Origin of the sequence: Streptomyces sp. NBC_00038, from assembly GCF_026343635.1 — a bacterium.
GTDB lineage: Bacteria > Actinomycetota > Actinomycetes > Streptomycetales > Streptomycetaceae > Streptomyces.
Genome location: NZ_JAPELQ010000001.1, coordinates 7,318,903 through 7,376,573, shown reverse-complemented (window position 1 = coordinate 7,376,573; position 57,671 = coordinate 7,318,903). Strand labels below are relative to the sequence as shown.

The following is a 57,671-nucleotide window of genomic DNA, read 5'->3' as shown; positions in this document are numbered from 1 at the left end:
CCATCATGGCCGCCCAAAGCGCCCTTCGGGGCCGTTCCGAAGGAATACGCCCCCCGGAACCCCCTATTCCGCAGCATCCGATCGGCATATGCCACAGGCAGTTCAGCGCCCACCAGGGCCCATCTGACCTGCCCGAACCGTCCGCCGGGGAGCAATCTCCGACCTCCCCCGACAAGGCAGCCTTAAGGTTGCCTTAAGGCTCGCATAAACCAGCCCTTCGGGGGACGCCGGGTAAGACATCGCGTCAACTGCAAGTGGATCAGCGGAACTTGTCGCGTGAGATTCAACCAACTCACGCTGCGGGATTCAGCGGAACTTCGCCTTCCCCGGCCCCTCCTCCACGAAGCTCCGCATCCCCCGCTCCCGGTCCTCCGTCGCGAACAGCCCGGCGAACCAGTTCCGTTCGATCGCGAGCCCGGTCTCGATGTCGGTCTCCAGACCCGCGTCGACGGACTCCTTCGCGGCACGCAGCGCGATCGCGGGTCCCTGCGCCAGCTTCGCGGCCCACGCGTGCGCCTGGGCGTACACCTCCTCGGCGGGTACGACCCGGTCCACCAGGCCGAGCGTCAGCGCCTCGTCGGCCTTCACCATGCGCCCGGTGAAGATGAGGTCCTTCGCCCGCGAGGGGCCGATCAGCCGGGACAGCCGCTGGGTGCCGCCGGCGCCGGGGATCAGGCCGAGCAGGACCTCCGGCTGCCCGAGCTTCGCGTTCTCGCCGGCGATGCGGTAGTCCGCGCACAGCGCCAACTCGCAGCCCCCGCCCAGCGCGTAGCCGGTGACCGCCGCGACGACCGGCTTGGGGATACGGGCGACGGCGGTGAAGGAGTCCTGCAGCGCCCGGGACCGTACGACCATCGCCGCGTGGTCCATGGCCTGCATCTCCTTGATGTCCGCGCCCGCCGCGAACACCTTCTCCCCGCCGTACAGCACCACCGCGCGCACGTCGTCGCGGCGCGTGGCCTCCTCGGCGAGCTCCTTGAGCCGGTCCTGCGTGGCGACGTCCAGCGCGTTCATCGGCGGACGGTCGAGTCGGATGGTGCCGACGCCATCGGCCACTTCGAGATGCACAGTCATGGCAGCAGGTTAGCGGCCGTTAACGACAATGGGCCCGGTGTGCTAGGTCACAGCACACCGGGCCCGTACGCCGGAAGGGACTTACGCCTTCCACTTCTCCCAGGACATGTTCCAGCCGTTGAGGCCGTTGTCCGGGTCGACGATCCTGTCGTTGGAGTTCTTCACGACCACCACGTCGCCGGTCATCGACTGGTTGAAGAACCAGGCCGCGGCCACCTTGCCGTCGTAGCCGCCGCGGACGTCCTTGAGGCCGATGCAGCCGTGACTGGCGTTGTAGTTGCCGAAGGCGCTGCCGCCCCAGTAGTTGCCGTGGATGAAGGTGCCGGAGGTGGTCAGGCGCTGGGCGTGCGGCACGTCCTTGATGTCGTACTCGCCGGCGTAGCCGACCGTCTCGCCGTTCATCCGGGTCACTTCGAGGCGGTCGGTGATGACCATCTGGCCGTTCCAGGTGTCGTAGCCGGGCTTGCCGGTGGTCACCGGGATGGTCTTGATGGTCTTGCCGTCGCGCTTGACGGTCATCGTCTTGGTCTTGACGTCGACGGTGGAGACCTGGCTGCGGCCGATCGTGAAGGACACGGTCTTGGCCTGGTTGCCGTAGACGCCGGGCCGTCCCTCGACACCGTCGAGGTTGAGCTCCACCGTCACCTTCGTACCGGCCTTCCAGTACTCCTCGGGACGGAAGTCGAGGCGGTCGTTGCCGAACCAGTGGCCTTCCACGTCCACCGCGGGCTCGGTCTTGATGGTGATCGCCTTCTCGACGTCCTCGGGGTGCGTGATGCCCCGGGTGAAGTTGACCGAGAAGGGCATTCCGACGCCGACCTTGGAACCGTCCTCCGGCGTGAAGATGCCGACGAAGGTGTTCTTCGGGGTCAGCGTGGTGAACGCGGACTCCTCGGCGGCCTCACGGCCACCGGAGTCCTTGGCCACCGCGTGGACCTTGTACTTGGTGGATGAGGCAAGGTGCGTCGAGGGCGTCCAGGTGGCGCCCCCGCCGGTTATCTCGCCCTCGACATCGTTGCCCTTGGCGTCCTCGACGGTGACCTCGGTCAGCTTGCCCTTGGCCGCGGTCACCTTGAGGGCGCCGCTGGTGGCCACTCCGCCGGCGCCGTTCTTCGGGACGATGGACACGACGGCCTCCGAGACCTTGGTGTCCGCCGTCTCCGAACTCCCGGTGCTCTTGCCCTTCCCGTCCCCGGACCCGGAATCCGAGTCCCCTCCCCCGCCACACGCGGTCACGACGAGCAACAGCACCCCCAGCAGCAGCGCCAGGACCCCCTTGCTTCCCCGTGCCCGCGCGCCAACCGACGGCCCCGATATCGGTCGCCCGTTCAAGTTCGTTCTCCCCTCGCACGGCCTGGTCCAGGCCCGCACCCCAACGCGTCCCACGCGCACATCGCGCTAATTAATCACACGGCCAGAAGGGATGGCTCCCCGGGATTGTCACTGTTCAGTCCCAACTTCAGCCGTGTGGGGGCGAGCCGGAACCCGTCGTGCGCGTCCCCCTTTGTCGCCCTACTTCACGGCGCCGCCCGCTTTCCACTGCTTCCAGTTCATGTTCCACCCGCCGAGCCCGTTGTCGGGAGCGACCTTTTTGTCTCTGCTGTTGACGACCTCGACGACGTCACCGATGAGGCTGCGGTCGAAGAACCAGCCCGCCGGGGTGTCCGAGCCGCCGCCCTTCACGTCCTTCAGGCCCACGCAGCCGTGGCTGACATTGGTGTTGCCGAAGACGCCCTCCGCCCAGTAGTTGCCGTGCAGGAAGGTCCCGGAGTTGGTGAGGCGCATCGCGTGTGGGACGTCCGGGATGTCGTACTCGCCCTTGCCGTTGGCCTTCTTGAAGCCGACCGTGGCGCCGTTCATCCGGGTCACCTCGAGCATCTCGGTGACCACCATCTTCCCGTTGTACGTCGTGCTCTTGGGGGCGCCCGCGGTGATCGGCACGGTCGCGAGAAGCTCCCCGTCGCGGCGCACCTCCATGGTGTGGTCGGCGGCGTCGACGAGACTGACCTGGCTGCGGCCGACCGTGAACGAGAAGGTCTTGTACTGCAGCCCGTACACGCCGGGGGCCGCCTCGACGTCCCGCAGCCCCAGCGTGACCGTGACCTTCGTCCCCGGCTTCCAGTACCTCTCGGGCCGGAAGTCCAGGCGGTCCTTGCCGAACCAGTGCGGGCGGACCTCGACCGCCGGCTCCGCGACCACCTGGACCGCGCGCTCGACGGCGGCCCGGTTCTCGATCTCCCGGTTGAACTCGAGGGAGACGATCATCCCGGTGCCGACGGTGGAGCGGTTCTCCGGGGTGACGTATCCGATGAACCGCTCGTCGGGGACGAACGTCGTGAACGTCGTGTGCCGCGCCGAGCGCCGCCCGTACCCGTCGAGGGCCACCACGTCGACGGTGTACCTGGCGGCGAGGGCGAGCCGTTCGTCGTCGGGCCGCCAGCGCATCCCGTCCTCGGAGATGCTTCCGGGCACCGGGGACTCCTGTGCGTCCTGCTCCTTGACCACCTGCACGGACTCCAGGCGCCCGCTGGACACCCGTACCCGGATCGACTTGTCCGGGCCGACGGCCTTGCTCTGGTCGTCCGGCGAGACGCGGATGACTTCCTCGGGCGACGGAGGTTTGCCCAGTACCTCGTCCATCCCGTTCGAGGTGCAGCCGGAGGCTCCGGCCAGCAGGCCGGCCCAGGTCAGTACGGCGGCCAGCGCGGCCCCTGCGCGCCGCGCGCGTGTCTGTACGTGCTTCACGAGGGGCCCAACGACTGCGCCTCTCTGGGGAAACGTGAGTGCGAGCCAAGCGCTGGGCAGAACAGTGGGGAGAACGACTCGACGGAGAGCGGTGGCCGGGACGCCAACGGCCCTTTTCGCGTCGTTCCATCGAGCCGCAGGAGGCTGACCGGTGTCGAGCGCACCCGAGCAGGAGGCAGTACAGGAGGGGCGTACGGCGGGCGGCGTGCTGCCCGCGCAGCCCGCCCCTCTGATGAACGGCGCGTCGCGTGCGGCGCCCGCCGTGTCCGTGTGGCCCGGCGCCCCGACCCCGCTGGGCGCGCGCTTCCGCGTCGGCCCCGACGGCGTCACGGGCACCAACTTCGCTCTGTGGGCGGGTGGCGCGGAGTCCGTCGAGCTGTGCCTCTTCGACGAGGAGGGCGCCGAGATCCGGGTCCCGCTGACCGAGCTGACCCACGAGATCTGGCACGGCTTCGTGCCCGGCGTGCTCCCCGGCCGCCGCTACGGCTTCCGGGTGCACGGCCGCTGGGACCCCTGGACCGGCGCCCGCTGGAACCCGGCGAAACTGCTCCTGGACCCGTACGCCCGTGCCGTGGACGGCGACTTCAGCCTGCCGCCCGAGGTGTACGGGCACGTCCGCGACTGGCCCCAGCAGCAGGTCGCGGACACCGTGCGCGACGACCGGGACTCTGCGCCGTACGTCCCCAAGGGTGTCGTGGTCCACGACGACGAGGACTGGTCGGACGACCACCGCCCGAAGACCCCGTGGGCCGACTCGGTGATCTACGAACTGCATGTGCGCGGATTCACCCGTCTGCACCCCGGGATCCCGGAGGAACTCCGGGGCACGTACGCCGGGTTGGCGCACCCCGCCGCCATCGACCACCTGGTGCGGCTGGGGGTCACGGCCGTGGAGCTGCTGCCGGTGCACCAGTTCGCGCACGAGGACCATCTGCTGCGGAAGGGCCTCAAGAACTACTGGGGCTACAACTCGATCGGGTACTTCGCGCCGCACGCCGGATACGCCGCCTCCGGGACCACCGGTCAGCAGGTCGGCGAGTTCAAGCGGATGGTACGGGCGCTGCACGCCGCCGGGATCGAGGTGATCCTCGACGTGGTCTACAACCACACCGCCGAGGCGGGCGAGTTGGGGCCCATGCTGTCCCTGCGCGGTATCGACAACCGCGGGTACTACCGGCTGCAGACCGACGCCCGGCGGTACGCGGACTACACGGGGTGCGGGAACACGCTGCACGTGGTGCAGCCTCATGTGCTGCGGCTGATCACGGACTCGCTGCGGTACTGGGTGCAGGAGATGGGGGTGGACGGCTTCCGGTTCGACCTGGCCGCCGCGCTGGCCCGGTCGATGCACGACGTCGACATGCTGTCGCCGTTCCTGGCCGTCATCGCCCAGGACCCGGTGCTGCGGCGGGTGAAGCTGATCGCGGAGCCCTGGGACGTGGGGTCCGGGGGATATCAGGTGGGGGCCTTCCCACCGCTGTGGACGGAGTGGAACGACCGCTATCGCAACGCCGTGCGGGACTTCTGGCGGGGGGCGCTGCCCGACGTACGGGATCTGGGATACCGGCTTTCGGGGTCGAGTGATCTTTACGCCTGGGGCGGGCGGCGTCCCTACGCCTCGGTGAATTTCGTCACCGCCCACGACGGGTTCACGCTCCGGGACCTCGTCTCCTACGAGCGCAAGCACAACGAGGCGAACGGTGAAGGGAACCGGGACGGTTCGGACGACAACCGGTCGTGGAACTGCGGGGCCGAGGGAGAGACGGACGACGAGCGCGTACGGGCCCTGCGGCGGCGGCAGTTGAGGAACCTGCTGACGAGTCTGCTGCTGTCGACCGGGGTGCCGATGCTGGTCGCCGGGGACGAGTTCGGGCGGACCCAGCGCGGCAGCAACAACGCGTACTGCCAGGACAACGAGATCAGCTGGGTCGACTGGTCGCAGCTCGACGATCCCGGGTGGCGGGCGCTGTTCGAGCTGACCTCGCGGCTGATCGCGCTGCGGCACGAGCATCCTGTGCTGCGGCGGCGGGCGTTCTTCTCCGGGCGGGCGCATTCCGTGGACGGGTTGCGGGACCTGGCGTGGTTCACCGCGCGGGGGACGGAGATGACCGAGCGGGACTGGTACGCGCCGGCCGCGACGCTGGGCATGTATCTGTCCGGGCGGGACATTCCCGGGCGGGACGCACGGGGGGTGCCTGTCGTGGACGACAGTTTTCTCGCCGTGCTGCATGCCGGGGACCGGCCGGTGAGTTTCGTACTGCCCGGGCCGCCGTGGGCCTCGCGGTACGAGGTGGTGGTGGACACCTCGCGGGAGTCGCAGGCGGAGGCTCCCGGGGTGGTGCATCGGGCGGGGGCCGCGGTCACTGTGCCGGCTCGGGCGGTGTTGTTGCTGCGGGTGGTGGGGTGAGTTTGTTCGCCCCCTCCGCCCCTACCCGTCCCGTACCTGGGGGCTCCGCCCCCAGACCCCCGTTCGCCCGAAGGGCTCGTCCTCAAACGCCGGTCGGGCTGACTTGTCCAACGCTTGGACGACTTCTTGACGCTCAACCTCACCGCTGGCAACGTCCGTGGTCATGAGGATCTCCGCTGATCACCCGTGCGCGGTCGTCGCGCTCGTGGAGCGGCGCCACGTCGACCTGTGCCGGCAGTCCAGCGCCATCTGTCGCTGACCCCGCGGTCTCCGCTGCCCTCCCTCTCCCCCCTTCCTTTCCTTCCTGCGTGTCCCGTCGCGGGACACGTCTGTTCTGAGGAACCCGCATGTCCGAAATATCCCGTCGGGTCTTCGGTGGTCTGCTCGGTGGCGGTGCCGTGACCGCCGTTGCCGGAACCGCCACTGCCACCGAAGCAGCCGCCGCCGAGCGGCCGTTCCGGGCCCGTACCACCGCCTCCGGATCCGGCCGGCGCCCCAACATCCTCGTCATCCTGGGCGACGACCTCGGCTGGGCCGACCTCTCCTCGTACGGCGCACCGCACATCAGGACGCCGAACCTGGACCGGCTGGCCCGGCAAGGGGTGCGGTTCACCGACGCGTACTCCGGGTCGGCCACCTGCTCGCCGACCCGGTTCAGTCTGTACACCGGGCGCTATCCGGGACGTACGAAGGGCGGTCTCGCCGAGCCCATCGCCAACAGGACCCAGGGGCTCGACCCCAGCCACCCCACGCTCGCCTCCCTGCTGAAGAAGGCGGGCTACTCCACCGCGCTCATCGGCAAGTGGCACTGCGGCTTCCTGCCGGACTACGGGCCCACCAAGTCGGGGTGGGACGAGTTCTTCGGCAACTTCGGGGGCGTACTGGAGTACTTCTCCAAGCTCGGACAGCTCGGTGACTACGACCTGTACGAGGGCGACGCGGAGTACAAGGACCTGCGTTACTACACGGAGGTGCTGACCGAGCGGGCCGTGGAGTACGTGAGCCGCGAGCACGACGAGCCGTGGCTGCTCAACCTCAACTTCACCACCCCGCACTGGCCCTGGCTCGCGGAGGACGACGCGGGGACCGGCGCCGAGATCGCGGCGAAGATCCGGGCCGCGAGCAGCCAGGCGCAGGTGACCGCCGCGCTCCTGCACAACGACGGCGGCTCGGTCGAGAAGTACACGCAGATGGTGGAGAGCCTCGACGCCGCCGTCGGGGAGGTGCTCACCGCGCTGCGCCGGGCCGGTCAGGAGGAGAACACGGTGGTGCTGTTCGCCAGCGACAACGGCGGCGAACGCTTCTCGTACAACTGGCCGCTCAGCGGGGAGAAGGCCTCGCTGCTCGAAGGCGGTATCCGGGTGCCGACCATCGTGCGGTGGCCCGCCCGCCTCGACGGCAACCAGGTCAGCCACGAGCCGGCGTTCTCACCGGACTGGACGGCGACGCTGCTGGAGCTGGGCGGTGCGCGGCCGGACCCGGCGTACCCACTGGACGGCACCAGCCTGGCCGGGTACCTGCTGCGCGGCGAGGAGGTGGGCGAGCGCGACCTCTTCTGGCGGGTCCGGGGCAACCGGGCGCTGCGGCGCGGGGACTGGAAGTACCACCAGGCCGCCGACGGCGTCGACCACCTCTACGACCTGACCGCGGACTCCCGCGAGCAGGCCGACCTCGCGGCGGACCGGCCGGAGTTGCTCGCGGAGCTCAAGGCCGCCTGGGAGAGGACGGCGGGCGGCCTGCTGCCGTACCCCGCCTCCTGATCAGCCCAGGATCCCGCGGTCGTACGCCGTCGCCACCGCCGCCGCCCGGTCCTTGACGCCCAACTTGCCGTACAGGTGGGTGAGATGGGTCTTCACGGTCGCCTCGCTGATGAACAGTTCGCGGGCGATCTCACGGTTGGACGTGCCCCTGGCGACCAGGGCCAGCACCTCGCGTTCTCGCGCGGAGAGCGGCTCGTTGCCGGGGGCCCTGGGCGTCCGGACCGCGGTGACCAGGCGGGAGGCGACGGCCGGGGAGAGGACGCTGCGGCCTTCCGCGGCGGCGCGGACGGCGGTGAAGAGTTCGTCGCGCGGGGCGTCCTTGAGGAGGTAGCCCGTCGCGCCCGCCTCGATCGCGGGGAGGGTGTCGGAGTCGGTGTCGTACGTGGTGAGGACCAGGATCCGGGCGCGGGCGCCGGTGCGGGTGAGGTGGGCGATCGCCTCGACACCGCCGCCGCCCGGCATGCGCAGGTCCATCAGGATCACGTCGGGGTCGAGCTCGGCGGCGAGCTCGACGGCCTCGGTCCCGTTCGACGCCTCCCCCAGGACCCGGAAGCCGGGCGCCGACTCGAACATGCCGCGCAGGCCGTCCCGTACGACGGGATGGTCGTCGACGATGAGGAGGGAGATCGCGGCGTCATCGGTCATGGCGGACCAACGGTACGCGAGCCGACAAGGCCGTGCCGTGACCTGGCTCCGACTCCACCGTCAGGGAGCCCGCGATGCGTTCGGCGCGGGCGCGCATGCCGTCGAGACCGAAGCCGCCGGTGCGGGTGCGTTCGGGGACGGCGAGGGGGTCGAAGCCCCGTCCGTCGTCGCGGATGTCGAGGATCACCTCGTCGCCGAGGAAGGTGAGGGTGACGCCGACGCGGGCGGCCCGAGCGTGCCGGGAGGCGTTGGACAGGGCCTCCTGTGCGATGCGCAGCAGGGTCGCCGAGACCTCGTCGTGGAGTTGTTCGGCGGCGCCGGTGACGGTGAACCCGGCGCGTACGCCCGTCCGTTCGCCCCATTCGGCGACCGTGTTCTTCAGGGCTTCGGGCAGTCCGTCGTCGGCCAGCGCCACGGGGGCGAGGTTCTGCACGGAGCGGCGGGCCTCGCCGAGGCTGTGCCGGGCGAGGGCGGAGGCGCGGTCGAGGTGGGTGCGGGCGATGTCGAGGTCGGGGGCGTTCGCGACGACCTGGAGCTGGGCGATGATGCCGGTGAGGCCCTGGGCGATGGTGTCGTGGATCTCGGCGGCGAGGCGGCGGCGTTCGTCGGCGACTCCGGCTTCCCTTGCCTGGACGAGGAGTTGGGCGTGCAGGGCGGCGTTCTCGTCGAGGGCCTGCTGCAGCGCCGTGTTGGTGCGTTCGAGTTCGGTGATGGTGGCGGCCCGGTCGCGGGAGCGCTGCTCCTCCTGCTCGGTGAGATGGGCGATCACCGTCTGCAGGGCGGAGTTGGCGACCAGGAGCCCGGCGAACCCGATCCACTGGGGCACGCTCTTCGGCGGCAGTCCCCCGGACTGCGCGCCGGCCACGGTGACCGCGCTGGCGAACAGCCCGAGCCGCCGCCACATGCCGGCGATGAGCTCGTCGGCGTCCATGTAGCCGGTGGCCGCGTAGAACGCGAAGAACGGGTTGATCCAGGTGAGCGCGAAGGCGATCGCCCAGCGGACGACGTAGTACGCCGTCCCGGCACGGGACGGGGTCCGGCCGCGGCCGGTCCTGCGGGAGCGGGTGCCGTTCCACCAGAGCTGGAGCACGATCGCGGCGAGGACCAGGCCCCCGGCCGCGTACCACTCGCCGGGGGCGGCCATCAGTTCGCTGGAGACGGCCGAGAGGAGGACCCCGACACCGAGCAGCGCGTACGGCCCCCAGGTGTGCACCTGCTGCCAGCGCCGCTCGATCTGCGCGTCCGCCACGGTCATGCACCCAGTCTGCACGGCCCCGCTATTCCCACCGGAACCAGCGCGCGGCGCCGGCCGTGAGCAGGACGGTCCAGGCCACGAGCACGCCGAGGTGGTCCCAGCCCGGCCAGTGGCCCGCCGCCGCCTGGTTCAGGGCCTGGGCCGCCGCGCCGAACGGGGTGTAGCCGACGATGCGGGCCAGTACGTCGGGCATGGTCTGCACCGGCATCCACAGGCCCGCGCAGAACATCGCCGGGAAGAAGACGGCGGACCCGATGGCGCCCGCGATCTTCGTCGTCCGGGACAGCGCGGAGATCACCGCGCCCAGCGCGAGGGCGACCAGGACGGTGAGGACGAGGGCGACGGCGTATCCGAAGGCCTGCTCCGGCAGCGTTACGTCGAAGGCGAGCCGGCCGACCGCGAGGGCGAGCAGCGCGGACGCCAGCGCGGCACCGCCGTAGACCAGCATCTGTGCGGAGAGCAGGGCGACGGGCCGGACCGGTGTCGTGGACATCCGGCGCAGGATGCCGCGCTCGCGGTAGCCGGTGAGGGTCTGGGGCATCGCCTGGAGTCCGCCGACGATCAGGCCGAGCAGTACGGCCACCGGGACGTAGGCGTCGACGGTCCGCAGGCCGTCCAGACCCGACTCGGGTTCGCGGAAGGACGGGATGGAGCCCAGGATCACCAGCAGCAGGGTCGGGAACAGCAGGATCCAGAAGAGGCTGCCCGGCTCGCGGCGGAAGAGGCGGATCTCGGTCTTCAGTACGGCGGTGTCGACGACGGTCGCGCTCATGCCGCTGCCTCCTTCGTGAGGTCGAGGAACGCGTCGTCCAACGTGGCGTCGGTGACGCGGAGTTGGTAGGCGGTGACCCGGTTGCGGGCCAGCATGGTGATGACCGCGTTGACGGTGTCGTCGGTGCCGGCGAGCGTGATCCGGCCGTCCTTGTGCTCGACCGACGCGAGGGCGGGCAGCCCGTTCAGGTCACGGTCGTCGAGCGGCGCCGACGGGGTGAAACTGATGACGGTGGCACCGGCCGAGCGGCGGATGAGGCCGGCCGGGGTGTCCAGAGCGGCGACCCGGCCCTTGTCGATCACGGCGATCCGGTCGCACAGGCGCTGGGCCTCCTCCATGAAGTGGGTGACCAGGAGGACGGTCACGCCGTTCGCGCGGATGTCCTCGATGAGCTCCCAGGTGTCCCGGCGGGCGCGCGGGTCGAGGCCGGTGGTGAGCTCGTCCAGGACGACGATCCGCGGGTTGCCGATCAGGGCGAGCGCGATGAACAGGCGCTGCTTCTGGCCGCCGGAGAGCTTGCCGAACCGGGAGCTCAGCTTGCCGGTGAGGCCGAGGCGCTCGGCCAGGGGCCGCCAGTCGGCGGGCCTCTCGTGGAACGCGGCGTACAGCTCAAGGGCCTCGCGGACGGTGAGCTTGGCCTGCAGCTCGCTCTCCTGGAGCTGCGCGCCGAGCACACGCGCCACGCGCGCGTGCTCGGCGACGGGGTCGAGGCCGGTGACCCGGACCCGGCCCGCGTCGGGGATCCGCAGGCCCTCGACGCACTCGACGGTGGTGGTCTTCCCCGCACCGTTCGGGCCGAGGATGCCGAAGATCTCACCCTCCTCCACGGCGAGGGAGACGCCGTCCACGACGGGGCGGCCGCCGTAGGACTTCCGCAGGTCGGTCACTTCGATGACAGGTGTGGATGACATGCTTCGAGGCTCCCTGCGGAGCGGGACCCGCACCATCGGCCGTCCCGCTCGAAGCGGCATCAGCCGATCGGTTGATGCCGTCCTACAACCCCCTCGGTCTTCGCGGTACGACCCCTCTCACACGCAGGTCGTAGGACCAGCGGCCGATCCTGGTACGGCCAAAACTCGGTGGGCGTTGTCAGTGCCGATCCGTAGGCTCCCTGCTGATGGCGACAACACCTGTAACCACCAAGGACCCCGAGAAGACCGGTGGCCGGTCGGCCGTTCGCACGCTGCTGCGGCTGTGGCCGTACGTCCGGCCGGTGCGCGGGCGGCTGTTCACCGCCGCGTTGGTCGCGGTGCTCGCCTCCTGTTCGGGGCTGGTGATTCCACTCGTGCTGAAGTGGATGGTGGACGGGCCGGTCGCCGACCGGGACTCCGCGGGGGTGTGGCTCGGGGCGCTGTATCTGCTGCTGTTCGGGCTGGCGGAGGCCTTGCTGTTCGGGCTGCGGCGGTGGCTGGTGGCACGGCCCCTGGCGGGTGTCGAGGCGGCGATGCGGGCGGATCTGTACCGGCATCTCCAGCGGCTGCCTGTCGCCTTCCACGACCGCTGGGCCTCCGGGCAGCTGCTGTCCCGGGGCACCACGGACCTGATGCTGCTGCGGATGTTCCTGGCGTTCCCGTTGACCTTCCTGCTGGTCAACTCCGTGACGATCCTCGCGGGCATGGCCATCATGCTGGCCCAGGAGTGGACGCTCGGGCTGGTGCTGCTCGCTCCGGCCCTCCCCGTGATGTTCGTCTGCTGGCTCTTCGAGCGGCGGTACTCGAAGGTGGCGCGGCGGGCGCAGGACCAGGTGGGCGACCTGACGACGGTCGTCGAGGAGAGCGTGCTCGGCATCCGCATCATCAAGGGCTTCGGGCGCCATCGCAGCCAGGCCCGCGCGTTCCGCGAGCTGTCGCGGACCCTGCGCGGCACGGAACTCGCCAAGGCCCGTCTCCTCGCCTCCATCTGGGCCGTCATCGTCACCCTCCCCGAACTCGCCATCGGCGCCGCCCTCGTCCTCGGCACCGTCCAGGTCGCCGACGGCCACCTCTCCGCCGGCACCCTGGTCGCCTTCCTCTCCACCGCCCTCGCCCTCCGCTGGCCGGTCGACTCGATCGGCTTCCTCCTCGCGATGAGCCAGGAGGCAGCGACGGCAACGGAACGGTATTTCGAGGTGATGGACGAGAAGCCGGAGACGCAGACCGCCCCCGCTGGCGGCACGCGCGCCGCGGCATCCGCCCCCGCTGCTGGCACGCGCACCGCCGCAACCGCCCCCGCTGTGGGCATGCGTGCCGCTAGGGGCGGCACGGGTGGGCACAGCGGCACCTCGCAGGCGCCGAGTTGCGCACCCACCCCGACCCCAGCCCCCACCCCGGGTGCAGGTTCAACCGGCGGCCTCCAGTTCCACAACGTCCGGTTCCGCTACCCCGACGCCCCCGAGGACACCCCACCCATCCTCGACCGCATAGACCTGCACATCCGCCCCGGCGAGAGCATGGCCCTGGTAGGCGCAACCGGCACCGGCAAGACCACCCTCACCGCCCTCGTCCCCCGCCTCCACGAGGTGACATCCGGCCGCATCACCCTGGACGGCGAGGACATCACGGAGATGCCCCGCGAGGAACTCCGCACACGCGTAGCCGTCGCCTTCGAGGAACCCACCCTCTTCTCGGCAAGCGTCGGCGAGAACGTCCTCATGGGCGCCGAGGACGACGCGGGCCAACCGGAGTTGGACCGCGCACTCACCGTCGCGCAGGCGGAGTTCGCCCACGCCCTGCCACAGGGCACGGACACCCAGGTCGGCGAACAGGGCCTGAGCCTCTCCGGCGGCCAGCGCCAACGCCTCGCCCTGGCGAGAGCGGTGGTCGGCAGCCCCCGCTTCCTGGTCCTCGACGACCCCTTGTCGGCCCTGGACGTGCACACGGAGGCCGCGGTCGAGGCGGCACTGCGCCGCGTACTGGCGGACACGACCGCCCTGATCGTGGCGCACCGCCCGTCCACGGTCCTGCTCGCGGACCGAGTGGCCCTGCTCTCCGGCGGCCGCATCACCGCGGTGGGCACCCACCACGAACTGCTGCGCACGAACGCCGAGTACGCCCATCTGATGTCGGGCACAGAGGAGGACGACCGATGACGGCGCCCACGACGACCGCGCCGGGCAAGGACAAGGGCAGGGACAAAAGCAGAGGCAAAGGCAAGGGCAACCCCGCACCACAACCCCCGCAGCACACGGACCCCTTCGACCGCGACGCCCTCCCCACGCCCCCGGGCGCGACCGCCGCGCTGCTGCGTTCGCTGCTCGCCCCGCTCAGGTCCCGCGTGGTCCTGACCTCCGTCCTGCTCCTGCTTCAGCAGGCCGCGGTCCAGGCGGGCCCGCTGCTCGTCGCGTACGCCATCGACCGCGCCGTACCGGCGTTCCGGAGCGACGACAACGGCCCGCTGATCGCGGTGGCGGTCGCGTACCTGCTCTGCTCGGTGGCCTCCGGCGCGCTCCAATACGCCTTCATCCTCGCGTCCGCCCGCGTCAACCAGGACGTGCTGCTCGACCTGCGCGGCCGTATCTTCCGGCATGCGCAGGCGCTCAGCATCGACTTCCACGAGCGGTACACCTCGGGCCGGCTGATCTCCCGGTCCACGACGGACGTCGAGTCACTGCGTGAACTCCTCAGCGAGGGCCTGCAGGAGCTCGTCACGGTCATCCTGTCCTTCGTCTACATCTCGGCGATGCTGCTCTGGCTCGACCTGGGTCTTGGCGCGGTGGCGGTCGCGTCCTTCGTGCCGCTGTATCTGCTCATCCGGCTCTACCAGCGCCGCGCGGGCCGTATCTTCGCGATGCGCTCGACCGCGATCGCCGCCGTCATCGTGAAGTTCGCGGAGACGATGAACGGCATCCGCCCGGTGCGGGCGTTCCGCCGCGAGGCCACCAACGACGCGGAGTTCGGGACGCTCAACCGGCACCACGAGCGGACGAACGGCGACGCCATCCTGGAGATGGCCCGCTATGTCATCGGCTCCCGTCTGGTCGCCAACACGGCCGTCGCGGGGATCGTGCTGTGGGGCGCCCATCGGGTGGTCACGGACTCGCTGGCGCTGGGCGTGCTGGCCGCCGCCGTGTTGTATCTCCGCCGTCTGTACGACCCGATCGACCGCCTGGGCATGTTCCTCAACTCCTACCAGTCCGCGGCGGCTTCGCTGGAGAAGATCGCGGGCCTGCTGGCCCAGGACCCCTCCGTTCCTGAGCCGGCCGCGCCGAAGCAACTGCCCGCTCTCGCGTCCCGACACCCCGGCCGCGAGGTCGTCTTCGACGGGGTCCGCTTCGCCTACCGCACCGGCGGCGAGGTCCTGTCCACCTTCGACCTCACCCTCCCGGCCGGGCAGACGGTGGCCGTCGTCGGCTCGACGGGCGCGGGCAAGTCGACGCTCGCCAAGCTATTGGCCCGCTTCTACGACCCCTCCGACGGCCGGGTCCTCCTCGACGGTGTCGACCTGCGCGAGCTGCCCGTGCCTGAGCTGCGGCGCGGGGTGGTGATGGTGACCCAGGAGGCGTTCCTGTTCTCCGGCACGGTCGCCGAGAACATCGCCATCGGCCGCCCCGACGCGACCCGTGAGGACATCGAGCGCGCCGCGAAGGCGATCGGCGCCCACGACTTCATCAGCTCCCTGCCCGAGGGCTACGACACGGACGTACGCAAACGGGGCGGCCGCATCTCGGCGGGCCAGCGCCAACTGGTCGCCTTCGCCCGGGCGTTGCTCGCCGACCCGGCGGTCCTCATCCTCGACGAGGCGACCAGCTCCCTGGACGTCCCGGGCGAACGGGCGGTCCAGCGCGCCATGTCGACGGTCCTGCGCGGCCGTACGGCGGTGGTCATCGCGCACCGGCTGTCGACGGTGGAGATCGCCGACCGGGTCCTTGTGATGGAGCACGGCCACCTCGTCGAGGACGGCACTCCGGCCGAACTCGTCGCGGACCGCGGCAAGTTCGCGGATCTGCATCGGGCGTGGCAGGACAGCGTCTCTGATCAGTTCAGCGATCCCAGGCAAGAAGTAGCGCCTGGCGCGGGTTCTGCCCACCGTGGAGGAGTGGCGTGAGCGTGCAGGTGGAACCCCGCGCCCAGTGCTGCTCCTCGTGGCCTGTGTCGGCTGGTGGTGGGTGTGCTGATCGTCGTCACGCGCTGGTGCCGGTGGGCTGCGCGGGGCAGCCGGGTCCGGTCCGTGTGGGCGTGTCCCTCCGGACGCTTACCCGCCGGACCCGGGGGTCTGGTGGGGGAGGGTGTCCGGCGTCGCCTGGGCGTCGGACATGTGGCGCGGTGCCGGGTGGGCCCGGTCTTGGACCGGTCCGTCCGGCTGGTCTTCGGCACGGGCGGTGTGATGACCGCGCCCGCTTCGAGTCTGTCCACCACGGTGCGGATGGCCATGGCCCCGCTGGTGCGGTCAGTGACGGTCTTGGCCTGGTGGGTGAGGCCGCGGGCGGCGATGCGCCGCCACGCCCCCTGGTCGCGGTCGCCCTGCCAGCCGCAGGAGCCGCAGACGGCCCACTTCCAGCCCGCCGTGGTGGGCCGATCGGGGGCCTTGCGGTGCCGCAGCACGTCCAGGCACTGCGGGCAGTGCCTGGACGTGCCCCGCGCCGGAACGGTGACCACGGCGATGCCGGCCTCGGCGGCGAGGTGCCGCATCCGGTCCACGATCCGGCCGCGCACCTGCTGGGACACGCGGGTGTTGACCGCGCGGCCCATCCCGCGGGCTTCCATCGAGCGGAGGTCTTCGACGTAGATGACGCTCGCCCCGGCGGCGACGGCCTGATCCACGGCCCAACGGGCGGCAGCCCAGGCCAGGGCGTCGTTGAGGTTCGACCGCCGGTCGGACACATGACGGATCTCGTCGGCCAGGACCGTGTGCCGGCCAGTCAGGTGGTGGTGTTCGGCCCCGCTGATGAGCAGCTGATACTGGTCGGCCTTGGTGTGCAGGTGTTCGGACAGGCGGCGCAGCCGGTGCTGTTTCGCCAGGACACCTGCCGCGCGGAACATGCCGCCGCCGCCGAGGGCGGCGATGGTTCCGTCATCGTGAAGCCGGGCAGCTCCGGCGGACAGCAGGGTGTTCAGACCCCAGTCCACGCCCAACGCGACCACATGCCCGGTCCGCCGGGTTCTGGGGACGGCGTGGGTGTAGGCGAGATCGGCCCGCACCCGGCCCTGGCGGATACGCAGGGTCGGCAGGTGCAGCATCGCACCGGCCGGGACCGTCGGCGGCAGCTTGATCGGACAGGCCACCCACGTCCAGTCCGCGTAGGACCGCGGATCAGGGCGGGTCGGCAACTGCACGCGCAGCAGCGCCCGGCCCGGATCGTCGGCGCGTTCGATGGTGACCTGCTGCCCGTCGCACGCGGACAGCAACAGCATGTGTGCGATCCGCGGCGCCGCCTCCAGCTCGAACACATCGACCGGCATCCGGGCGTGCCGGGCGGCGAACGAGGTGATCTGCCGGGTGCGGGACTTGATCACGCTGGATGGCAGGGACTGCCCGCCGGGCACCGCCTCCCGCGCCGCATCCCACTCCTGCGGGGAGCGCCTGGCAGGGTCGGCGGGCCAGGCCGCAAGCACTCCGGCGGTCAGATCGGCACGCCACTTCGCCGCGCGCAGGGTGCGCCCGGCCCACTCCTGGGCCATCCGCACGATCCGGTCGTTGACGCGGATGCCCTCGCACGGGCCGACGGTCCAGCCCAAGCGGCGCAGGGCCATCCAGGCGTTCGACGGCAGCCTGCGGCCCTCGGCGTCCTCACCGCAGGCCAGTGCGTCAACGTCGGTGGCGTTCCAGTGGTCGGCCAGCAGCGCGGAGACCATGCCCGACACCAGATCAGCAGCCCATCCCACCCGCTCCGCCAGCACCGAGGCGGACAGGGGTTCACCCGTCTTCTCCTCCACGCCGGTACGCAGGAGACCACGAGCGCAGGCGGTGCGGGCGGTCTCACCCTCGGCAAGCGGCAGTTTCCGGCTCACCCATGCCCCCTTCCCGCCCGCGATGCTGTCATCCGATCAACGACACTCCCCACGGAAGGTCACGCATTCGATCCGGGTACTCACATACGACACCAACACCGAGCACACGGCATGACGCCAGCGGATGACCAATCGCTACGGATACCTAAGGAAATACGTGAGCCTCGTATAGCGGCCGGGCAGCACACAGGGGCGCGCAGAGGGTGGGGCGGATGATCGACGCGTACGAAGACCCGGGCACGCCCGACTGCCGTGGCGGCGGCCGGTATCTGTGGTGGCTGTGCACCAGACAGGCGGGCCGCTCGGTGGCCGGGGCGGCGCTGGCGACCGTCTGGATGGGGCTGCTCGCGCTGACGCCGTACCTGCTGTCGCGCGCGATCGACGACGGTCTGGAGCCGGGCGACGAGGCGGCGCTGGTGGGCTGGGCCGCGGCCATGCTGGGCGCGGGGGTGTTCAACGCCCTGCTGGGCATGTTGCGGCACCGCACGATGACCAAGCTCCGGATGGACGCCCACTTCCGTACGGTCAAGGTCGTGGTGGGGCAGGCGACCCGGCTGGGTGCCGCGCTGTCGCGCCAGGTGGGGGCCGGTGAGGTCGTCACGATCGGCGTCGGCGACGTCCAGACCATCGCCACCTCCCTGACCGTGGTCGGTCCCGGTGTGGCCGGGGTCCTCACCTACGGTGTCGTGGCCGCGCTGCTGCTGTCGGTCTCGGTCCAGCTTTCCGTGGTGATCCTGCTCGGTGTGCCGGTGATCACCGTGCTCCTCGGGCCGATGATGGGGCGGCTGCAGGGCGCGGAGACCGAATACCGCGAACGGCAGGGTGTGCTGACCGCCCGGATCGGCGACCTCGCGAGCGGGCTGCGTGTCCTCAACGGTCTTGGCGGCAAAGGGCTGTTCGCCGACTCCTTCCGCCGCGACTCGCAGGAGCTGCGGGCGCAGGGGTACCGGGTCGGGGCGGTGACCAGCTGGATCCAGTCGCTCGGGCTCGGGCTGCCGACGGTGTTCCTCGCCGTCGTGACCTGGCTGGCGGCCCGGCTCGCCGCTCAAGGGTCCATCACCATCGGCGAGTTGGTGTCCGTGTACGGCTATGTCGCGGTCCTGGTGATGCCGGTGGCGTTCCTCATCGAGTGCGGCTACCAGGTCAGCCGGGGGCTGGTGGCCGCCCGGCGCGTCGTACGGTTCCTGGCCCTTGAGCCGCTGGCCACCGACGGCGCCGCACAGGACGCCCCCGCGGAGCCGTCGACGCTCCTCGACCCGGAGTCCGGTGTGCGGGTGGCGCCGGGCAGGCTGACCGCGCTGGTCGGCGCCCGCCCCGCGGACTCCGCCGCGGTGGTCGACCGGCTCGGGCGGTACGCGGAGTCGGCGGCGACCTGGGGCGGCGTACGCCTGGACGAGATCGACCTGTCCCAGCTGCGGCGGCGGATCCTGGTCGCGGACAACGAGGCCGATCTGTTCGCGGGCACCCTGCGCGACCTGGTCTCCGGCCGGCGCGACCACGACGAGCAGGCCGTCTCGCGGGCCGTGCACGCGGCCGTCGCGGACGACATCGTCCTCGGGCTGCCGGACGGACTCGACTCGGCCGTCGACGCGCAGGGCCGAAGTCTGTCCGGAGGCCAACGGCAGCGCGTACGCCTGGTGCGGGCGCTCCTCGCCGATCCCGAGGTGCTGCTCGCGGTCGAGCCGACCTCGGCGCTCGACGCCCACACCGAGGCGACCGTCGCCGCCCGCCTGCGGGCCGCGCGCCACGGCCGTACGACGGTGGTGACCAGCACGTCACCGCTCCTGCTCGACCAGGTGGACACCGTGTCCTACCTGGTGGACGGCAAGGTCGCGGCCAGTGGCAGTCACCGCGAACTCCTCGACGGGGAGCCGGAGTACCGCGCGCTGGTGGCCCGGGACGCGGACGCAGAGGACGTAGAGGACGAGGAGGCCGTGCGATGAGCGGGCAGCTGCCGGTCGCCGAGGAGGCCGACGTGCGCCGGGCCTCGGTCCGGCTGATCAGGGTGGACGGGCGGGCTTTCGCCTTCGTGCTCGCCCTCAACGCGCTGGCCGCCGGGGCCGGTCTGGTCGGGCCGTGGCTGCTGGGGCGGATCATCGACGAGGTGCGGGGCGGGGCCGGGGTGGGCGTCGTGGACCGGCTGGCGCTCGTCATCCTGGTGTGCGCGCTGACGCAGGTGCTGGTGGCGCGGGCCGCCCGGTATGTGGGACACCGATTCGGGGAGCGGACGCTGGCTCGGGTGCGCGAGGAGTTCGTCGAGCGGGCGCTCGCGCTGCCCGCCTCGGTGGTGGAGCGGGCCGGCACGGGCGATCTGACGGCGCGCGGCACTGCGGACGTCGCCATGGTGGGCACCACCTTGCGCGACGCCCTGCCCGAACTGCTCATCTGCTCTGTGCAGTCGCTGTTCATCCTCGGCGCGGTCTTCGCCCTGGACCCGCTGCTCGGCGGCTGCGGGGTCCTCGGCCTGGTCGGCATCTGGTTCGCCACGCGCTGGTATCTGCGCCGGGCGCGCACCGCCTATCTCGCCGAGGGCGCCGCCACCTCGGAGGTGGCCGAGATCCTCGGGGCCACCGCCTCGGGCGCCCGCACGGTCGAGGCCTTCGGGCTGCAGCGTCGCCGGACCGTCGCGAGCCGGGACGCGATCGAGACACTGCGCCGCACCCGGATGCGGACGCTGTTCCTGCGCAACGTGTTCTTCCCGCTGGTGGAGATCTCGTACGCCGTCCCCGTGGTCACCGTGCTGCTGGTGGGCGGCGCGCTGCACGCGCGGGGTGCGATGAGCCTGGGTGCGGTGGTCGCGGCGGCGCTGTATCTGATGCAGCTCGTCGACCCGCTGGACACGATCCTGAACCGGGTCGAGCAGCTGCAGAGCAGCAGCGCGTCCTTCGCCCGCGTCGAGGGGCTCGCCCAGGCTCCGCGGGCCACCTCCGCGTCCGGCACCCCTGCATCCGGCACCTCCGCGACCGGCTCGCCCGCCCCGGTGGACGACCGGATCGACGTGACGGACGTGCGCTATTCGTACGACCGCGGGGGCGAGGTGCTGCGCGGGGTCGACCTGACCGTGCGGCCCGGGGAGCGGCTGGCCGTGGTCGGCCCGTCCGGCGCCGGGAAGACCACGCTGAGCAGGCTGCTCGCGGGTGTCGACGCGCCGAGCTCGGGCTCGGTGACAGTGGGCCGGGTGCCGATCGTCGGCCTCGATCCGGAGCAGCTGCGGCGGCAGGTCGTCCTCGTCACCCAGGAGCACCACGTGTTCCTTGGCACGGTCCGCGACAATCTGCTGATCGCCGAACCGGCCGCCACCGACGCCGAGTTGTGGGCGGCGCTCGCGGCGGTCGGCGCCGACGACTGGGCCGGGGAACTGCCGGACGGCCTGGACACCGAGCTGGGCTCGGGCGGGCACCCCACGGACGGCTCGCGTGCTCAGCAACTCGCCCTGGCCCGCGTCGTCCTGGCGGACCCGCACACACTCATCCTCGACGAGGCCACGGCGCTCCTCGACCCGACGACCGCCCGCCACACCGAGCGCGCGCTGGCCGCCGTACTCGAAGGTCGCACCGTCATCGCGATCGCGCACCGGCTGCACACGGCGCACGACGCGGACCGGGTGGCCGTCATGGAGGACGGCCGGCTGACCGAACTCGGCACGCACGACGACCTGGTGGCGGCCGACGGCGCGTACGCGGCGCTGTGGCACTCGTGGCACGGCGAGGGGCGGCCTGCCGACTGAGGGCCGCCTGCCGAGGTCCCGGGCCCCGCTTCCGAGCGAGGAGGAGCGTGTGCCTGCGGGGCTCAACCATCCCTCCGCATACCGAACATGGCCACCCGGACAACGAACGATTTCCGGCCAATTTCTTGATGCGCTCCTGACAGACAGCGCATTCCACTGCCACTCTTCCCACGGTTACTTCACAGCAACCCCACAGCCCCACCGGCAACACCGCTGTGGCGTGCCGCAACACCTCCGCACCTGCACCCGCACATGGTTCCGCGTACCGCCCTGTTCTGCCCGGACGGTCACCCTTCGTCCGGTCTCCCCTGGCCGTGCGACCCGCGGCCACGCAGAAGGAGTCAGTGTTGAGAAGCAGCTCCCCTCACAGACGCACCCCCCACACCTCGCGGCGTCGTGCCGCAGCCGTCGCCCTCGTCGGCGTCGCCGCCCTGATCTCCGCGGCCGTCCAGTCGGGCGCCGCGACCGCAGCCCCGGAGAAGGCACCGTCGGCCGCGGGCAAGGTCAATCCGGGCGCCGTACCCGTGAAGCTCTCCCCCGCCCAGCGCGCCGCGCTGATAGCCGACGCCGAGGCGGCCAAGGCGGACACCGCCGCGGACCTGAGCCTCGGCGCCAAGGAGAAGCTCGTCGTCCGGGACGTCGCCAAGGACGCGGACGGCACGGTCCACACACGCTATGAGCGCACGTACGACGGACTCCCGGTCCTCGGCGGCGACCTGGTGGTCGACACCGCCAAGTCGGGCGCGACCGAGGGCGTCGTCAAGGCGACCAGGTCCGCCATCAAGCCGGCGACGACCACCGCCGCGCTGCCCGCCGCCAGGGCCGAGACGCAGGCCCTGGCCGCCGCGAAAGCGGAGAAGGCCAAGAGCCCGGACGTCAACCGGGCGCCCCGCAAGGTCGTCTGGGCCGCGAGCGGCACTCCGACCGTGGCGTGGGAGACGGTCGTCGGCGGCTTCCAGCACGACGGCACCCCGCAGGAGCTGCACGTCGTCACGGACGCCACCACCGGTGCGAAGCTGTACGAGTGGGAGGCCATCGAGACCGGCACCGGCAACACGGTGTACAGCGGCACGGTCACGCTCGGCACCACGCAGTCCGGAACGACGTACAACCTCACGGACGGCGCGCGCGGCGCCCACAAGACGTACAACCTGAACCGCGGCACCTCCGGAACCGGCACGCTGTTCTCGGGCTCCGACGACGTGTGGGGCAACGGGCTGGCGTCCAACCTGGAGTCGGCCGGCGCCGACGCCCACTACGGCGCGGCACTGACCTGGGACTACTACAAGAACGTGCACGGCCGCAGCGGCATCAGGGGCGACGGCGTGGGCGCGTACTCGCGGGTCCACTACGGCAACAACTACGTCAACGCCTTCTGGTCCGACAGCTGCTTCTGCATGACGTACGGCGACGGGTCGGGCAACGCCAACCCGCTCACCTCGATCGACGTCGCCGCCCACGAGATGACGCACGGTCTCACCTCCGCCACCGCGGGGCTCGTCTACAGCGGCGAGTCCGGCGGTCTGAACGAGGCGACCTCCGACATCTTCGGCTCCACGGTCGAGTTCTACGCGGCCAACTCCTCCGACGTCGGCGACTACCTCATCGGCGAAGAGATCAACATCAACGGCAATGGCACGCCGCTGCGTTACATGGACCAGCCGAGCAAGGACGGCGCGTCCAAGGACAGTTGGTACTCGGGGATCGGCTCGATCGACGTCCACTACTCCTCGGGTCCCGCGAACCACTTCTTCTACCTGCTGAGCGAGGGCAGCGGCACCAAGACCATCAACGGTGTCACCTACAACTCGCCGACCGCCGACGGGCTCCCGGTCACCGGGATCGGCCGTGCGAAGGCGGAGCAGATCTGGTTCAAGGCGCTCACCACGAAGTTCACCTCGACCACCAACTACGCGGCGGCCCGCACCGGCACGCTCGCGGTGGCGGGTGAGCTGTACGGCACCACGAGCGCCGAGTACGCGGCGGTGCAGAACGCCTGGGCGGGCGTCGCGGTCGGCGCCCGGGCCGGCGGTGGCGGTGGCGGCGGTACGTCGTTCGAGAGCACGACCGACGTATCGATTCCGGACAACGGAGCGGCGGTCACCTCCTCGATCGCCGTCACCGGGCGTACCGGTAACGCACCGACGAACCTCGCGGTCGCCGTGGACATCGTGCACACCTACATCGGTGACCTTCAGGTGCAGTTGGTGGCCCCCGACGGCACGGCGTACACGCTGAAGGGGTACAGCACCGGCGGCAGCACGGACAACCTCAACACCACCTACACGGTGAACGCCTCCTCCGAAGTCGCCAACGGAACCTGGCAGTTGAGGGTCCAGGACAACGCGGCCGTGGACACCGGCTACATCAACAGCTGGAAGCTCACGTTCCCGTAGGGGATCCCCACCAGACAGGGCGCCGTCCCGGAGGTTCAACTCCCCGGGGCGGCGCCCTCTTTTGCCCGGCAGGGGGTTTGCTTTGACGTCTCCTTTACGAAGATCGAGTCCGCATTGCGTACCTCGATCATCAGCCAACGGACGCTTTTCGGCCAACATTCATTCGGCCTCCTGACATGTACGCGCCCCGGGTGTCACTCTTCCACCGCACGGCTCACCCGCACCGCAACTTCACCTTCCGTTCGGCCACCCCATGCCGTTCGGTAGCCCCCACTAAGGAGTTCGTTGTGACCCCCCTCTACGCGCGTCACAAGCGCACCACTCTGGCCATCGCCACCGCTGTCGCGGCCGGAGCCCTGCTCGCCACCGGTATGACCACCGGTGCTTCCGCCGAGGTCGCCGCGGCTCCCACCGCCAAGCCGACGCTCCCCGGCGCCCAGATCCAGCTGTCCGCGGCCGCACGCACCTCCCTGATCCAGGAAGCCGACGCCGCAACTCCCCAGACCGCCAAGGAGATAGGCCTCGGCGCCAAGGAGAAGCTCGTCGTCAGAGACGTCATCCAGGACGCGGACGGCACGCTCCACACGCGCTACGAGCGCACCTACGACGGACTCCCCGTCCTCGGCGGCGACCTGGTCGTCCACGAGACCGCGGCCGGCAAGACCGAGAGCGTCACCAAGGCGACGAAGGCGACCATCAAGGTGGCCACCCTCACGCCCACCGTCACCTCCGCGAAGGCCGAGAAGCAGGCGCTGACCGCCGCCAAGGCCGCCGGCTCGGAGAAGACCGCGGCCGACGCGGCGCCCCGCAAGGTGATCTGGGCGGCGGACGGCACCCCCGTGCTCGCCTATGAGACGGTCGTCGGCGGCCTCCAGGACGACGGCACCCCGAACGAGCTGCACGTCATCACCGACGCGGCCACGGGCGCGAAGCTGTACGAGTACCAGGGCATCGAGACCGGCACCGGCAAGAGCCTGTACTCCGGCACGGTCACCCTCGGCACCACGCTGTCGGGCTCGACCTACCAGCTGACCGACACCTCGCGCGGCAGCCACAAGACGTACAACAAGTCGCACACCACCTCCTCGTCCGCGGGCACCCTGTTCACCGACGCGGACGACACCTGGGGCACCGGGGCGGCCTCCAGCTCGACCACCGACCAGACCGCGGCCGTCGACGCCGCGTACGGCGCGCAGACGACCTGGGACTTCTACAAGAACACCTTCAACCGCAGCGGCATCAAGAACAACGGCGTCGCCGCGTACTCCCGCGTCCACTACGGCAACGCGTACGTCAACGCCTTCTGGGACGACAGCTGCTTCTGCATGACGTACGGCGACGGGTCCGGCAACGTCAAGCCGCTCACCTCGCTGGACGTGGCGGGCCACGAGATGACCCACGGCGTCACCTCCAACACCGCGGGCCTCAACTACAGCGGTGAGTCCGGCGGTCTGAACGAGGCCACCTCCGACATCTTCGGCACGGCGGTCGAGTTCTACGCGGCCAACTCCTCCGACGTCGGCGACTACCTCATCGGCGAGAAGATCAACATCAACGGCAACGGCACGCCGCTGCGCTACATGGACCAGCCGAGCAAGGACGGCGCGTCGGCCAACTACTGGTCCTCGACGCTGAAGAACCTGGACGTCCACTACTCGTCCGGCCCGGCGAACCACTTCTTCTACCTGCTGAGCGAGGGCAGCGGCGCGAAGACCATCAACGGGGTGAGCTACAACTCCCCGACGTCCAACGGCGCCACGATCACCGGCATCGGCCGGGCCAAGGCCAGCCAGATCTGGTACAAGGCGCTCACCGAGTACATGACGTCGACGACCACGTACGCGGGCGCCCGCACGGCGACCCTGAGCGCGACGGCGGCGCTGTACGGCTCCACCAGCACGGAGTACGCGACCGTGGCGGCCACCTGGACCGCGGTCAACGTGGCCTGACGCTCCGGCACCGGCTGACTGGGCGGTACCCGGCGGGAAGGCGACTCCGGGTACCGCCCTACGCTGTGCCCCATGCCCTACACGTACGAGGACGTGGGCGCGACCCGCGAGGACCGCTGCCCGCCGGGTTTCCACCGAATGCATGTCCGCACCAGGATCGGCGAGGGCGAAGCCGTCTTCCGCCGCGCCTCCGAGGCCCTCATGACCTGGGAGATGCACCGGGAGATGAGCGGCGTCAGCATCACCTGCGACGCCGACAAGGCGGCCCCCGGCGTCGACGTCACGGTCGGCCTCGGCCCGCTCAAGGCCCCCTGCCGCGTCGTCTGGACGGTCGAGGAGTACCGCCGCACCGCCTGGGCGTACGGCACGCTGACCGGCCACCCGGAATGCGGCGAGGAAGCCTTCGAGATCACCCGAACCGGCGACGGCACCGTCTGGCTCACCATCACCGCCTTCAGCCGCGGCGCCAAGTGGTACGCCCGCGCAGGCGGCCCGGCGACGCGGGGTCTGCAGCACGCGTACGCCCAGCGGTGCGGGAAGGTGCTGCGGCGGCTGTGCGCACCGTTCGAGCAGATCTGACCGGCACCGGACCCTGACGGTTACAGCAGCCGGGCCACGGCCACCGTCACGCCGGCCGCGCCCCACGCCGCCACGACGCCGAAGGCCAGTTGGACGAGGTCCCACTGGAATCGGGGCACCCAGCGGCCGGCGCGTCCGCGCAGTGTGGCCCAGCGGGCGATGTCCGGTCTGCCGGTGAAGAACGCCGCCGCGGCCGTGCCCAGGACGAGCCCGGCAGCAGCGGCGGGCACGTCCGGCAGCGGGGCGTACGACGTCGCCACCACTGCCGCGCCCAACCCGCCGAACAGCCAGGCCCCGCACCCGATGAGCAGCACCAGCGTGGCGCCCCTCTTGTCGAGGATCACTCGCTCACCTCATCAACACCCCGGCCGCCTCCACCAGTTCCTCCGACGGCACCGCCACAAGCCCCAACTCCGCGCTGGACGCCAGCAGTCGGTGCGCGGGCAGGATCCGGACGGTATATCCGAAGGGCCCGGTCCTGTCCAGGGAGAGCGGACCCTCGTACACCCAGCATCCCTCCAAGTCGGGGCCGCCCGCGGGCTTCAGCGGCACCGCCACCGCGTCCGCGATGCGGTCGTCGGAGTCGACGCGGCCCGCCACCGCCTGGACCTCGACGTCGTCGGGGCCGAGGTCGCCGAGGCCGACGCGGACCCGGACGGACAGGGTGGTGCCGAGTTCGGCGGTGGTCGTGGCGGAGGCTGCCTCGACGTGGTCGACGGTGACGTGCGGCCAGGCCGCGCGGACGCGGGACTTCCAGGTGGCCAGCTCGCGGGCCGTGTCCGCGGTGAGGGAGCGGTGGGCGTGGGCGGCCGGGGCGTACAGGCGCTCCACGTATTCACGCACCATCCGGCCCGCGAGGACCTTCGGACCGAGGTGGGTGAGCGTCTGGCGGACCATCTCGATCCAGCGGTCGGGCAGGCCGCCCTGGCCGCGCTCGTAGAAGCGCGGGGTCACCCGCTGCTCCAGCAGGTCGTAGAGCGCCGCCGCCTCCAGTTCGTCACGGCGGTCGTCGTCCGTCGCCGTGCCGTCGGCGGTCGGGATCGCCCAGCCGAAGTCGGGCTGGAACCACTCGTCCCACCAGCCGTCCAGGACGGACAGGTTGAGGCAGCCGTTCAGCGCGGCCTTCATGCCGGACGTGCCGCACGCCTCCAGCGGGCGCAGCGGATTGTTCAGCCAGATGTCGCAGCCCGGGTACAGCTTCTGCGCCATCGCCATGCCGTAGTCCGGCAGGAACACGATCCGGTGGCGTACGCGCGGATCGTCCGCGAACCGGACGAGCTCCTGGATCAGGCGTTTGCCACCGTCGTCGGCAGGGTGGGCCTTGCCCGCGATGACGATCTGGATCGGCCGCTCGGGGTGCAGGAGCAGATCCATCAGCCGGTCGCGGTCCCGCAGCATCAGGGTCAGGCGTTTGTACGAGGGGACGCGGCGCGCGAAGCCGATGGTGAGGACGTCGGGGTCCAACACCCCGTCGATCCAGCCCAGTTCGGCCGTACCCGCGCCGCGCTGGCGCCAGGACGCGTGCAGCCGCTCCCGTACCTCGACCACCAGCTGCTCGCGCAGAACGCGCCGCAGATCGAAGATCTCCTGGTCCGCGATGTCGGCCACGGCGTCCCAGCGCTCCGAGCCGCCGACCGTCATCGCGTCCTCGGCGCGCTGGGCGCCGATCTGCCGGGCACCGAGCCGGAAGACCTCCGGCGCCACCCAGGTCGGCGCGTGCACGCCGTTGGTCACCGAGGTGATCGGGACCTCGTCCGGGTCGAAGCCCGGCCACAGGCCCGAGAACATCTCCCGGCTGACGTGACCGTGCAACAGCGAGACGCCATTGGCCCGTTGGCCGAGCCGCAGCCCCATCACGGCCATGTTGAAGAGGTTCGGCTCACCACCGGGATACGTCTCCATGCCCAGGGCCAGGACCCGTTCCACGTCGATGCGCGGGAGTTCGGCGTCCGGACCGAAGTGGCGGGCCACCAGCTCCCGGTCGAAGCGGTCGATTCCGGCGGGCACGGGCGTGTGGGTCGTGAAGACCGTGCCGGCCCTCACCGACTCCAAGGAGGCCTCGAAGTCCAGCCCCCCGTCGGCCAGTTCGGCGATCCGCTCCAGGCCGAGGAACCCCGCGTGCCCCTCGTTCGTATGGAACACCTCGGGCTGCGCATGGCCGGTGAGCCTGCAGTACGTCCGTACCGCGCGCACCCCTCCTATGCCGAGCAGCATCTCCTGCAGCAGCCGGTGCTCGCTGCCGCCGCCGTACAGCCGGTCGGTCACCCCGCGTTCGCCGAGGTCGTTCTCCTCGACGTCGGAGTCGAGCATCAGCAGCGGCACCCGGCCGACCTGCGCCAGCCAGACGCGGGCCCGCAGCGCCCGCCCGCCGGGAAGGGCCAGCGAGACCTGGGCCGGTGAGCCGTCGCTCTCGCGCAGCGGCACCACCGGGAGCTCGTTCGGGTCCAGGACCGGATAGTGCTCCTGCTGCCAGCCGTCCCGCGACAGTGACTGCCGGAAGTAGCCGTGCCGGTAGAGCAGCCCCACGCCGATCAGCGGAACGCCCAGGTCACTGGCGGCTTTCAGGTGATCGCCCGCGAGGATGCCGAGGCCCCCGGAGTACTGCGGCAGCGCGGCCGTGATGCCGAACTCGGGCGAGAAGTAGGCGATGGCGGCGGGCAGTTCGGGAGTCCGGCTCTGGGTCTGGTACCAGCGGTCGCCACTCACGTAGTCGCGCAGCTCGTCGGCTGCCGCGGCAAGCCGGCGCAGGAAACGCCGGTCCTCCGTGAGCTCCGCGAGACGGCCGGGCGACACGGAGCCGAGCAGGCGCACGGGGTCGCCGTCGGAGGCGGCCCAGCGCTCGGGGTCGACGGACTGGAAGAGATCGCGGGTCTCGGCATGCCAGGACCAGCGCAGATTGCGCGCCAGGTCACTGAGCGGGTGAAGGGCTTCGGGGAGTACGGGGCGGACGGTGAACCTGCGGATTGCCTTCACGATTGTGCACCTCTTTGCGCCTAAACCGGCGCCGCTCTCGCGGGCCTGGTTGCTCGCCGTCGGGGTACCTCAATTGATGGTTGCGCCGAGTGGTCCCGAAGGAAGCCACCGCCCTCGACGGTAGCGGTCAAAGGCCTCCGTAACCACGGCGCATCGAGGGTCTCGGAGGTCGGGCGTCGGCAATCACTCCCCCGGTTACTTCTGCGGAAATTCGTCGCAACGTTCACGTGTACCCCAAGACGGATATGGCTGATTCCGCCCGCATGGGCGGCCTTGTGGCACTTCGCACCGCACGAGAGGCTGCCAACGGCGTACCGCCCGAGCTCGGCCCGCGCCGGGCCGTCCCCGGCCGCGTACGCCGAATTGAGGAGGGGAACTCAAGTCATGGCACAGACGGAAAAGAGGCGTCTGCGCTGGGCGGGAGGTCTCACCGCGGTTGCGACGGCCGCGGTGCTTTCGGCCATCACCCTGCCCGCGCACGCCGCCCCGGAGGGGCAGATACTCGGCGCCGGTGCCCCCGGCTCCGTCAGCGGCAGTTACATCGTGACCCTCAAGGGGGGAACAGACGCTCCGTCCCCAACCGGCAAAAGCATCGCGGAGAAGTACGGGGCGAGAATCAGCCACACCTACGGCACGGCCCTCAACGGCTACGCGGTGACGGTCGACGAGAAGCAGGCCCGGCGGCTCGCGGCCGACTCCCGCGTGGCCTCGGTCGTACAGGACACCCGGGTGACGTTCGACCACAGCCAGAAGAACCCGCCCTCCTGGGGCCTCGACCGCATCGACCAGCGGGGCCTGCCGCTGAACAAGAGCTACACATGGCCCGACTCGGCGGGCAAGGGCGTGACGGCGTACGTCATCGACACCGGAATCCGGATCACCCACAAGGACTTCGGCGGCCGGGCGAGCTACGGCTGGGACTTCGTCGGAAACGACAAGACCGCCAAGGACGGCAACGGCCACGGCACGCATGTCGCCGGCACCATCGCGGGCACCAAGTACGGCGTCGCCAAGAAGGCCAAGGTCGTCGCCGTCCGCGTCCTCGACAACAACGGCTCCGGCACGACCGCACAGGTCATCGCGGGCATCGACTGGGTGACGAAGCACGCGAAGAAGCCGGCGGTCGCCAATATCAGCCTCGGCGGGTACGCCAACGCCCAGCTCGACGCCGCCGTACGCAACTCCATCGCCTCCGGCGTGACGTACGCGGTGGCGGCGGGCAACGACGGACTGCCGGCCGGCCTCTACTCCCCCGCCCGGGTCAAACAGGCCCTCACCGTCGGCGCGAGCGACAGGACCGACGCGCGGGCGAGCTTCTCGAACACCGGCTCCGTCCTCGACCTGTTCGCGCCGGGCGTGGCGATCACCTCGGCGTCGTACGCCAGTGACACGGGGAAGGCGACCTACTCGGGTACGTCGATGGCGAGCCCGCACGTGGCGGGCGCGGCCGCGCTCTATCTGGCCGACCACACCAGGGCCACCCCGGCACAGGTGGGCAAAGCACTGGTCAAGCAGGCGGTTCCAGGCAAAATCTCGGGCGCGGGCCTGGGTTCGCCGAACAGGTTGCTCCAGGTCGGCACCCCCTAGCAGGCTGCGGGAACAGGCACCGGCCTCGCCCTCACAGGACGAGGCCGGTCCTGTGTGTAGACATACGCGCGAGTAGTTAACAAAGTGCCGGTTGCCCACCCGAATAGGGTGGGAAGGCTCCCCCGGTACGCCCCGCAGACCTCACCTCCCCACACCCTCATCCGCCCACCCACGTTGACGCGGACAGGAGCGGTCATGCCCGCCACGCACCACACGTCGCCACCCCCGACGACCAGCCCCGAGACATCCCCCATACGCACGGCCGACGCCGGTCGCCGCAAGCCGGAGAAACCCTCCGCCGGCACCGGCAGCAGCACCGCCGCGACTCCGGAGACCGAAGAGATCACGGCGCCTGTCACATCCGTGGCGCCTGTCGCACCCGTGGCACCCGTGGCACCGATCAAGACCACGGAGACCACGAAGGCCAGGGAGGCGATCGCGCCCGTCCCACCCGTCGCGCCCGCCGCAACCATCGGCCGCATCCCCCTCCTCGACGTGCACCCGATCGTCGACCACGGCCGATGGCCCGCGAAGGCGGTGGTCGGCGAGGCCTTCGAGGTGTCGGCCACGGTCTTCCGCGAGGGCCATGACGCGGTCGCCGCGAACGTCGTCCTGCGCGACCCGGAGGGCCGCACCGGACCCTGGACCCCCATGCGTGAACTGGCCCCCGGCACCGACCGCTGGGGCGCCACGGTGTCCGCCGGGAAACAGGGCCACTGGACGTACACGGTGGAGGCGTGGGGCGATCCCGTCTCCACCTGGCGCCGGCACGCGGGGATCAAGATCCCGGCCGGCATCGACACCGAACTGGTCCTGGAGGAGGGCGCGCGGCTGTACGAGCGGGCGGCCACCGGAGTGCCGAAGAGCAAGGGACGCCGGGAGACGCTCCTCACGGCCGCCGACGCGCTGCGCGACGTGGAACGCCCCGCCTCGGCCCGTCTCGCCGCCGCCCTCACCCCCGAAGTGGACCGCATCCTCGCCCGCCATCCGCTGCGCGAACTCGTCACGTCCTCCGAGCCGTTGCCTCTGCGGGTGGAGCGTGAAAGGGCGTTGTACGGCGCCTGGTACGAGTTCTTCCCGCGTTCCGAGGGCACGCCCGAGCGGCCGCACGGCACGTTCCGTACCGCCGCCGAGCGCCTGCCCGGCATCGCGAGGATGGGCTTCGACGTCGTCTACCTCCCGCCGATCCACCCCATCGGCGGCACCTTCCGCAAGGGCCCCAACAACACGCTGTCCGCGGGCCCGGAGGATGTCGGCGTGCCCTGGGCGATCGGCTCCCCGGAGGGCGGGCACGACGCGATCCACCCGGATCTCGGCACGATCGACGACTTCGACGCGTTCGTACGCCGGGCCGAGCGCGAAGGGATGGAGATCGCCCTCGACTTCGCGCTCCAGTGCTCCCCCGACCACCCGTGGGTGCAGAAGCATCCGGACTGGTTCCACCACCGCCCTGACGGCACGATCGCGTACGCCGAGAACCCGCCGAAGAAGTACCAGGACATCTACCCGATCGCCTTCGACAAGGACATGCCGGGTCTGGTCCAGGAGACGCTGCGGGTGCTGCGGTACTGGATGAGCCATGGCGTACGGATCTTCCGCGTCGACAACCCGCATACGAAACCGGTGCTGTTCTGGGAGCGGGTGATCGCGGACATCAACCGCACCGACCCGGACGTGATCTTCCTGGCGGAGGCGTTCACCCGGCCGGCGATGATGCACACCCTCGCCAAGACCGGCTTCCAGCAGTCGTACACCTACTTCACCTGGCGCAACACCAAGGAGGAGCTGACCGAGTACCTGACCGAGCTGTCGGGCGAGGCGGCCGCCTACATGCGGCCCAACTTCTTCGTCAACACCCCTGACATCCTGCACGAGTTCCTCCAGCACGGCGGGCGCCCGGCCTTCGAGCTGCGGGCGGTGCTCGCCGCGACGCTGTCGCCGACGTGGGGCGTGTACAGCGGCTTCGAACTCTGCGAAAGCACCCCGTTGCGGGCCGGCAGCGAGGAGTATCTGGACTCCGAGAAGTACCAACTCCGGCCGCGCGACTGGGAGTCGGCGGAACGTGAGGGTCGTAGCATCGCGCCCCTGCTGGGCAGGCTCAACGCGATCAGGCGCCGTAGTCCGGCCCTTCGCCAGTTGCGCGACCTCCACTTCCACCACACGGACCAGGAGTCGGTGATCGCGTACTCGAAGTCCGTCGCGGACGCCGGGGACGACGGGAGCACCACGGACGGACGCGGTTCGAACACGGTTGTGGTGGTGGTCAACCTCGACCCCCACCACACCCAGGAGGCGACGGTCTCGTTGGACATGCCGCAACTCGGCCTGGACTGGCACGAGTCCGTGCCGGTGCGCGACGAGCTCACCGGCGAAACCTACTACTGGGGCAGGGCGAATTATGTGCGTCTTGAGCCAGGGCACAGTCCCGCGCACATCCTCACCGTCCTGCGACCGTCCTCACCGCAGATCGGAGGGTCACCCACCACATGATCGTCAACGAGCCCGTCCCGGACACGTTCGAGGACACCCCGGCCAAGGACCGCGATCCCGAGTGGTTCAAACGCGCCGTCTTCTACGAGGTCCTGGTCCGCTCCTTCCAGGACAGCAACGGCGACGGCATCGGCGACCTCAAGGGCCTGACCGCGAAGCTGGACTACCTCCAATGGCTGGGCGTGGACTGCCTCTGGCTACCGCCCTTCTTCAAATCCCCGCTGCGCGACGGGGGCTACGACGTCTCCGACTACACCGCCGTCCTCCCCGAATTCGGTGACCTCGCCGACTTCGTGGAATTCGTCGACGCCGCCCACCAGCGCGGCATGCGCGTGATCATCGACTTCGTCATGAACCACACCAGCGACCAGCACCCCTGGTTCCAGGAATCACGCGCCAACCCCGACGGCCCCTACGGCGACTACTACGTCTGGGCCGACGACGACAAGCAGTACCAGGACGCCCGCATCATCTTCGTCGACACCGAAGCCTCCAACTGGACCTTCGACCCCGTCCGCAAGCAGTACTACTGGCACCGCTTCTTCTCCCACCAACCGGACTTGAACTACGAGAACCCGGCCGTGCAGGAGGAGATCACCAGCGCACTCCGCTTCTGGCTGGACCTGGGCATCGACGGCTTCCGCCTCGACGCGGTGCCGTACCTCTACCAGGTGGAGGGAACCAACTGCGAAAACCTTCCGGCAACGCACGAGTTTCTCAAGCGGGTCCGCAAGGAGATCGACACGCACTACCCGGACACGGTGCTGTTGGCGGAGGCGAACCAGTGGCCGGAGGACGTCGTCGACTACTTCGGCGACTACTCCGCGGGCGGCGACGAATGCCACATGGCGTTCCACTTCCCGGTCATGCCGCGCATCTTCATGGCCGTGCGCCGCGAGTCGCGCTACCCCGTCTCGGAAATCCTGGCGAAGACCCCGGCGATCCCCTCCGGCTGCCAGTGGGGCATCTTCCTGCGCAACCACGACGAGCTCACCCTCGAAATGGTCACCGACGAAGAACGCGACTACATGTACGCGGAATACGCCAAAGACCCGCGCATGCGCGCCAACATCGGCATCAGGCGACGGCTGGCGACGTTGCTGGACAACGACCGCAACCAGATCGAACTCTTCACCGCCCTGCTGCTGTCCCTGCCCGGCAGCCCGATCCTCTACTACGGCGACGAGATCGGCATGGGCGACAACATCTGGCTCGGCGACCGCGACGCCGTCCGCACCCCCATGCAGTGGACACCGGACCGCAACGCAGGTTTTTCCTCCTGCGACCCCGGCCGCCTCTTCCTCCCCACCATCATGGACCCGGTCTACGGCTACCAGGTCACCAACGTCGAAGCCTCCATGTCCTCCCCCTCGTCACTGCTGCACTGGACCCGCCGCATGATCGAGATCCGCAAACAGAACATGGCCTTCGGCCTCGGCTCCTACACCGAACTCCAGTCCTCCAACCCCGCCGTCATCGCCTTCCTCCGCGAATACAAGGACGACCTCGTCCTCTGCGTCCACAACTTCTCCCGCTTCGCCCAACCCACCGAACTCGACCTGAGCGCGTTCAATGGGAGGCATCCGGTCGAACTGATCGGCGGGGTCCGCTTTCCCGCCATCGGTGACCTGCCGTACTTGCTGACCCTGGCGGGTCACGGCTTCTACTGGTTCCGGCTCCGCAAGGACGCCGCCTAGAACCCGGGGCGGGGCGGTTTCCACCGCCCCGCCCGGGGCACGCATGAGTAACACCCCGACTCCCCCGGCCTCCGGGCCCTGAGTACCTGGGGAAAGGACGCGACGTCATGTCGGAAGCCATAACCCACTCCGCCACGGCCCCGGTCGCACATTCCGAGCTGCTCGCGTCCCTCGATCCGCTGCTGCGGGAATGGCTGCCACGGCAGCGCTGGTTCGCGGGCAAGGGTCGCCCGGTGACCGGGTTCTCGCTGGTGGCGGCCACCGAACTGCTACCGCCGACCGGCCCGTTGGGCCTGCTCCATCTGCTCGTGCGCGCCCATCAGCCGCTCACGCCGACACAGGGCGCGCTCCCGCACCCGAGCGACTGCTACCAGCTGCTGATCGGCGTACGCGAAGCGTTGCCACCGAGGCTCGCGCCCGCGCTGATCGGGCATCTGGAGGAAGGGCCGCTGGCGGGCCGTACGGTGTACGAGGCGCTGTACGACCCCCGCCCCGCCAACGTACTCCTGGAAGCCCTGCGCGCTCAGGCCCGTATCGGCGAGCTGCGCTTCGAGCGCGACCCTGGCCAGGAACTCCGGGACGATCTGGTGCCGCGTCTGGTGACGTCGGAGCAGTCCAACTCCTCGATCGTCTACGGAGATACGTTCATCCTGAAGCTGTTGCGGCGGATCGTGCCGGGGATCAACCCGGACCTGGAACTTCCGCTGGTGCTGTCCCGGCAGGGCTGCGCCCGGGTGCCGGAACCGGTGGCGTGGATGCTGGCCGAGCTGGGCGAGGAGACGTACACCCTGGGCGTGCTGCAACCCTTCGTCCAGGGGGCGACGGACGGCTGGGAGCTGGCCCTTCGCGAGCTGGCCAAGGGTGAGGACTTCGGTGCCGAGGCGCGGGCGCTGGGCCGCGCCACCGCCGAGGTGCACACCGCGCTCGCCCGCGCGCTGCCCACGGTCACCCTGGGCCACGCGCAGATGAAACCGCTCGTCGACGGCATGACCCAGCGCCTGGACGCGGCCGTACAGGCGGTACCCGCACTGCGTCCGTACGCTCCCGGACTGCGCACCGCCTTCGAGGCGCTGGCCGGCCTGGCCGCCGAGGGCGGCACCTGGACCGCCCAGCGCATCCACGGCGATCTGCATCTCGGGCAGTGCCTGCGCGCCCCGTCCGGCGAGTGGTCGCTGATCGACTTCGAGGGCGAACCGTCGAAGCCGCTCGCCGAACGCCGGATGCCGCAGCCACCGGCGCGGGACATCGCCGGGATGCTCCGCTCCTTCGACTACGCGGCCCACTCGCACCGCCCCCTGTCCCCCGGCTGGGCCGACACCTGCCGGGCCGCGTACTGCACCGGCTACGCCGAGGTCGCCGGGCTCGACCCGCGCACCGACCCCGTACTCCTGCGCGCCTACGAGACGGACAAGGCGGTGTACGAAGTCCTGTACGAGGCCCGGCACCGTCCCGACTGGCTCCCGGTCCCGCTGGCGGCGGTGCGCCGACTCGCGGCGGACGCCACCGCCCCCTGACCGCCCCCGCCCTTCAACCTCTCGAGGAGGCCCTGCCCGTGACGCCCCGCCCCCCGTCCGACGACAGTCCGAAGAAGACCAGCGCGAAGAAGCCCGGTGCGGAGAAGACCGGCGCGAAGAAGTCGGATGCCCTCAAGAAGACGGCGGCTCCTGCGAAGGAGGCCCCCGCCGCGGGGAAGCCCACGGCCAAGAAGACGAAGGCGGCCGGCGACAAGAAGGCTGGGGGCAAGGCGACCGTGAAGGTATCGAAGAAGGCGCCGGAGTCGGTTCCGGAGTCGGTTGAGGTGGACGGTCCCGGGTCGGTCGAGGTGAGCGCCACGGAGTCGGTTGAGGTGAGTGCTCCGGAGTCGGGCGAGGCGGGCGCTCCCGTGTTCGCCGGTGTGCACCCCGGCGACCGGGAGCGGCTGCTCGGCGGCACGCACCACGATCCGCACGGGGTGCTCGGGGCCCATCCCGTGCCGGGCGGTGTCGCCTTCCGGGCCTTCCGCCCGTACGCGCTGGCGGTGACCGTCGTGACGGACGAGCTGCGGGCCGAACTGCACGACGACGGGGACGGCTTCTTCTCGGGCCTGCTGCCACTGCGCGCCGTACCGTCCGCGTACCGCCTGCTCGTGGCGTACGAGGGGACGGTCCAGGAGACCGAGGACCCGTACCGTTTCCTGCCCGCGATCGGCGAGTTCGATCTGCATCTACTCGGCGAGGGCCGCCACGAGCAGCTGTGGCGGGCGCTCGGCGCGGAGCCGATGGTGCACCAGGGCGTGACCGGCACCCGCTTCACGGTGTGGGCGCCGAACGCGCGCGGCGTCCGTGTGGCCGGCACCTTCAACTTCTGGGACGACACCGGGTATCCGATGCGGTCGCTCGGCTCCTCCGGGGTATGGGAGCTGTTCGTGCCCACGATCGGCGAGGGCGAGCTCTACAAGTTCGACATCACACGCTCCGACGGTTCCCGGACCCTGCGGGCGGATCCGATGGCCCGGCGCACCGAGGTGCCGCCGAACACGTCGTCGATCGTCACCGCGTCCCACCATGAGTGGACTGACGAGGCGTGGATGGCCGAGCGGGGTCTCAGGGCGCCGCACGAAGCACCCTTCTCCGTGTACGAAGTCCATCTGGCGTCCTGGCGTCCTGGCCTGACCTACCGCCAACTCGCCGAGCAACTCCCCGCGTACGTCTCCGACCTGGGCTTCACGCATGTGGAGCTGATGCCGGTCGCGGAGCATCCTTTCGGCGGGTCATGGGGCTACCAGGTCACCGGCTTCTACGCCCCCACCGCCCGCCTGGGCACCCCGGACGACTTCCGGTACCTGGTCGACGCACTCCACCAGGCCGGCATCGGCGTCCTCATGGACTGGGTACCCGCCCACTTCCCCCGCGACGACTGGGCACTCGCCGAATTCGACGGACGCCCCCTCTACGAACACGAAGACCCCCTGCGCGCCGCCCACCCCGACTGGGGCACCCTCGAGTTCGACTACGGACGCCGCGAGGTCCGCAACTTCCTCGTCGCCAACGCCGTCTACTGGTGCGAGGAGTTCCACATCGACGGACTGCGCGTCGACGCCGTCGCCTCCATGCTCTACCTCGACTACTCCCGCGAACCCGGCCAGTGGACCCCCAACGAACACGGCGGCCGCGAAAACCTCGACGCCGTCGCCTTCCTCCAGGAAATGAACGCCACCGTCTACCGCCGCAACCCCGGCATCGTCACCATCGCCGAGGAATCCACCGCCTGGGACGGCGTCACCCGGGCCACCCATCACATCGGCCCCGGCGGATTCGGCGGCCTGGGCTTCGGCCTCAAATGGAACATGGGCTGGATGCACGACTCGCTCGACTACGTCTCCCACGAGCCCATCCACCGCAAGTACCACCACAACGAGATGACCTTCTCGATGGTGTACGCCTACAGCGAGAACTACGTCCTGCCCATCTCCCACGACGAAGTCGTCCACGGCAAACGCTCACTCGTCTCCAAAATGCCCGGCGACTGGTGGCAACAACGCGCCACCCTCCGCGCCTACCTCGCCTTCATGTGGGCCCACCCCGGCAAACAACTCCTCTTCATGGGCCAGGAATTCGCCCAAGGAGCCGAATGGTCCGAAGCCCACGGACCCGACTGGTGGCTCCTCGACCCCGCCTACCCCGCCGAACCCGACCACCGCGGCATCCGCGACCTCGTCCGCGACCTCAACACCACCTACCAACACCAACCCGCCCTCTGGCAACGCGACACCGACCCCACCGGCTTCACCTGGATCACCGGCGACGCCGCCGACGACAACGTCTTCGCCTTCCTCCGCCACGACACCAACGGCACCCCCCTGCTGGCCGTCTCCCACTTCTCCCCCGCCGTCCGCCACGGCTACCGCCTCGGCATCCCCGACGACATCCCCGCCTGGCACGAGATCCTCAACACCGACACGGCCCGCTACGGCGGCAGCGACATCACCAACCCCGACCCGGTAAAGCCGGAACCCCACGGCGCCCACGGCCGCCCCGCCAGCATCCAACTCACGCTGCCCCCACTGGCAACCATCTGGCTACGCCCCGCATAGAAGCCTTCTTCGCCCCCTCCGCCCCTACCCATTCCCGTCCCTTGGGGGCTCCGCCCCCAAACCCCCGCTCCTCAAACGCCGGAGGGGCTGAAATTTTCCCCGGCCAGTGCTGAAATCTTCCGCCCCGAGCGGCAGATCTTTCAGCCCGTCCGACGCTGAAATCTTTCAGCTCCGGCCCGGGTGAAATCTTTCAGCCCGGCCCGGGTGAAAGATTTCAGCCCGGGCCGGGTGAAAGATTTCAGCCCGGGCCGGGGGCGATCTTTCAGCCCGGGCCGGGGGCGATCTTTCAGCTCCGGCCGGGGGAGACATCCTTCAGCCGGGCCAGGGGAGATCTTTCAGTTCCGGCCGGGGGAGAGATCCTTCAGCCCGTCCGGCGTTTGAGGACGAGGCCGTCCAGGCCGACAGCGGGGGTCTGGGGGCGGCAGCCCCCAGGAACAAGGGACGGGTAGGGGCGGAGGGGGCGAAAAAACGCCTACACCGCCCCCGCCCCCTTCAACACCCCAGGCAGCTCCCCGCTGTAAAGCACCCCCAACGCCTGCGTAGCCCGAGTCAGCGCCACATACAGATCACTCGTCCCGAACCTCCCGGGTTCGACCACCAACACCGAGTCGAACTCGAGCCCCTTGGCCTGCCGAGGATCGAGAAGCACGACCGCACGAGTGAGATCGGGCGACTCCCCCACCGTCACCCCTTCCAGTCCCCCGGCAAGGGCCCCGTGCAGCCCCCGCGGCGCAATCACCGCAAGCCGCCCCTCGGCAGGCGCCAACTCGGCAACGGCCTTGGCGACAGCACCCGGGAGGTCATCGGAAACGCCGCGCACCCACGGCCGTACGCCAGTACTCCGCACGGACCGAGGCGGCTCGAACCCAGGCTGCTCCGCCCGCAACACCCCCGCCGCAAGGTCCATGATCTCGGACGGAGTCCGGTAGTTGACCGCGAGCCGCACGTGCTCCCACCGGGACCCGACATAGGGAGAGAGGATCCCGTCCCAGGATCCGACCCCACCGGCCTCGGAGGTCTGCGCGGGGTCACCGACCAGCGTCATCGACCGCGTGGGACTCCGCCGCATCAGCAGCCGCCAGGCCATGGGCGACAGTTCCTGGGCCTCGTCCACGATGATGTGCCCGAACGCCCAGGTCCGGTCACCGGCCGCCCGCTCGGCGGCGCTGCGGTGGTCGTCCTCCTCGTGCCGCTCGGCCATCCGCTCGGCGTCGATGATGTTGTGCGCGGAGAGGACCTCGGAGTCCTCCTCGTCCTTGTCCTCGAACTCGTACGTACGGGAGGCGTAGGACACGTCCAACACGCCCTGCGCGTAGGCCACTTGGTTGCGCCGCTCCTGGTCGGCGAGGGCCCGGGCCACCCGGTCGTCCTGGCCGAGGAGTTCAGCGGCCTCGTCGAGCAGCGGCACGTCGGCGGTGGTCCACTCCCGGGTGACCTCCCGTCGTACGGCGTCCGCGTCCCCGTCCGGCAGATACCCCTCGGGCTCGGCGAGGAAGTCGGCGACCACCCGCTGCGGGGTCAGCCGCGGCCACAACTGCTCGATCGCGTCCCAGACTTCGGGGTTCTCGGCCAGCTCGTCGCGGATCTGCGTGATGTCGCTCGCGTCGAGGAGGTTCGAGCCGTCGAAGGGATCTGTGCCGATGCGTTCAGCCAGCATGTCGGTGAGGGTGTTGAGGATGTGGCCCTCGAAGTGCTCACGTGCGACGTTGTGCGGAAGTCGGGCCTCGCGGGTGCGCTCGCGGGCCACCCGTACGAGCCCGGCGTCGAGCATGAGGATGTCCCGGTCGTGCTCGATGGCGATGACGGGGTCGGGAAGCGCCTGCCGGTCCCGTACGACGGCGGCGAGCACGTCGGCCATGTCGGCGCGCCCCTTCACGGCCGCCGCTTCGGAGGTGTCGGAGGCCGTCGCCTTCACGCCCGGGAACAGTTCCCCGATCGTCGCGAGGAGCACACCCGTCTCGCCGAGCGAGGGCAGCACCTCGCCGATGTAGCCGAGGAAGGCGGGGTTCGGCCCGACGATCAGGACGGCACGCTTGGCGAGCAACTCCCGGTACTCGTATAGCAGATAGGCCGCCCGGTGCAGCGCGACCGCCGTCTTGCCGGTGCCGGGCCCGCCCTCGACCACCAGCACACCCTGGTACGGCGCGCGGATGATCTGGTCCTGCTCGGCCTGGATGGTCTGCACGATGTCGCTCATGCGCCCGGTGCGCGCGGAGTTCAGCGCGGCGAGGAGCACCGCGTCGCCGCTCGGGTCCTCGTGCCCGGTGCGCTCGTGGTCGCCGAGGTCGAGGATCTCGTCGTGCAGGTCGGTGACCTGCCGCCCGTCGGTGGTGATGTGCCGGCGCCGCCGCAGGCCCATCGGGGTGTGTCCGGTGGCCAGGTAGAAGGGGCGGGCGACCGGGGCCCGCCAGTCGATGAGGATCGGGGTGTGCTCGGTGTCGTCGGCACGGATGCCGATACGGCCGATGTGGTGGCTGACGCCGGAGGTGAGGTCGATACGGCCGAAGCAGAGCGAACCGTCCACCGCGTTCAGCGCGGCCAGCAGTCCCGAGCGTTCGGCGACGAGCACGTCCCGCTCAAGTCGCGCCTGCATGGGCGTGTTGCCCTGCCCGAGCGCGTCCACGACGGCGGCCTCGGTGACACCGCGCAGCGCGTCCACGCGTGTGTACACCCCGTCGATGAATTCCTGCTCGATCCGCAATTCGTCGTCGGTGAATCCTGTGGTGGAGTCTGTGTTTGAGCCCCTGTTTGACAATTCCACTCCCGGCCCGATATACTCTGCTCAATGAACTTCTTCGCGATTCAATCCCCTTGAAGTCGCGAACCATTAAATATACGCAAGAAAATCCCCCGAGCGCAATTGCTCGGGGGATTTCTTTTTGACCCGTCACCGGTGCGGGCTCACATCACCTCGGACAACTCCTCCAGGAGCCGCCGCTTCGGCCTGGACCCCACCATCGACTTCACCGGCTCACCACCCCGGAACACCATGAACGTGGGCATCGACAGCACCCCGTACGCGAGCGTGGTCCCCGGGTTCGTGTCCACGTCCAGTTGTACGACCTTGAGCCGGTCGCCCTCCTCGGCGGCGAGGGCGCTCAGCACCGGCGCCATCTGCCGGCACGGCGGGCACCAGTCGGCCGTGAACTCCACCAGCACGGGCAGCTCCGCCCCGATCACCTCCGCCTCGAAGTCCGCGTCCGTCACCTCGGCCACACCCGCTGCCTTGATCACCGCGTCCGCCCTCCCAGTTCGCATACGGGTTCCGGGCCACCCGGAACCCCGGCGTCGGCCGCCAGCTCGTCACGCGCCCGCTCCGCCCGCGCCAACTGCTCGCCGACCGTCGCGCGCACCGCCACCAACTCGTCGATCACCGCGTCGAGTTCACCGAGCTTGCGGCGGTAGACCTCGAGCGACGCGGGGCACGAGTCGCCCTGCGGGTGCCCGGCCCGCAGACACTCCACGAAGGGCCGCGTCTCCTCCAGGTCGAACCCGAAGTCCTGCAAGGTCCTGATCTGGCGCAGCAGCCGCAGATCGTCCTCCTCGTACGTCCGGTACCCGTTCTCACCCCGCCGCGCGGGCAGCAGCCCCCGCGACTCGTAGTACCGCAGAGTCCGCGTGGAGGTCCCGGCCCGCGCCGCCAGCTCGCCGATTCGCATGCGTTGACGGTAATCCTTGACGCCGACGTCAATGCAAACAGTGAGGACCCGACCCTGTGACTGCCCCGATGAGGCGTACGACCCCGCCGCGCCCCCTCGACGCGGAGGCACTCTTTCCCGGCCTGGACGCCCACCGGCGTACGACCACACGTCTGCACCCGCGCCCCGGGAAGCCCTCCGTCGCGGACAGCTCGGTCGGTGGGCCGCTGCTGTGGCCCACCGACGAACCCTGGCCGGTGTGCACGGAGCCGCACCGGCGGAGCAGCGGGGAGCGGCCCGCGGACATCAGACGTCGGCGACACATCCTGGCGGAGGCATGGGCACGTACCTCGCCCCCCGGGCCGACCGACGAGGAGCGCGAGATCCTCGGCTCGCTCCGCCGCGGCCGCCACGCGCCGTGGCTGGCGGACACCGACCCGATCCCGATGATCGGCCTGACCCAGCTGTACCGCCGCGACGTACCCGACCTCACCGCGGGACCCGCCGACCGCGACCTCTTCCAGGTGTTCTGGTGCCCCTTCGACCGGCACGGCCCCACTGGTCACGGCATGTCGCTGGAGGTCCGCTGGCGTGATTCCAGCACCGTCACACACGTGTTGGACCCACAGCCCGAGCCGGAAGTCGTCGGGTCGGACGTCTATGTACCCGCGCCATGTGTCCTGCATCCGGAACAGGTGGTGGAGCACCAGTACTCCGATCTGCTCCCGGAGCCGCTGCGGGACGCGATCGACGAGTGGGACACGGAGGACTTCGTCTACCAGACCGATCTGTCGATCGCCCCTGGGTGGAAGGTCGGCGGATACGCCTCGTGGCACGTCACCGATCCGGCTCGGATGGACTGCGGCGAGTGCCGGCAGCCGATGGAGATGCTGCTCGCCATCGCCAGTTACGAGTGGGACGGGCGCGAATCCAGCTGGACACCGCTGGAGGATCTCCACCTCGTCGGTACGGATGGCATCAAGACGCCGACGGAGGTTGCCGTAGGCCGCTGGGGCACCGGCTATCTCTTCGTGTGCCCCTCCGACCCCGCCCACCCCCATCGCATCAGCGTCCAATAGGCGGCAGCAACGGCTTCCGTTCCACCGGGGACGACAGGACGATCGACGTCGTCGTGCGCCCCAGCGCAGAGGTCTGCTCCAGGACGTCCTCCAGGTGGATGGTGTCCTCGACCACGACCTTGAGGATCCAGCAGTCCTCGCCGACGACGTGGTGGACCTCGACGACCTCCGGGCGGGCGAGGAGTTCGAGCGTCCTGGGGTGCTTCAGGTTGTACCCGCCGTGCGGGTTGACGCGGATGAAGGCCTGGATGCCGTACCCGAGGCGGGGCGGCGAGACATGGGCGCCGTAGCCGGTGACGGCGCCCGTCGACTCCAGGCGCCGGACGCGTTCGGCGACGGCCGCCGGGCTCAGCCGGACGCGGCGGCCCAGCTCACTGAGCTTGATCCGGCCGTCGCTCTGCAGCAGCTCCAGGATCTGCCGGTCCAGCGCGTCGAAGGCCGCCGACGTTTCGTTGGCGGCGGCGCGCAGCTGCCGTGGTTCCTTCGGTGCCGCGGCCGGAACTCCCATGACTCCCCCTTCAGACCTCACCGTCACCTCGGGAGAATTATGACCACAGGAGCTCAGGGATTGTTTTGCGGGGAGGCACGGGCGTGCGCGAGGTATGCGTCATCGGCGGAAGTCGGTATTTCGGAAAGCGTGTGATTGCCCGGCTGATTGCCGCCGGAGACCGGGTCACCGTCATCAACCGCGGTTCGTCACCGCCGCCCCCAGGGGCAATTCACCTCGTCGCCGACCGCAATGACGAGAAGTCCCTGGAAAGCGCACTGGGTTCACGGGCATTCGATGTCGTCATCGACCAGGTCTGCTACACGCCCGGGCAGGCCGAGATCGCACGACGCGTGTTCGCGGGCCGCACGCGGCGGTACGTCATGACGTCCACCGTCGAGGTGTACGAGTACGAAGACTCGGCGGCCCTCGTACCCGAGGATGCCGTGGACCCTCGTACGATCGCCGTCGACCTCGAACTCCACTGGGACGACCCGGAGTTCCTCGACTCGCACTATGGCGAGGGCAAGCGGCAGGCCGAGGCGGTCTTCGCGGCCGGCGGCCCCGGGTTTCCGTACGTGGCCGTGCGCGTCGCCCATGTCCTGGGCGGAGACGACGACTTCACGGGCCGCCTCGACCACTACGCCGACCGCATCCGCACCGGCGAACCGATCGCCGTACCCGCCGCGAACCATCCCGCCACCTACATTCACGTAGAGGAGATCGCGGACTTTCTCGCCTGGACGGCGGGCGCCGAATTCACAGGGCCGGTGAACGCCGCTTCCCACGGGGTGCTCACCACCGAGGAGTTGTGCGCGGCGGTGGCCGTCCACCTACCGGAGGGCAGGACGGTCTTCCGGAGTGTCGAGGCCGGGGATGTCTCACCGTTCTCGTTCACCCGCTCGTACGGGATGGACAACTCCCGTGCGACGAAGCTCGGTTTCGCGTTCGGCGAGGCAAGGAATTGGCTGCCGGGGGCCGTTGCGGAGACCCTCCGGAAGGACACCGGCAACCAGGCCCTCCGAAAGGACAACTGACATGCGTCACCGCTCCCTCGGCGACCTCCGCGTCGGCGCGATCGGCCTCGGCGCGATGCCACTGTCCATCGAAGGCCGCCCGGACGAGGCGCGCGCCGTCGCCACCGTGCACGCCGCCCTCGACGCGGGCGTCACGCTGCTGGACACGGCGGACTCCTACCACCTGCCCGGCGAGGAGCCCGGCCACAACGAACGGCTCGTCGCCCGCGCCCTGGCGACGTACGGCGGCGACACGGCCGACGTCCTGGTGACCACGAAGGGCGGACGCGGCAGACCGGCCGACGGCAGCTGGACGGTGACGGGTTCTCCGCGCCACCTGAAGTCGGCCGCGGAAGCATCGCTGAAGCGGCTCGGCGTGGAGGCGATCGGCCTCTACCAACTCCACAAGCCCGACCCGGCCATCCCCTTCGAGGACTCGCTCGGCGCCCTGCGCGACCTCCTCGACGAGGGCAAGATCCGCCTCGCCGGAATCTCCAACACGACCGTCCCCCAGATCCACCAGGCCCACGCCATCCTCGGCGACCGCCTGGCCTCGGTCCAGAACCAGTACTCCCCCGCCGTCCGAGACAGCACCCCCGAACTCCGCCTCTGCACCGACCTCGGCATCGCCTTCCTCCCCTGGAGCCCCCTGGGCGGCATCTCCCGCAGCTCCCTGGACGGCCCATCGAAGGCACGTCCCGACAACCGCTTCAGCGCCTTCCACGATCTGGCCCGTACTCACGGGACCAGCCCCCAACAAGTCTGCCTCGCCTGGCTGCTGGCCACCTCACCCACCGTGATCCCGATCCCCGGCGCCAGCCGCCCGGAGACGATCCGGGACTCCGCCGCGGCGGCGGACCTGACCCTGACACCGGCCGACGTAGCGAGGCTCGACGCGTCGGCGGGACGCTAACCGTTCTCTCACCTCGCGAGCCGGGCGCGCACCGTCTTCCCCACGTCCGTACGGAGGAACCAGCCGACCCGCTCGGCGAGTTGGACCACAACGAGGAGTCCCCCCAGCCTGGACGACGTTCCTCACCCACATCCGCACCCCGACAACCTGACCCCACCCCCAGGACATGAGCAATTGGCAGATCCGTCCCAGCCCAGACAGCCATGAGCAGGCGTTTCCAGGGGCGTTGGTGGGACAGATCTGCCAATCCGCGCAGCGCGGGCTTCAGCTCGTGGTTGTCTTCTCCAGCTTGGCGATCTGCGCCGTGACGACCTCGTCCGGGACCGTGACCGTCTTCGGGTCCGTCATGTCGACCGTGAAGAACACCGCGAGGGTCGATCCGGACCGTACGACGGTGTACGCGGTCGGGGTGTCCGCACCGAGCATCCCGCCGCTCAGCCGGAAGGCCACCGCTTCGTCCCCGACATCCGGGGTGTCCAGGGACTTCACCGCGGACGCCTTCAGGTCCTCGGTCACCTCGAAGCCGTCCGGGCACCCCTCGACGGAGGATGCGAGGTCGGCGATGCCCTGCTTTGCTTCGGCTTCCTGGTAGGAGGCGAGCAGCACGCTCGTACCCGTACCCGCCGTGTCGCCGGACGTGCCAGACATGGACCGGCCGACACGGGCCTCGGGATCGACGCTCAGCGAGAAGAACATCATCATCGACACGGCCGCACACACGTCGTCGTCAGCGTCGATGGGAGGTGCCTCGGTGTCCGTGCTCGCAACCGCCGTGATGTTGTAGCCCTCCAGGTCACCTTGCTCCAACTGAGCCTTGGTGAGTTGCGCTTCGGTCAACGGCTCGCTGCCCGCGCCCGCCACCGCCGAGACCGCAGCCGAAGGAGAAGCCGACTCCGCCACCGCAGACCCCTCCGCGCCGGCCCCCAACTCCGCGGCTCCCTCACTCGAACCGCACCCCGCCATGAGCGCCAGCATCACCGATGCCACCGCCGCACGCCCCCACACATTCCGGACCACGCGCCCCACCCCTTCTTCTTGCTCTCATGCCTGCACACGCCACCAGGTGCCCTCCAACGGACGCCCGGCCCACTCGACCTCGCCTGCTTGCCGGCCCCTAGCCGAGCCGCCCCGCAAACGCGGCCGCATCCCCGTGCCACTTCTTGTGCACCCACAGCCGCTCCCCGGCCAACTCGGTCTGCGCCCATGTACCCGACAGGGCCCCGATCCCCGTCCCAAGAGGCAGCCGCGCAAGCACCCGAGTCGGCTGCACACCCCCGAACCGCCCGTACTCCAGCACCACAACCCCCTGGTCGGTCCCAAGCACCACCCGCCGCGTCGTCAGCGCCATGGCAACCGCCACCCCGACCAGCGCGCCGACAGCACCCCCGAGCGCCCCAAGCCCGCTCTCCGCCCCGGCCGCGACAACCACAACCCGGACCCCGACCAGCCCCGCCAGGAAAAACCCGACCTGCGCCCACGGATTGATCCCACCCTGCGCCAGCAAAACCCGCTCGACACGCTCACCGGGCTCCAAGAAACCCTGCGAACGTTCACTAACCCTGGCCATTACCTTCGGCGTCACAGAATTCCATCCAATCGATCAAATGCACGTCAGAAAAATTGAATGAAAACAGTTCGATCATGAGTCGCACAACCGGCAAAAGGTCGCGAATCGATAACCAAGAACGGCACACAGAGAATTACCGGCCACGAACCAGCCCGATACCCCAAAATCACGACGCGAGCACGATCTCGCGACCCCCTAATGAATTGATGCGGTCGCCCTCAGAAGAGAGCTGCGAGCAATTCGCCATCGCGGTGATCACGTTAGGTGCGAGGTCGGCCGTTGCGGCACACGCTCACCCCTGAAGTGACATGATCACCAATCACGCACCATTCGAACGATTTTTCTCTGCCGCCAGTTTCCGACCAAACTCGACACGAGAGTTCAACAGCTCCGCCCACATATTCCCCTCAATTACGGGATAGTGCGCCTCCTGGGCGCCAGGCGCCGTTTCAATCAGATGCAGCAATGACCAAGAGAGGCCGAAACAATCATCGGGGCCGAAGACTGTAACCAGCGCCTGAGCTTCCTCATCCGAGACAGGGCGAGTCACCCGTTCAAGCAATCGCTCAGTCTCCACGATTTCATCCTCGGTCGCCTCCTCCGACGGGAAAGGACCGGCTACGAGCAGATCATTAACTTCATCACGAATTGACACCCGACCCCCTAAATCTTCCCGATACCTCGATAGTAGGACATCATTTCCAGAATCCCCTTGTTGTAGTAACTGGGATCATTGTACTGCTGCTGACCTATTCGTCGCATATCCCAAATATCCATTGCAAGTACGGTCCGGAAGGGTAGGGCTGCATCACGTCGCTTAGTCCCTCCACCTCGACCACCGAACGTGCGGGTGAGCTTGTGATCTGCCTCTTTCATCACGACCGCACCGCCATCATTTCTCGGCAGATGACCGAGCGCATTCTGAGGCATGTGATGGGCTGTGAGATCGTCACCCGGCGGTCCGGGGTCCAGATCACCGAACCGCCCTCCCTGGTTTTCTGCGACCGCTTTACATGTGTTGTGTACAAGTAGCGCGGTCTCTGTTCCAGGCGCCTTCACATAGTAGGTGTGGAGATCCGCGACCGTCAGGTTGTACGTACGAACGTGGTCGGTGTACGCGCGGTTGTCAGAGACGGTGGCCTTGTCACCGTTGGCGGTGGCCAGGGTCATACCGGGGGTGAGGTCGGCGGCTCCGAGCCAGGCGTTTTCCGACTCGACCCAGAAGGGGTGTTCCGCGGTGGCGGTGATCTTCTCGGTGCCGTCGGGGGTGGTGATGGTGAGCTCGTTGAGCTCCTTGTCACCCTCGGTGGTGATGAGGGAGGTGACTTCCTCGGAGGTGGATTCGCCGGTCTCCGGGTCGGTGGACAGGACCTCGTCACCAAGTTCGACGTCCTCGATCGGCTTGGTGGTGCCGTCGGCAAGGAGAACCAAGGTGCCGGCGAGGAAGCAGTTCGCGGGCTTGTTGCCGAAGACCTTCTTGGCGGTCGCGACCGCTTTCTGGCCGAGGCCCGTCTTGGCGAGGGCCTTGATGCCCGCGCCCCCGGCGGCTCCGAGGCCTCCTCCGACCGCGCCGATGGCGGCACCTGTGCCGCCTGCCATGAGATAGCCGCCAACGCTGTGGTCGCCGTTCTCGTCCAGGGCGTTGCCGACCAGGCCTCCCGCGAAGCCGGCGACGGCTCCGCAGCCTGCGGCCAGGGCGAGGCCGGCTCCGCCGGTTGCAGCGCCTGCGGCACCGGCCGCGCCATAGCAAGCGGCGCCGACCGCGACCTCGACCGTGAACGTGATGATCTCGGTGGTGTGGTCGGACAGCCAGTTGGTGGCCGTGCACCACAGGTTGCACTCGGGGGCGGGCTTGGTGACCGTGACGGTCTTGGTGACCGTGACAGTGACGGTCTGGGAGACGGAGCTGGAATCGGATCCCGAGTCCTCTCCGTCACCAACGCTCCCGCCGGTCCCGCAGGGGTCCTTGAGAACGTAGTAACAGGTACCGCCCCCACCTTGCGCAGGCACCGCCATCAGACCACTCGGGTCCGAATGCGAAACAGGACTGTTGTTGCTGTACGCGTACCCGTTCATCGACAGCGGGTCGGCGATGTCCAGGAGGGGGTCGGCTGAGATGAAGCGCCCGGTCTCCGGGTCGTACTCGCGGGCGCCGAGGTGGATGAGGCCGGTGGTGTTCTCGTCGGTGCCGCCGATGTAGGCGCGGTGCAGGGCCCAGGCGTTGTCCGTGGAGCGCTCCACACCGAACGGATCGGTCTTGGTCCGCTTGACCTGCTGTCCGGAGGCCAGGGCGATGGTGAACAGGGTGGTGCCCTGGTGGTCGGGGATCAGCGCCAGGAGCGTGGTGGTGGCGGAGCCGCGGGAGGAGTGCCGCAGGACTGTCGGCGCACCGGCCTGGGAGTAGGACCGCTGGGAGTAGGCGACGGCGCCGTTCGCGTCCGTGGACAGTTCCTGGCCATCCAGGTAGAGGGTGTGGCTGCCGGCCGTTGTGGTGATCAGGCGGTTGCCGGCGGCGTCGTAGAGGTAGGCGGCGTCGTCGCCGAGGGTCCAGACCTGGGGGTTGGTGGCGTTGCAGGTGTAGAGCTGGAGGTCCTTGCCGGTGGTGTAGTCGCCGCTGGGGACGTCGAGACACTTGCCGGAGGCGACGTGCTTGAGGGTGTTGGTGCTGGTCGCCGTCCACTGCTGGTTGGCCGCGCCGGAACAGTCGGCGATGACGATCGCAGTGTTGTTGGCGGTGGCACCGCCCAAGGGCATCACGCAGTGGCCGAGGACCTTGAGCGCGCCGGTCGACGGGTCGGTGGCGGAGTCGGTCGCGTCGATGCGCAGGCGCTGCGGCTTGGTGCCGTTGCAGGTGTACAGCTGCAGGGCGGTGCCGGCGGTGGTGGAGCCGGACGACAGGTCCAGGCACTTGCCCGACGAGTTGACCGCCTGCCCCTCGCCCTCCGCGCCGAAGCCGGAGACCGTCTCGACCTTGCCGTCCCAGGTCCAGGTCAGCGACTGGGTGTCGCCCCCGTACATGCGGGTCTTCGCGTTGCCCGAGGCGTCGTAGCCGAGCGTGGCGACCGAGTCCACCGTCGAGGAGTCGGACGTGATCGTGGTCAGGGTGTGCGGCTGCTTGAGGACACCCGAGCCGGACGGGTCGATGCCGTACTCGTACTCCGTGCTGACGTCGAGGGTGGAGTCGGCGACCGTCGAGCCGCCGACGAGTTCCACGGAGTGGTCGACGAGGGTCTTGCGGTTGCCGATCGCGTCATAGGAGTACGTCTGCCAGTAACCGTCGCCGTCCACGGTGGCCGTGACACCGTTCGGCGTACCGGCCGAAGTCACCGCGCAGGTCGTCGAGTTCGACGTCCAGGCCTGCGTCAGCTGCCCGAGCACGTCGTACGTGAAGCACTGCCGGTCCGTCTTCACCGTCGTGGCGTCGTCGTCGGCCGTCGTCGGCACGGTGTCGGTCAGGATGGTGATGTTGCCGGCCGCGTCGTAGGTGTACGTGCGGTCGTTGACTCGGTGCGCGTCGGCGGTCTCCCGGTCGGTGACCGTCCGGGCGAGCTGTCCGGTGCTCTCGTTGTAGACGTTGGTCGTCCACACCCGGTAGGGCTGTTCGCCGGTTACCGCGCGCAGCACCTCGCCGTAAGGCGAGTAGTCGACCTCAGCGGTGTACCAGTCCTCACCCGAGGTGGAGGCGGTGAGCCCGTCACCGTCGTAACGAGTGACGACCTCCTCCGCCGCGAGCCCGCCCGCCTTCGGGACACTCGTGGAGGCGAGCTTGCCGGTCGCGGTGTACGTGTAGCCGTAGGTGTAGGTGCCGGCCAGGCCCTTGGTGGCGTCCGCTTCCGGAATCACCACCGACTTCCCGGTCGGCCGGTATTCCTCGTCGTAGCCGGTGACGGCTGTCGTGTACTCCTCGTCGTCGGTGAAGCGGGTCGACGTGGCCGGCTGGCCGAGGCCGCCGGCGAGGGTGTCGTACGTGAAGGCCGTCAGGACCTTGCCGGCTGAACTGTCCAGCCGCTGCCCGGTGGTGCGGCCGAGCGCGTCGTACCCGGTCCACACCGTGGTGCCGCCCGCGTCCTTCGAAGTCAGCGGCCGGTCCAGGTCGTCGTACGTGGTGATCGTCGTCCCGGTGTCGGGGTCGACCGCCTTGACCTGACGGCCGCGCGCGTCGTACCCCCACTCCCAGGTGTTGCCGTCGGCGTCCGTCGCGGAGACCTGGTTGCCGCGGGTGTCGTAGGTGTAGTGGGTGGAGGTGTAGACCGTCTTCAGGGAATCCGTGTAGTGGTCGACGCGGATGGCGCGGCCGAGTTGGTCGGTGTAGGTGCGGGTGGAGGCTGCGCCGGTGGGGGCGGTCACCTTGGTGTAGTCGTAGCCGTACGAGTACGTCGTCCGCTTGGCGGTCTTGGCGCTGCCCGCCTCGTACGGGGTGACGGTCAGGGGGCGGTCCATGCCGTCGTAGGTTGTGACCGTCGAGGACCGGAAGACGAAGTCGCTGACCGGTTCGAAGAGTCGGCCGGATGGTTCGCCCCCGGCGAGGTAGGCGCCGTCGACGCGGCGGACCGTGCCGCTCGAGTTGTAGTGGGTGTCGGTGATCAGACGGCCGCCGCCGGCTGCCTCGGACTGGGTCTGGCGGACACGGCCGAGGCCGTCGTAGAGGGTGACGGAGTCCTCGTACGTGCCGTTGTCGCGCAGCGTGTAGCCGGTGACGGCGGTGGGCCTGCCGGCCGTGACGTCGTAGGCGTACTTCACCGACGGGGCGTCGGTGTCCGGGTCCTGGGAGGCCGTCCACATGGCGGTCGCCCGGCCGAGCGCGTCGTAGGCGTAGGTGGTGGTGTTGCCGTTGGCGTCGGTGGCGGTCAGGGCGGTGCCGCGGCCCGGGTCGACGGTCGTGGTGGAGGTGTAGTCGAGGGCGTTGGTCGCGGTGGTGGAGTAGACCTGTCCGGTGGACGGTGAGTACGTCGTGGTCGCCTCGTTGTCCCCGGCGTCCGTCACCGTGGCGATCCGGCCGTAGGAGTCGTACGTCGTGGTGGCGGTGCGGGTCCAGCCGTCGCCGGCGCCGTTGATCGTCCACGACTTCGTCGCGAGGCCGTAGGTGGGTGCGGTGCCGTACTCGGCGCCGTCGTAGGCGGTGCGGGTTCCGGAGACCACGTCGGCGGCGGTGGCTGTGGCGGCTGCCGAGCAGCGCCCCGCAGTGGTCTTGACCTGCTTGACCAGGCCGATGAGGTGCTTGCTGGTGTTGTGCAGGTACTCGGTGACCGTGCAGGTCTCGTCTCCGGTGACACCGGTGTCGCCCTGGGAGTCGACCTGGGTGGGGAGGCCGTAGGTGTCGTACGTGGTGGCGACGCTGACCAGAGCGGAGGTCCGGGTGTCGTCACCCGTGGCCGAGATCCGGTTGTAGGTGTCGGTGCGAGCGGTCTGCACTCGGTACGCCATCAGGTCTGGGATGCCGTTGCCGCGGAGCCGGTCCGCCAGCTCGACCGCGGTCGGGACGGTCACCGTCCGGGTGGGACCCATGTACGGATCGGCGGAGCTGTTGAAGGTGATGGTCTCGGCGACCGCCCCCTGGAAGGCGGGATGGTCATCAGCGATCTTCACCCCGTACCGGTCGTTGACCGAGACGTTCCGCACGCCCTCGCTCCCCGGCAGTGGATCTCCGTCCATGCCCCGGAAGTACCGGGTAGCGGTCTTGGACTGGACGGTGCCCTCGGCCGAGTCCGTCTCACCGTGCGTCGTGTACACCAGTCCGTAGCCGCGCCACTGGTCGTACGTCCGCGTCTTCTTCCTGGAGAACTCGGTCTGGTTCAGGGCCCAGGCCGCGCCCCCGTCGTACGTGTAACCGGTGACGACGTCGGGAACACCGTCCACCCGGGGCTTCTCGGTGATGGAGGTGACGACGAACTTGTTGAACCAGTCGATGGTCTCCTCGGCCGGGTCCGGGGACCAGTAGACCGGGTAGCACAGCCCGGTGTTGTCCTCGGGCTCGGGGAAACCGGACCCGGTCGAGCACGCGCCCGTCGGCGTCGAGTACTTGACGTCTATTTCGCCGCCGTACTCGGTGACGACGCGTCGGATACGCAGGCGGTCGAAGGCGGGGCGGTCGTCGTCCGTGCCCTCCACCACCCGGTTGGGCATGGGGTCGTTGTTGTGCGAGAACTCCACGGACGCCATGGGCTCGGCGGCGCCGTCCGGTCCGTCCGCGTCGGGGCCGAAGCCGGTACGGGTTACCGACTCCAGCCACAGCGGGGGCGACGTTTCGGTAAGGGTCTTGGGGAAGGACTGCGCCAGGGTGTAGGCGTCGACCTTGTACAGGGAGGTGTCGCCCTGAGCCCGCTGGGCCTTCGTGGTGACGGAGTAGAGCCGCAGGTTGGAGAAGAAGGTCGGCGAGCCGACGTAGCAACTCTCGTCCGCGGTGGGGCAGTACAGGTCCGAGGGGGTGTCGTACCAGTACTGGTTGAGGCCGGGGTCTCCGGACTCCAGGGCCGTGTCGGTGCAGACGACTCCGTCGCCGGAGAAGCAGCGCTGCCGGGTGGTGAAGTCGATCTCGGCGACCGGCTCGGCGGTGTAGAACGTGGAGATGCGCTGGCCGTACTCGATCCGGTCGAGGGTGCTGCCACGGTGGTAGTAGGTGGGCTCGGTGAAGTCGCTGTTCTTCGCGTAGTAGTTGCCCTGGCGGTCCCACCACAGGGACATGGTGTTGTTCTGGGCGTCGACGACGAGGTCGAGGTTCCAGCGCCAGGCCTGCTTGCAGAACGAGTCCTTGAAGGCCGCCTGGTAGCAGGGCTCGCCGTCGTGGTTGCCGGCGACCGGGACGGTGAGGACGGAGTCGGTGGTCTCGTTGCCCGAGACCCAGTCGTCCGTCTTGTTCCGGCCGAAGTAGTACTTCGTTCCGTCACGAGCGGTGATACGCCAGTACTCGCCCTCGTTGTCCCCGTTGCCGAGGCCGGTGTTGGTGAGCAGGTCGACGTCGGAGCCGTCACCGTTGGCGGTCGTCCACAGCCCGGTGTCCTTGTCCTTGACCAGCTCGGTGGTACTCCCCCCGAGGCTCAGCACCGCGTTGTCGGAACCCCAGCACAGGTCGCCGGTGTCGATGCCGTCGTTGTTGGCGGCGCCTTCGGTGTCGTCGGCGCAGGAGCGGTAAGTGGTCTCGATGGAACCGGGGTTGTAGTCCCAGCCGTCGCCGACCCAGGAGGCCTGGTTGTTGGAGACGGCCGTACGTCCGTCCACGACCTGCGAGTTGTACTGGAAGGCGACCGTCGGGGTCGGACCGGCCGGGACGGTCGGCGAGGTCACCGAGTAGGTGTACGTGAAGGCGCCCGAGGAACCGCCGGCCGACCAGCTTCCGGCGCTGGCGAGCGGAGTGGCGGTGAAGTCGCCCTTGGCACCGGACCCGGAGTCGATGGACGCGACGACGGCTGAGCCGGAGGACGAGGACGCCTCGGGGAGCAGGGTCTTCAGGGCGCCGCCGTCGGAGGCTCTCTCGCGATAGAGAGCGTCGCTCACCGTTCCGTCGCCCGTGGAGGACGCCGTGGACGCCGTCGCGGTGGCGGACAGGCCGGTGACGTCGAGGGTGGCGGTCGCCCGGCCGGTGCTGTCGTCGTTCTCGGTGGTCAGGTAGGTGGCGTCCGAGCAACCGTCGGTGCCGGGGGTGGTGAGGAAGCACTCCGGCAGTTGGACGAGCCGCATCCGGTCGGCCCAGTCCGCGCTGTAGAGCTGTTCGAACTCGCTGTAGTCCAGGGCGATGTCGACCTCGCCGGTGGCACCGGCGGGCGGGGTGACGGTGAGCAGCACGCCCTTGATCTCAGCGGTGTCCGTCTCGGCGGCGGAGGCGAGCTCGACGCCCCAGTCGCCGGCGAGCGCGGCGGCCTCGGCGGTGGTCGCGTCCTCGGGGGCGCCGACCAGGACCGGCAGGTCACCGGCCTGGACGAAGGTGCCCGCGGTGGGCGAGGCGAGGTCGGCGGCGGCCCCACCCCCGACCGGCGCCTCGGTGTTGGCCGGTTCGTACTCTTTCGGCTCGACGGTTCCTTCGCCGGTCAACTCCGCCAGGACACCGGTCTCGGCGTCCTCAGCGCTCGACTCGGTCTGCAGGTCTATGAGTTCGACGTCGGTGCGGTCGTCCCCCGGGGGCACTGCGACGGCCTGGGCCGGAAGGAGCGCCACGAGCAGTCCGATCGCGACGGCATACCCGATGCGCGTACGGGTGCGGGCCAGTCGCCTGCGGTGGGCCTCGGTACGGTCGAGGCGCCCTCTCCCGTTCCAGGAGAGACTCCGGGGCTCCCGAAGTCTTTCCTGGAGCCTCCGGAAAAAGGCAGCACGACGCACGGAACATCCCCCCGATAAGACGGACCACAGAAGAGTTCGGCCCGCAAATAAGCTCGTTGATCGTGAGCGGAACTTTGAGTGGGAGTCGACTGGATGTCAACTCAAGTTCTCCACAAGTGCGGTTGATCACAGTGCGAGTCGGAGAATCTCGCACCAGCGATCGGCAATCCGTCACGACCTTCCCCAAGAAGACTTTATTCAACTGGAACGAGACATTAAGGACGGCAGGTTCCGAGGGAATATCAAATCCGTTATTTCCAGGGGGAGTTGAGGTGATCGCGCCTGTGACCTGGCCAATCAACCTCGACTTCGAGTGCCCGAAGCATCCACCCAGCCGCCACCGGGAGAACCCGCCACTGCACCTCCTGGCAGACGCGCAGGTGGCGCGCAGACCAACAATGAGTCATGATCTGCCCGCACATCGCCTTCACATCTGCCGCGAGGAGCGGAGTCGCGGTCGAGATTTCCCTCGCCATCGGCGCACCGTCAACTCACTGGTATTTCACAGGATTCTCATAGCGCTGTTCGGCGCGCGTTCATTTTCTGGATTTCCCGTCCCCGGGAAATCCAACGGGAGGGGAGAGCGCCCTATGGGCATTCGACAGCGGATACCACGCGGCAGAAACGCCGTCGCCCTCGCCGCTGCCGCCCTGGCGGCAGCGGTGGGACTGGGCGCGCTGCCCTTCCTAGACACCGGCTCCACCACCCCCGAAGCCAACAAGACGGACGCGTCGACCACCGCACCGCTCGACGAGGACACCGCCCAGGACAAGGCCCGGAGCACCAAGAAGCGCGTGGAGGTCACCGCCCTGCGCACCGCCACGACCACCACATACGCCCTGCCTGACGGCCAGTTCGAGTACCAGGCGCACACGGCCGCGATCCGCGCGAAGGCGGACGGCGAGTGGCAGGACATCGACACCACCCTGACTCGGACCCGCGACGGCGACTGGGTACCGAAGGCCACCAACAGCCCGGCGGTGTTCTCGGGCGGCGGCGCCGACACAGGGACCCGCGCGGCACGGGACACCCACCGGGCGATGCTCACCAGTTACACCGGGGACGCCACCGCGACCGACGCCGAAGCCGACGAGTCCGCCGTGACCGGCAGTGAGCTGGTGTCCTTCACCAGCGAGGGCCATACCCTGACCCTCACCTGGCCCGGCAGCATCCCCGAGCCGGTGGTCCAGGACGACCGCGCCTTGTACCGCGACATCCTCGACGGCGTGGACCTCCTCCTCACCGCGCGCGACACCGGCTTCTCCCACGTCCTGATCGTCAAGACCCGGGCGGCTGCCGCGAGTACGGCCCTGAAGGAACTGACGTACGGCCTGACCTCACCCGACCTGACCTTCACCATCGACCCGACGACCGACGCGGTGACCGCAAAGGACGCCGACGGCACGGAGATCGCGGTCTCCCCCACCCCGTACATGTGGGACTCGGCCGGCGAGCCCGACGCCACGACGGGCGAGGATCCCGAACCCTCGGCCCCCGTCGACGAGATCCCGTCTCCCTCGTACTCGGAGGAAGAGGAAGCGGAGGTGAGCGAGGAGACCGACGCCCCCTCCGACAGCGACGACACCAGCGCGCCGACCGTCGCCCCG

The 57,671-nt window shown here is 69.6% G+C and carries 37 protein-coding genes (1 of these 37 running past the window's edge); 19 read left to right on the top strand and 18 right to left on the bottom strand.

Annotation, left to right across the window (positions count from 1 at the left end; translation table 11 throughout):
- Window positions 1-306: 306 nt before the first annotated feature.
- The 3 genes from OG219_RS33475 to OG219_RS33465 all read right to left on the bottom strand — a co-directional run bounded on the left by OG219_RS33475 (window position 307) and on the right by OG219_RS33465 (window position 3,819).
- Window positions 307-1,074, bottom strand: coding sequence for an enoyl-CoA hydratase/isomerase family protein (locus tag OG219_RS33475; RefSeq protein ID WP_266832862.1), 768 nt, complete (start codon window positions 1,072-1,074; stop codon window positions 307-309).
- A gap of 81 nt (window positions 1,075-1,155) precedes the next feature.
- Window positions 1,156-2,406 carry an Ig-like domain-containing protein gene (locus OG219_RS33470; RefSeq protein ID WP_266832860.1) on the bottom strand — a complete coding sequence of 417 codons (1,251 nt, stop codon included), beginning with the start codon at window positions 2,404-2,406 and terminating at the stop codon, window positions 1,156-1,158.
- A 180-nt stretch (window positions 2,407-2,586) separates the two neighbouring features.
- Window positions 2,587-3,819, bottom strand: a complete 1,233-nt coding sequence (locus OG219_RS33465) for an Ig-like domain-containing protein (protein ID WP_266832858.1) — start codon at window positions 3,817-3,819, stop codon at window positions 2,587-2,589.
- 151 nt (window positions 3,820-3,970) lie between these two features.
- On the opposite strand from OG219_RS33465, the gene glgX reads away from it, so the two are divergent.
- The 3 genes from glgX (at window position 3,971) to OG219_RS33455 (ending at window position 7,986) form a co-directional block, all read left to right on the top strand.
- A complete protein-coding gene (gene glgX / locus OG219_RS33460) occupies window positions 3,971-6,226 on the top strand; it encodes a glycogen debranching protein GlgX (RefSeq protein WP_266832856.1) in 2,256 nt (751 codons plus the stop codon).
- 163 nt (window positions 6,227-6,389) lie between these two features.
- The gene (locus OG219_RS48285; protein ID WP_353962409.1) at window positions 6,390-6,485 is read left to right on the top strand and encodes a putative leader peptide; all 96 of its coding nucleotides are present in this window, start codon (window positions 6,390-6,392) and stop codon (window positions 6,483-6,485) included.
- An 88-nt stretch (window positions 6,486-6,573) separates the two neighbouring features.
- Window positions 6,574-7,986, top strand: coding sequence for a sulfatase (locus OG219_RS33455; RefSeq protein WP_266832854.1), 1,413 nt, complete (start codon window positions 6,574-6,576; stop codon window positions 7,984-7,986).
- Here the strand turns inward: OG219_RS33455 and OG219_RS33450 are convergent, their stop codons facing one another.
- Genes OG219_RS33450 through OG219_RS33435 form a run of 4 tightly spaced genes read right to left on the bottom strand, consistent with a single transcriptional unit; the run spans window position 7,987 to window position 11,569 of the window.
- On the bottom strand, window positions 7,987-8,631 hold the full coding sequence (locus OG219_RS33450; RefSeq protein WP_266832853.1) for a response regulator transcription factor: 645 nt from the start codon (window positions 8,629-8,631) through the stop codon (window positions 7,987-7,989).
- Window positions 8,621-9,886 carry a sensor histidine kinase gene (locus OG219_RS33445; protein WP_266832852.1) on the bottom strand — a complete coding sequence of 422 codons (1,266 nt, stop codon included), beginning with the start codon at window positions 9,884-9,886 and terminating at the stop codon, window positions 8,621-8,623. Before OG219_RS33445 ends, OG219_RS33450 begins: the two co-directional genes overlap by 11 nt.
- Window positions 9,887-9,908: 22 nt before the next feature.
- On the bottom strand, window positions 9,909-10,658 hold the full coding sequence (locus OG219_RS33440; protein WP_266832850.1) for an ABC transporter permease: 750 nt from the start codon (window positions 10,656-10,658) through the stop codon (window positions 9,909-9,911).
- Window positions 10,655-11,569 carry an ABC transporter ATP-binding protein gene (locus OG219_RS33435; RefSeq protein ID WP_266832848.1) on the bottom strand — a complete coding sequence of 305 codons (915 nt, stop codon included), beginning with the start codon at window positions 11,567-11,569 and terminating at the stop codon, window positions 10,655-10,657. Before OG219_RS33435 ends, OG219_RS33440 begins: the two co-directional genes overlap by 4 nt.
- Window positions 11,570-11,775: 206 nt before the next feature.
- On the opposite strand from OG219_RS33435, the gene OG219_RS33430 reads away from it, so the two are divergent.
- Together OG219_RS33430 and OG219_RS33425 are read left to right on the top strand one after the other, a co-directional pair.
- Entirely contained in the window at window positions 11,776-13,725 is a 1,950-nt protein-coding gene (locus tag OG219_RS33430) for an ABC transporter ATP-binding protein (protein ID WP_266832846.1), read from the top strand.
- Window positions 13,722-15,680, top strand: coding sequence for an ABC transporter ATP-binding protein (locus OG219_RS33425; protein WP_266832844.1), 1,959 nt, complete (start codon window positions 13,722-13,724; stop codon window positions 15,678-15,680). Before OG219_RS33430 ends, OG219_RS33425 begins: the two co-directional genes overlap by 4 nt.
- Here OG219_RS33425 and OG219_RS33420 read toward each other — a convergent pair.
- The gene (locus tag OG219_RS33420) at window positions 15,611-17,584 is read right to left on the bottom strand and encodes a zinc ribbon domain-containing protein (RefSeq protein ID WP_266832842.1); all 1,974 of its coding nucleotides are present in this window, start codon (window positions 17,582-17,584) and stop codon (window positions 15,611-15,613) included. The two genes, OG219_RS33425 and OG219_RS33420, sit on opposite strands and share 70 nt — an antisense overlap.
- Before the next feature lie 212 nt (window positions 17,585-17,796).
- On the opposite strand from OG219_RS33420, the gene OG219_RS33415 reads away from it, so the two are divergent.
- The 5 genes from OG219_RS33415 to OG219_RS33395 all read left to right on the top strand — a co-directional run bounded on the left by OG219_RS33415 (window position 17,797) and on the right by OG219_RS33395 (window position 26,235).
- The gene (locus OG219_RS33415; protein WP_266832841.1) at window positions 17,797-19,527 is read left to right on the top strand and encodes an ABC transporter ATP-binding protein; all 1,731 of its coding nucleotides are present in this window, start codon (window positions 17,797-17,799) and stop codon (window positions 19,525-19,527) included.
- Window positions 19,524-21,311: an ABC transporter ATP-binding protein gene (locus tag OG219_RS33410; RefSeq protein ID WP_266832839.1), complete on the top strand. Its 1,788-nt coding sequence runs from the start codon at window positions 19,524-19,526 to the stop codon at window positions 21,309-21,311. The genes OG219_RS33415 and OG219_RS33410 overlap by 4 nt, the downstream gene beginning before the upstream one ends.
- Before the next feature lie 347 nt (window positions 21,312-21,658).
- Window positions 21,659-23,707 carry a M4 family metallopeptidase gene (locus OG219_RS33405; protein WP_266832837.1) on the top strand — a complete coding sequence of 683 codons (2,049 nt, stop codon included), beginning with the start codon at window positions 21,659-21,661 and terminating at the stop codon, window positions 23,705-23,707.
- Window positions 23,708-23,994: 287 nt separating this feature from the next.
- Window positions 23,995-25,656, top strand: a complete 1,662-nt coding sequence (locus OG219_RS33400) for a M4 family metallopeptidase (protein WP_266832835.1) — start codon at window positions 23,995-23,997, stop codon at window positions 25,654-25,656.
- A gap of 72 nt (window positions 25,657-25,728) precedes the next feature.
- Complete coding sequence (locus tag OG219_RS33395; protein WP_266832833.1) at window positions 25,729-26,235, top strand: DUF1990 family protein; 507 nt, start codon at window positions 25,729-25,731, stop codon at window positions 26,233-26,235.
- A 20-nt stretch (window positions 26,236-26,255) separates the two neighbouring features.
- Here OG219_RS33395 and OG219_RS33390 read toward each other — a convergent pair whose 3' ends face one another.
- Window positions 26,256-26,579 carry a hypothetical protein gene (locus OG219_RS33390; RefSeq protein WP_266832831.1) on the bottom strand — a complete coding sequence of 108 codons (324 nt, stop codon included), beginning with the start codon at window positions 26,577-26,579 and terminating at the stop codon, window positions 26,256-26,258.
- A gap of 4 nt (window positions 26,580-26,583) precedes the next feature.
- Window positions 26,584-29,208, bottom strand: a complete 2,625-nt coding sequence (locus tag OG219_RS33385; protein WP_266832829.1) for a glycosyltransferase family 1 protein — start codon at window positions 29,206-29,208, stop codon at window positions 26,584-26,586.
- 384 nt (window positions 29,209-29,592) lie between these two features.
- Here OG219_RS33385 and OG219_RS33380 point away from each other — a divergent pair, with 384 nt between their 5' ends.
- From OG219_RS33380 to glgB, 5 genes are all read left to right on the top strand, one after another.
- Window positions 29,593-30,795, top strand: coding sequence for a S8 family peptidase (locus OG219_RS33380; RefSeq protein ID WP_266832827.1), 1,203 nt, complete (start codon window positions 29,593-29,595; stop codon window positions 30,793-30,795).
- Between the two features lie 195 nt (window positions 30,796-30,990).
- Entirely contained in the window at window positions 30,991-33,285 is a 2,295-nt protein-coding gene (locus OG219_RS33375) for an alpha-1,4-glucan--maltose-1-phosphate maltosyltransferase (RefSeq protein ID WP_266832825.1), read from the top strand.
- Complete coding sequence (gene treS, locus OG219_RS33370) at window positions 33,282-34,982, top strand: maltose alpha-D-glucosyltransferase (protein ID WP_266832823.1); 1,701 nt, start codon at window positions 33,282-33,284, stop codon at window positions 34,980-34,982. The genes OG219_RS33375 and treS overlap by 4 nt, the downstream gene beginning before the upstream one ends.
- Before the next feature lie 107 nt (window positions 34,983-35,089).
- Window positions 35,090-36,496 (top strand): phosphotransferase, encoded by a 1,407-nt coding sequence (locus OG219_RS33365; RefSeq protein ID WP_266832821.1) that lies wholly within the window; start codon window positions 35,090-35,092, stop codon window positions 36,494-36,496.
- A 38-nt stretch (window positions 36,497-36,534) separates the two neighbouring features.
- On the top strand, window positions 36,535-39,054 hold the full coding sequence (gene glgB, locus OG219_RS33360) for a 1,4-alpha-glucan branching enzyme (RefSeq protein WP_266832819.1): 2,520 nt from the start codon (window positions 36,535-36,537) through the stop codon (window positions 39,052-39,054).
- Between the two features lie 472 nt (window positions 39,055-39,526).
- Here glgB and OG219_RS33355 read toward each other — a convergent pair whose 3' ends face one another.
- The 3 genes from OG219_RS33355 to OG219_RS33345 form a co-directional block, all read right to left on the bottom strand.
- Window positions 39,527-41,755 carry a UvrD-helicase domain-containing protein gene (locus tag OG219_RS33355; RefSeq protein WP_266832817.1) on the bottom strand — a complete coding sequence of 743 codons (2,229 nt, stop codon included), beginning with the start codon at window positions 41,753-41,755 and terminating at the stop codon, window positions 39,527-39,529.
- A 200-nt stretch (window positions 41,756-41,955) separates the two neighbouring features.
- Window positions 41,956-42,270: a co-chaperone YbbN gene (locus OG219_RS33350; RefSeq protein ID WP_266836321.1), complete on the bottom strand. Its 315-nt coding sequence runs from the start codon at window positions 42,268-42,270 to the stop codon at window positions 41,956-41,958.
- A gap of 14 nt (window positions 42,271-42,284) precedes the next feature.
- Entirely contained in the window at window positions 42,285-42,713 is a 429-nt protein-coding gene (locus OG219_RS33345) for a MerR family transcriptional regulator (protein WP_266832815.1), read from the bottom strand.
- Between the two features lie 68 nt (window positions 42,714-42,781).
- Between OG219_RS33345 and OG219_RS33340 the strand changes: the two genes are divergently transcribed.
- Window positions 42,782-43,771 (top strand): hypothetical protein, encoded by a 990-nt coding sequence (locus tag OG219_RS33340; RefSeq protein WP_266836320.1) that lies wholly within the window; start codon window positions 42,782-42,784, stop codon window positions 43,769-43,771.
- Here the strand turns inward: OG219_RS33340 and OG219_RS33335 are convergent.
- Window positions 43,758-44,279, bottom strand: coding sequence for an Lrp/AsnC family transcriptional regulator (locus tag OG219_RS33335; protein ID WP_266832813.1), 522 nt, complete (start codon window positions 44,277-44,279; stop codon window positions 43,758-43,760). The genes OG219_RS33340 and OG219_RS33335 overlap by 14 nt on opposite strands.
- Window positions 44,280-44,362: 83 nt before the next feature.
- Here OG219_RS33335 and OG219_RS33330 point away from each other — a divergent pair, with 83 nt between their 5' ends.
- Both OG219_RS33330 and OG219_RS33325 read left to right on the top strand, forming a co-directional pair.
- On the top strand, window positions 44,363-45,295 hold the full coding sequence (locus tag OG219_RS33330; protein WP_266832811.1) for an NAD-dependent epimerase/dehydratase family protein: 933 nt from the start codon (window positions 44,363-44,365) through the stop codon (window positions 45,293-45,295).
- A 1-nt stretch (window position 45,296) separates the two neighbouring features.
- Window positions 45,297-46,187, top strand: a complete 891-nt coding sequence (locus OG219_RS33325) for an aldo/keto reductase (protein WP_266832809.1) — start codon at window positions 45,297-45,299, stop codon at window positions 46,185-46,187.
- A gap of 264 nt (window positions 46,188-46,451) precedes the next feature.
- Here the strand turns inward: OG219_RS33325 and OG219_RS33320 are convergent, their stop codons facing one another.
- The 4 genes from OG219_RS33320 to OG219_RS33305 all read right to left on the bottom strand — a co-directional run bounded on the left by OG219_RS33320 (window position 46,452) and on the right by OG219_RS33305 (window position 55,902).
- Window positions 46,452-47,204 carry a hypothetical protein gene (locus tag OG219_RS33320; protein ID WP_266832807.1) on the bottom strand — a complete coding sequence of 251 codons (753 nt, stop codon included), beginning with the start codon at window positions 47,202-47,204 and terminating at the stop codon, window positions 46,452-46,454.
- A 97-nt stretch (window positions 47,205-47,301) separates the two neighbouring features.
- A complete protein-coding gene (locus tag OG219_RS33315) occupies window positions 47,302-47,535 on the bottom strand; it encodes a hypothetical protein (RefSeq protein WP_266832805.1) in 234 nt (77 codons plus the stop codon).
- Window positions 47,536-48,073: 538 nt separating this feature from the next.
- Entirely contained in the window at window positions 48,074-48,409 is a 336-nt protein-coding gene (locus OG219_RS33310; protein ID WP_266832803.1) for a hypothetical protein, read from the bottom strand.
- Window positions 48,410-48,417: 8 nt separating this feature from the next.
- Window positions 48,418-55,902 carry a ricin-type beta-trefoil lectin domain protein gene (locus tag OG219_RS33305; protein ID WP_266832801.1) on the bottom strand — a complete coding sequence of 2,495 codons (7,485 nt, stop codon included), beginning with the start codon at window positions 55,900-55,902 and terminating at the stop codon, window positions 48,418-48,420.
- 752 nt (window positions 55,903-56,654) lie between these two features.
- On the opposite strand from OG219_RS33305, the gene OG219_RS33300 reads away from it, so the two are divergent.
- Window positions 56,655-57,671, top strand: partial view of an FG-GAP-like repeat-containing protein gene (locus OG219_RS33300; RefSeq protein ID WP_266832799.1) — the 5' end (the start) only. 2,532 nt of this gene lie beyond the right edge of the window; only the first 1,017 of its 3,549 coding nucleotides appear in the window; it begins with the start codon at window positions 56,655-56,657; its stop codon lies off the right edge, out of view.

Bases quoted from the DNA above. Each gene is read 5' to 3' on its own strand.
- OG219_RS33365 (WP_266832821.1), top strand. From the start codon at position 35,090: ATGTCGGAAGCCATAACCCACTCCGCCACGGCCCCGGTCGCACATTCC.
- OG219_RS33340 (WP_266836320.1), top strand. From the start codon at position 42,782: ATGAGGCGTACGACCCCGCCGCGCCCCCTCGACGCGGAGGCACTCTTT.
- OG219_RS33435 (WP_266832848.1), bottom strand. From the start codon at position 11,569: ATGTCATCCACACCTGTCATCGAAGTGACCGACCTGCGGAAGTCCTAC.
- OG219_RS33475 (WP_266832862.1), bottom strand. From the start codon at position 1,074: ATGACTGTGCATCTCGAAGTGGCCGATGGCGTCGGCACCATCCGACTC.
- OG219_RS33440 (WP_266832850.1), bottom strand. From the start codon at position 10,658: ATGAGCGCGACCGTCGTCGACACCGCCGTACTGAAGACCGAGATCCGC.
- OG219_RS33325 (WP_266832809.1), top strand. From the start codon at position 45,297: ATGCGTCACCGCTCCCTCGGCGACCTCCGCGTCGGCGCGATCGGCCTC.
- OG219_RS33395 (WP_266832833.1), top strand. From the start codon at position 25,729: ATGCCCTACACGTACGAGGACGTGGGCGCGACCCGCGAGGACCGCTGC.
- OG219_RS33430 (WP_266832846.1), top strand. From the start codon at position 11,776: ATGGCGACAACACCTGTAACCACCAAGGACCCCGAGAAGACCGGTGGC.
- OG219_RS33345 (WP_266832815.1), bottom strand. From the start codon at position 42,713: ATGCGAATCGGCGAGCTGGCGGCGCGGGCCGGGACCTCCACGCGGACT.
- OG219_RS33415 (WP_266832841.1), top strand. From the start codon at position 17,797: ATGATCGACGCGTACGAAGACCCGGGCACGCCCGACTGCCGTGGCGGC.
- OG219_RS33455 (WP_266832854.1), top strand. From the start codon at position 6,574: ATGTCCGAAATATCCCGTCGGGTCTTCGGTGGTCTGCTCGGTGGCGGT.
- OG219_RS33450 (WP_266832853.1), bottom strand. From the start codon at position 8,631: ATGACCGATGACGCCGCGATCTCCCTCCTCATCGTCGACGACCATCCC.
- OG219_RS33335 (WP_266832813.1), bottom strand. From the start codon at position 44,279: ATGGGAGTTCCGGCCGCGGCACCGAAGGAACCACGGCAGCTGCGCGCC.
- OG219_RS33425 (WP_266832844.1), top strand. From the start codon at position 13,722: ATGACGGCGCCCACGACGACCGCGCCGGGCAAGGACAAGGGCAGGGAC.
- OG219_RS48285 (WP_353962409.1), top strand. From the start codon at position 6,390: ATGAGGATCTCCGCTGATCACCCGTGCGCGGTCGTCGCGCTCGTGGAG.
- OG219_RS33375 (WP_266832825.1), top strand. From the start codon at position 30,991: ATGCCCGCCACGCACCACACGTCGCCACCCCCGACGACCAGCCCCGAG.
- OG219_RS33380 (WP_266832827.1), top strand. From the start codon at position 29,593: ATGGCACAGACGGAAAAGAGGCGTCTGCGCTGGGCGGGAGGTCTCACC.
- OG219_RS33315 (WP_266832805.1), bottom strand. From the start codon at position 47,535: ATGGCGCTGACGACGCGGCGGGTGGTGCTTGGGACCGACCAGGGGGTT.
- treS (WP_266832823.1), top strand. From the start codon at position 33,282: ATGATCGTCAACGAGCCCGTCCCGGACACGTTCGAGGACACCCCGGCC.
- OG219_RS33445 (WP_266832852.1), bottom strand. From the start codon at position 9,886: ATGACCGTGGCGGACGCGCAGATCGAGCGGCGCTGGCAGCAGGTGCAC.
- OG219_RS33410 (WP_266832839.1), top strand. From the start codon at position 19,524: ATGAGCGGGCAGCTGCCGGTCGCCGAGGAGGCCGACGTGCGCCGGGCC.